47 protein-coding genes and 1 pseudogene (1 of these 48 running past the window's edge) are annotated in these 57,671 nt (G+C 61.2%); 18 read left to right on the top strand and 30 right to left on the bottom strand.

What is annotated here, in order from left to right; all coding sequences use genetic code 11:
* Positions 1-987: the 3' portion of a chaperonin GroEL gene (gene groL, locus KL786_RS23445; RefSeq protein ID WP_032862422.1), read on the top strand. 657 nt of this gene lie to the left of the window's left edge; only the last 987 of its 1,644 coding nucleotides appear in the window; the start codon falls outside the window, past its left edge; the stop codon is at positions 985-987.
* Positions 988-1,151: 164 nt separating this feature from the next.
* Here groL and KL786_RS23440 read toward each other — a convergent pair whose 3' ends face one another.
* Complete coding sequence (locus KL786_RS23440; RefSeq protein ID WP_215519131.1) at positions 1,152-3,089, bottom strand: LTA synthase family protein; 1,938 nt, start codon at positions 3,087-3,089, stop codon at positions 1,152-1,154.
* A gap of 201 nt (positions 3,090-3,290) precedes the next feature.
* Between KL786_RS23440 and colR the strand changes: the two genes are divergently transcribed.
* From colR to KL786_RS29705, 5 genes are all read left to right on the top strand, one after another.
* Positions 3,291-3,974, top strand: coding sequence for a two-component system response regulator ColR (gene colR, locus KL786_RS23435; RefSeq protein WP_215519130.1), 684 nt, complete (start codon positions 3,291-3,293; stop codon positions 3,972-3,974).
* Positions 3,964-5,244 (top strand): sensor histidine kinase, encoded by a 1,281-nt coding sequence (locus tag KL786_RS23430; protein ID WP_215519129.1) that lies wholly within the window; start codon positions 3,964-3,966, stop codon positions 5,242-5,244. The genes colR and KL786_RS23430 overlap by 11 nt, the downstream gene beginning before the upstream one ends.
* 189 nt (positions 5,245-5,433) lie before the next feature.
* The gene (locus tag KL786_RS23425; protein ID WP_215519128.1) at positions 5,434-6,114 is read left to right on the top strand and encodes a class I SAM-dependent methyltransferase; all 681 of its coding nucleotides are present in this window, start codon (positions 5,434-5,436) and stop codon (positions 6,112-6,114) included.
* Positions 6,115-6,118: 4 nt separating this feature from the next.
* Entirely contained in the window at positions 6,119-6,835 is a 717-nt protein-coding gene (locus KL786_RS23420) for a lipopolysaccharide kinase InaA family protein (RefSeq protein ID WP_215519127.1), read from the top strand.
* A complete protein-coding gene (locus KL786_RS29705; RefSeq protein WP_252193834.1) occupies positions 6,835-7,062 on the top strand; it encodes a hypothetical protein in 228 nt (75 codons plus the stop codon). The genes KL786_RS23420 and KL786_RS29705 overlap by 1 nt, the downstream gene beginning before the upstream one ends.
* A gap of 132 nt (positions 7,063-7,194) precedes the next feature.
* Here KL786_RS29705 and KL786_RS23415 read toward each other — a convergent pair whose 3' ends face one another.
* The 7 genes from KL786_RS23415 to KL786_RS23385 all read right to left on the bottom strand — a co-directional run bounded on the left by KL786_RS23415 (position 7,195) and on the right by KL786_RS23385 (position 19,592).
* The gene (locus KL786_RS23415) at positions 7,195-10,227 is read right to left on the bottom strand and encodes a multidrug efflux RND transporter permease subunit (RefSeq protein ID WP_215519126.1); all 3,033 of its coding nucleotides are present in this window, start codon (positions 10,225-10,227) and stop codon (positions 7,195-7,197) included.
* 3 nt (positions 10,228-10,230) lie between these two features.
* Positions 10,231-11,394 carry an efflux RND transporter periplasmic adaptor subunit gene (locus KL786_RS23410; RefSeq protein ID WP_215519125.1) on the bottom strand — a complete coding sequence of 388 codons (1,164 nt, stop codon included), beginning with the start codon at positions 11,392-11,394 and terminating at the stop codon, positions 10,231-10,233.
* 153 nt (positions 11,395-11,547) lie between these two features.
* Positions 11,548-14,604: a multidrug efflux RND transporter permease subunit gene (locus KL786_RS23405; protein ID WP_215519124.1), complete on the bottom strand. Its 3,057-nt coding sequence runs from the start codon at positions 14,602-14,604 to the stop codon at positions 11,548-11,550.
* Positions 14,601-15,761, bottom strand: a complete 1,161-nt coding sequence (locus KL786_RS23400) for an efflux RND transporter periplasmic adaptor subunit (RefSeq protein WP_215519123.1) — start codon at positions 15,759-15,761, stop codon at positions 14,601-14,603. The genes KL786_RS23405 and KL786_RS23400 overlap by 4 nt, the downstream gene beginning before the upstream one ends.
* Positions 15,762-15,965: 204 nt before the next feature.
* On the bottom strand, positions 15,966-17,063 hold the full coding sequence (locus KL786_RS23395) for a DUF1513 domain-containing protein (RefSeq protein WP_215519135.1): 1,098 nt from the start codon (positions 17,061-17,063) through the stop codon (positions 15,966-15,968).
* 2 nt (positions 17,064-17,065) lie between these two features.
* A complete protein-coding gene (locus KL786_RS23390) occupies positions 17,066-18,130 on the bottom strand; it encodes an imelysin family protein (RefSeq protein ID WP_215519122.1) in 1,065 nt (354 codons plus the stop codon).
* A 31-nt stretch (positions 18,131-18,161) separates the two neighbouring features.
* On the bottom strand, positions 18,162-19,592 hold the full coding sequence (locus KL786_RS23385; RefSeq protein ID WP_215519121.1) for a di-heme oxidoreductase family protein: 1,431 nt from the start codon (positions 19,590-19,592) through the stop codon (positions 18,162-18,164).
* 149 nt (positions 19,593-19,741) lie between these two features.
* On the opposite strand from KL786_RS23385, the gene KL786_RS23380 reads away from it, so the two are divergent.
* A complete protein-coding gene (locus KL786_RS23380) occupies positions 19,742-20,305 on the top strand; it encodes a nitroreductase family protein (protein WP_032862438.1) in 564 nt (187 codons plus the stop codon).
* Between the two features lie 151 nt (positions 20,306-20,456).
* On the opposite strand, the gene KL786_RS30170 is transcribed toward KL786_RS23380, so the two are convergent.
* The 8 genes and pseudogenes from KL786_RS30170 to gap form a co-directional block, all read right to left on the bottom strand.
* The gene (locus KL786_RS30170) at positions 20,457-21,212 is read right to left on the bottom strand and encodes a methyl-accepting chemotaxis protein (RefSeq protein WP_373323108.1); all 756 of its coding nucleotides are present in this window, start codon (positions 21,210-21,212) and stop codon (positions 20,457-20,459) included.
* Positions 21,213-21,314: 102 nt separating this feature from the next.
* A pseudogene (locus tag KL786_RS30165) lies at positions 21,315-22,322 on the bottom strand (methyl-accepting chemotaxis protein); the annotation flags it as partial.
* A 397-nt stretch (positions 22,323-22,719) separates the two neighbouring features.
* Positions 22,720-23,124, bottom strand: a complete 405-nt coding sequence (locus tag KL786_RS23370) for a YbaN family protein (protein WP_215519119.1) — start codon at positions 23,122-23,124, stop codon at positions 22,720-22,722.
* Positions 23,125-23,321: 197 nt separating this feature from the next.
* On the bottom strand, positions 23,322-23,930 hold the full coding sequence (locus tag KL786_RS23365) for a biliverdin-producing heme oxygenase (protein ID WP_215519118.1): 609 nt from the start codon (positions 23,928-23,930) through the stop codon (positions 23,322-23,324).
* A 127-nt stretch (positions 23,931-24,057) separates the two neighbouring features.
* Positions 24,058-26,628, bottom strand: coding sequence for a TonB-dependent receptor (locus KL786_RS23360; protein ID WP_215519117.1), 2,571 nt, complete (start codon positions 26,626-26,628; stop codon positions 24,058-24,060).
* Positions 26,629-26,743: 115 nt separating this feature from the next.
* Positions 26,744-27,712: a FecR family protein gene (locus KL786_RS23355; RefSeq protein ID WP_032862443.1), complete on the bottom strand. Its 969-nt coding sequence runs from the start codon at positions 27,710-27,712 to the stop codon at positions 26,744-26,746.
* Between the two features lie 82 nt (positions 27,713-27,794).
* Positions 27,795-28,313 carry an RNA polymerase sigma factor gene (locus KL786_RS23350; protein ID WP_032862444.1) on the bottom strand — a complete coding sequence of 173 codons (519 nt, stop codon included), beginning with the start codon at positions 28,311-28,313 and terminating at the stop codon, positions 27,795-27,797.
* A 216-nt stretch (positions 28,314-28,529) separates the two neighbouring features.
* Positions 28,530-29,531, bottom strand: a complete 1,002-nt coding sequence (gap, locus tag KL786_RS23345; protein WP_029295415.1) for a type I glyceraldehyde-3-phosphate dehydrogenase — start codon at positions 29,529-29,531, stop codon at positions 28,530-28,532.
* A 222-nt stretch (positions 29,532-29,753) separates the two neighbouring features.
* On the opposite strand from gap, the gene edd reads away from it, so the two are divergent.
* The 4 genes from edd to KL786_RS23325 all read left to right on the top strand — a co-directional run bounded on the left by edd (position 29,754) and on the right by KL786_RS23325 (position 34,835).
* Positions 29,754-31,580, top strand: coding sequence for a phosphogluconate dehydratase (edd, locus tag KL786_RS23340; RefSeq protein ID WP_090291848.1), 1,827 nt, complete (start codon positions 29,754-29,756; stop codon positions 31,578-31,580).
* On the top strand, positions 31,577-32,533 hold the full coding sequence (locus KL786_RS23335; RefSeq protein WP_215519116.1) for a glucokinase: 957 nt from the start codon (positions 31,577-31,579) through the stop codon (positions 32,531-32,533). The genes edd and KL786_RS23335 overlap by 4 nt, the downstream gene beginning before the upstream one ends.
* A gap of 126 nt (positions 32,534-32,659) precedes the next feature.
* On the top strand, positions 32,660-33,391 hold the full coding sequence (locus KL786_RS23330; RefSeq protein ID WP_032862448.1) for a response regulator: 732 nt from the start codon (positions 32,660-32,662) through the stop codon (positions 33,389-33,391).
* Entirely contained in the window at positions 33,381-34,835 is a 1,455-nt protein-coding gene (locus tag KL786_RS23325) for an ATP-binding protein (RefSeq protein WP_215519115.1), read from the top strand. The genes KL786_RS23330 and KL786_RS23325 overlap by 11 nt, the downstream gene beginning before the upstream one ends.
* 9 nt (positions 34,836-34,844) lie before the next feature.
* Here the strand turns inward: KL786_RS23325 and KL786_RS23320 are convergent, their stop codons facing one another.
* On the bottom strand, positions 34,845-35,774 hold the full coding sequence (locus KL786_RS23320) for an AraC family transcriptional regulator (protein ID WP_215519114.1): 930 nt from the start codon (positions 35,772-35,774) through the stop codon (positions 34,845-34,847).
* Positions 35,775-36,101: 327 nt separating this feature from the next.
* Here KL786_RS23320 and KL786_RS23315 point away from each other — a divergent pair, with 327 nt between their 5' ends.
* Positions 36,102-36,443, top strand: a complete 342-nt coding sequence (locus KL786_RS23315) for an antibiotic biosynthesis monooxygenase family protein (protein WP_215519113.1) — start codon at positions 36,102-36,104, stop codon at positions 36,441-36,443.
* Positions 36,444-36,451: 8 nt separating this feature from the next.
* Entirely contained in the window at positions 36,452-36,733 is a 282-nt protein-coding gene (locus KL786_RS23310) for a hypothetical protein (RefSeq protein WP_032862452.1), read from the top strand.
* A gap of 38 nt (positions 36,734-36,771) precedes the next feature.
* On the opposite strand, the gene KL786_RS23305 is transcribed toward KL786_RS23310, so the two are convergent.
* The 5 genes from KL786_RS23305 to KL786_RS23285 all read right to left on the bottom strand — a co-directional run bounded on the left by KL786_RS23305 (position 36,772) and on the right by KL786_RS23285 (position 43,892).
* The gene (locus KL786_RS23305; RefSeq protein ID WP_215519112.1) at positions 36,772-37,404 is read right to left on the bottom strand and encodes a flavin reductase family protein; all 633 of its coding nucleotides are present in this window, start codon (positions 37,402-37,404) and stop codon (positions 36,772-36,774) included.
* Positions 37,405-37,587: 183 nt separating this feature from the next.
* Complete coding sequence (locus KL786_RS23300) at positions 37,588-38,907, bottom strand: MFS transporter (protein ID WP_032862456.1); 1,320 nt, start codon at positions 38,905-38,907, stop codon at positions 37,588-37,590.
* A 194-nt stretch (positions 38,908-39,101) separates the two neighbouring features.
* The gene (gene mifR, locus KL786_RS23295; RefSeq protein ID WP_215519111.1) at positions 39,102-40,436 is read right to left on the bottom strand and encodes a two-component system response regulator MifR; all 1,335 of its coding nucleotides are present in this window, start codon (positions 40,434-40,436) and stop codon (positions 39,102-39,104) included.
* The gene (locus tag KL786_RS23290; protein WP_032862459.1) at positions 40,430-42,196 is read right to left on the bottom strand and encodes a sensor histidine kinase; all 1,767 of its coding nucleotides are present in this window, start codon (positions 42,194-42,196) and stop codon (positions 40,430-40,432) included. The genes mifR and KL786_RS23290 overlap by 7 nt, the downstream gene beginning before the upstream one ends.
* Positions 42,197-42,368: 172 nt before the next feature.
* A complete protein-coding gene (locus tag KL786_RS23285) occupies positions 42,369-43,892 on the bottom strand; it encodes a fumarate hydratase (protein ID WP_215519110.1) in 1,524 nt (507 codons plus the stop codon).
* Between the two features lie 298 nt (positions 43,893-44,190).
* Here KL786_RS23285 and KL786_RS23280 point away from each other — a divergent pair, with 298 nt between their 5' ends.
* Together KL786_RS23280 and KL786_RS23275 are read left to right on the top strand one after the other, a co-directional pair.
* Entirely contained in the window at positions 44,191-45,123 is a 933-nt protein-coding gene (locus KL786_RS23280) for an iron-sulfur-binding ferredoxin reductase (protein ID WP_215519109.1), read from the top strand.
* 28 nt (positions 45,124-45,151) lie between these two features.
* On the top strand, positions 45,152-45,901 hold the full coding sequence (locus KL786_RS23275; protein WP_215519108.1) for an enoyl-CoA hydratase-related protein: 750 nt from the start codon (positions 45,152-45,154) through the stop codon (positions 45,899-45,901).
* A 178-nt stretch (positions 45,902-46,079) separates the two neighbouring features.
* Here the strand turns inward: KL786_RS23275 and pyk are convergent, their stop codons facing one another.
* The gene (pyk, locus tag KL786_RS23270) at positions 46,080-47,531 is read right to left on the bottom strand and encodes a pyruvate kinase (protein ID WP_032862464.1); all 1,452 of its coding nucleotides are present in this window, start codon (positions 47,529-47,531) and stop codon (positions 46,080-46,082) included.
* A gap of 176 nt (positions 47,532-47,707) precedes the next feature.
* Between pyk and KL786_RS23265 the strand changes: the two genes are divergently transcribed.
* Together KL786_RS23265 and KL786_RS23260 are read left to right on the top strand one after the other, a co-directional pair.
* Positions 47,708-48,082 (top strand): tol-pal system YbgF family protein, encoded by a 375-nt coding sequence (locus KL786_RS23265; RefSeq protein ID WP_032862465.1) that lies wholly within the window; start codon positions 47,708-47,710, stop codon positions 48,080-48,082.
* A 217-nt stretch (positions 48,083-48,299) separates the two neighbouring features.
* Entirely contained in the window at positions 48,300-48,659 is a 360-nt protein-coding gene (locus tag KL786_RS23260; RefSeq protein WP_215519107.1) for a PilZ domain-containing protein, read from the top strand.
* Between the two features lie 13 nt (positions 48,660-48,672).
* Here the strand turns inward: KL786_RS23260 and KL786_RS23255 are convergent, their stop codons facing one another.
* The 6 genes from KL786_RS23255 to KL786_RS23230 are packed head-to-tail and all read right to left on the bottom strand — an operon-like array spanning position 48,673 to position 55,340.
* Positions 48,673-50,004 (bottom strand): DUF58 domain-containing protein, encoded by a 1,332-nt coding sequence (locus tag KL786_RS23255; RefSeq protein WP_215519106.1) that lies wholly within the window; start codon positions 50,002-50,004, stop codon positions 48,673-48,675.
* 7 nt (positions 50,005-50,011) lie between these two features.
* Positions 50,012-51,004 (bottom strand): AAA family ATPase, encoded by a 993-nt coding sequence (locus tag KL786_RS23250; protein ID WP_215519105.1) that lies wholly within the window; start codon positions 51,002-51,004, stop codon positions 50,012-50,014.
* The gene (locus KL786_RS23245) at positions 51,001-52,158 is read right to left on the bottom strand and encodes a DUF4350 domain-containing protein (RefSeq protein WP_215519104.1); all 1,158 of its coding nucleotides are present in this window, start codon (positions 52,156-52,158) and stop codon (positions 51,001-51,003) included. Before KL786_RS23245 ends, KL786_RS23250 begins: the two co-directional genes overlap by 4 nt.
* Entirely contained in the window at positions 52,155-53,684 is a 1,530-nt protein-coding gene (locus tag KL786_RS23240) for a DUF4129 domain-containing protein (RefSeq protein WP_215519103.1), read from the bottom strand. The genes KL786_RS23245 and KL786_RS23240 overlap by 4 nt, the downstream gene beginning before the upstream one ends.
* On the bottom strand, positions 53,671-54,651 hold the full coding sequence (locus KL786_RS23235; protein ID WP_215519102.1) for a stage II sporulation protein M: 981 nt from the start codon (positions 54,649-54,651) through the stop codon (positions 53,671-53,673). The genes KL786_RS23240 and KL786_RS23235 overlap by 14 nt, the downstream gene beginning before the upstream one ends.
* Positions 54,648-55,340 carry an RDD family protein gene (locus KL786_RS23230; protein ID WP_215519134.1) on the bottom strand — a complete coding sequence of 231 codons (693 nt, stop codon included), beginning with the start codon at positions 55,338-55,340 and terminating at the stop codon, positions 54,648-54,650. The genes KL786_RS23235 and KL786_RS23230 overlap by 4 nt, the downstream gene beginning before the upstream one ends.
* Positions 55,341-55,550: 210 nt before the next feature.
* Here KL786_RS23230 and sbcB point away from each other — a divergent pair, with 210 nt between their 5' ends.
* Positions 55,551-56,978 carry an exodeoxyribonuclease I gene (sbcB, locus tag KL786_RS23225; protein WP_215519101.1) on the top strand — a complete coding sequence of 476 codons (1,428 nt, stop codon included), beginning with the start codon at positions 55,551-55,553 and terminating at the stop codon, positions 56,976-56,978.
* A gap of 89 nt (positions 56,979-57,067) precedes the next feature.
* Here sbcB and mvaT read toward each other — a convergent pair whose 3' ends face one another.
* A complete protein-coding gene (mvaT, locus tag KL786_RS23220) occupies positions 57,068-57,442 on the bottom strand; it encodes a histone-like nucleoid-structuring protein MvaT (RefSeq protein ID WP_029295469.1) in 375 nt (124 codons plus the stop codon).
* Between the last annotated feature and the right edge of the window lie 229 nt (positions 57,443-57,671).

Genomic DNA, 57,671 nt, shown 5'->3' with positions numbered 1-57,671 from the left:
ATCCTGCTGGTCGACAAAAAGATCTCGAACATCCGTGAAATGCTGCCAGTGCTGGAAGCCGTTGCCAAAGCCGGTCGCCCACTGCTGATCGTTTCCGAAGACGTTGAAGGCGAAGCCCTGGCGACTCTGGTTGTGAACAACATGCGCGGTATCGTTAAGGTTGCAGCCGTCAAGGCTCCAGGCTTCGGCGATCGTCGCAAGGCCATGCTGCAGGACATCGCCGTATTGACCGGCGGTACCGTTATCTCTGAAGAGATCGGCCTGAGCCTGGAAAGTGCCACCCTGGAAAACCTGGGTAGCGCCAAGCGCGTGACCATCTCCAAGGAAAACACCATCATCGTTGACGGTGCTGGCGTTGAAGGCGACATCCAATCGCGTATCAACCAGATCCGCGCCCAGGTTGCCGAAACTTCCTCGGACTACGACCGTGAAAAACTGCAAGAGCGCCTGGCCAAGCTGTCTGGCGGCGTAGCAGTGATCAAGGTTGGCGCTGGTTCCGAAGTTGAAATGAAAGAGAAGAAAGCCCGCGTTGAAGACGCCCTGCACGCAACCCGCGCAGCCGTCGAAGAAGGCGTGGTACCTGGCGGTGGCGTTGCGCTGATCCGTGCTCTGGAAGCCTTGGTTAACCTCAAAGGCGACAATGCTGACCAGAACGTCGGTATTGCTGTACTGCGTCGCGCCGTTGAGTCCCCACTGCGCCAGATCGCTTCCAACAGCGGCGACGAGCCAAGTGTTGTGGTCAACGAAGTGAAGAACGGTAAAGGTAACTACGGTTACAACGCTGCAACCAGCGAATACGGCGACATGGTTGAAATGGGTATCCTGGACCCAACCAAGGTGACCCGTTCGGCGTTGCAGGCAGCCGCTTCGATTGCTGGTCTGCTGCTGACCACCGAAGTTGCGATTGCTGACAAGCCGAAGGCTGAAGGCGCTGGCGGCGGTATGCCAGACATGGGCGGCATGGGTGGCATGGGCGGCATGATGTAAGCCAGCCTTACCCCTGTACTGAAAAAGCCCCGCCAGCGTCATGCTGGCGGGGCTTTTTTATGTGCCTTGTGTAGGAGCGAGCTTGCTCGCGAAAAACCTGAGGGCGATGCGTTTGTTCATGGTGAACGCATTAACGTTAACGTTTTTCGCGAGCAAGCTCGCTCCTACAGGGCTGCTGCGTTCTTGTGTAACTTCCAGATCAGCAAGTGTTGTTTGAAGTCATAACTGGCCGCCTGGTAGTAAGTGATCGCGCGCTGGATCAACGGGTCATTGCTGTCGACCCGGGACTCCTGGCTTTCACCCAGGGCCTGGTCATGGCGGCGCAGGCCTTGGCGAGGGCTGAGGATTGCCAGGTTGGTACCGTCAAACAAGCCCAGGTGCTGATAGTTGCCGATCACCACGCGAGGTGGCAGCGGGTTGCGCTGCAGCAGATTGCGCCCGAAAAACGTCGATTCATAGCTCAGGTTCAACAGGCCCAGGAGTGTCGGTGCCAGGTCGATCTGGCTGGCCAGTTGTGCACTTTCACGGGCCTCAATCAACTTCGGCGCATAGATGAACAACGGAATCTGGTAGTTGCTGATGGGCAGGTCTTCCTTGCCCGCGCTGCCGGCGGTGTGGTCGGCGACGAATACAAAGATCGTGTTATCGAACCACGGTTTCTGGCGTGCAGCTTCCAGGAACTGGCCGATGGCATGGTCGGTGTACTTCACTGCGCCATCGCGACCGTTGCCGGACTTGATATCGATCCGACCGTCAGGATAGGTATAAGGCCGATGGTTGGAAGTGGTCATCAGCTGCAGCAGGAACGGCTGCTGCTTGGCGTAGTCGGCGTCGGCCAGCTTCAGGGTTTGCCTGTAGAGATCTTCATCGGCCATGCCCCAGGCATTTTTGAAGCTGATGTCTGCTTCCGCGACGCTGCTCTGGTCCACCACTCGGTAACCATTGCCACTGAAAAACGCATTCATATTGTCGAAATAGCCACGGCCACCGTAGACAAACACGCTGTCATAGCCGATGGCACTGAGCTGTTGGCCCAGGCTGGCAAAGCCGCTCTCCCGGCCAATGCGCTTGACGATAGAGCGGCCCGGTGTGGGTGGAATAGCCAGGGTGATGGCCTCCAGGCCCCGGTCGGTTCGGGTGCCGGTGGCGTAGAAGTTATTGAAGTACAGGCTCTGTTTGCGCAAGGCATCGAGGTTGGGCGTCAGGTTGCGCTCATCGCCATTGCTGCCCATGTATTTGGCGCTGAAGCTTTCGATGGTCACCAGCACGATATTGGGTTTGCGCAGGGTGCCGGGGTTGTCGATGGCGCGGCGGATATCCAGTGGGTCGCTGCCGATAAAGCGCGCATTCGGTTCGCTGAGTTCGGCGCGTAACTGCCTGGCCACGACGTCGGCCGGCAGGCTTTTGTAAAACTGGCTGTAGTCCAGTTCATTGTTGCGGAACGCCGCGAAGAATTGGTATGGGCCGTTGCTGGCCAGTTCGTTGTTATAGGCGTTGCCGCCTTGGGTTCGTGGGCTGTCCTGGCTGATCAATTGCAGGCTCAGGCCGGCAACCACCAGCAATCCCAGGGCATTGAGCAGGCGCCCACGCATGGCCGGCAGAGGCGAGTCGAGTGCTGCGTTGAACAGTTTGCGCAAGGCCAGGCTCAAGACAATCGCCAGGATTGCCAACAGGCCCAGCAGTTTACCGATCGGGTAGGACTCCAGCAGGTTGTTCAACACTTCATCGGAATACACCAGGTAATCCACGGCAATAAAGTTGAAGCGCACCCCGAACTCATCCCAGAACAGCCACTCGGCCACGGATGTGAACAGCATGGCGAACAGGCTGACGGTCAGTACGCCTTGCAGGAACCAGCGATGGCCGCGTCGCCGCCATAAAACCGGTGGGCATAGCAGCAGGTACAGGCCCAGGGGCAGTGCGGCATAGGCCAGGAAACCCAGGTCGTAAAGCAGGCCCACGCCGAACACGGGCAGCAGGTTGCCGCTGACCTCATCCAGGTGGGTGATGAGCAGTAGGCTGCGGGTCAGCAGAAAAATGACCAGCCAGGTGCTGGTCAGCAGTAGCAAAAAGCGCATTGGCGCCGTCTTGGGCAGGCCCATGTCTGTATTCCTGAGAGCGATGGGCGGCGATATTCGCCCCGGCACTGTGGTCAGCTTGTGAACCTATAGTGAAAAACTCGTTAAGCAGGTTAATCGGTTGAAAACAGTAATCGGTTGCCCGTTCAGGTCTAGCGATAAGCCATACTTGGCCGTAAGCTGCGCGAGCCAACACGGCCGTTACCGCGTACGGAGACACTGCCCATGCGAATTTTATTGGTTGAAGACAACCGCGATATTCTGGCCAACCTGGCGGATTACCTGGGGCTCAAGGGTTATACCGTGGACTGTGCGCAGGACGGTTTGTCGGGCCTGCACCTGGCCGCTACCGAGCATTACGACCTGATCGTGCTCGATATCATGCTGCCCGGCATTGATGGCTACACCCTGTGCAAACGCCTGCGTGAAGACGCGCGCCGCGATACGCCGGTGATCATGCTCACGGCCCGCGATCAATTGGACGACCGCCTGCAAGGCTTCAAGTCGGGGGCCGACGACTACCTGCTCAAGCCGTTTGCCCTGTCGGAACTGGCCGCACGCATCGAAGCCGTGCTGCGCCGCGCCCAGGGTGGTGGTCGGCGAGAGCTGCAAGTTGGCGATCTGTCCTACGACCTCGATACCCTGGAAGTGGCCCGTGAAGGGCGCCTGCTCAAGCTCAACCCGGTCGGCCTGAAGTTGCTCGCGGTGTTGATGCAGAAAAGCCCTCACGTGCTGCGCCGCGAAGTGCTGGAAGAGGCCCTGTGGGGCGATGATTGCCCGGACAGCGACAGCTTGCGCAGTCACGTCCACCAGCTGCGCCAGGTGATCGACAAGCCATTCGCCAAGCCGCTGCTGCAAACCGTGCATGGCGTGGGTTATCGCTTGGCCGAGGGCCGTGATGGAGTTTAAGCAAAGCCTTGCCCAGCGGATCATCATCGCCTTTGCGCTGATGAGCGCGCTGGTGGCGGGGGCCTTCGCCATGGGCATCGTTGCCACGGTGCACCTGGTGGAAGAAAAACTGATTTCGGCAGGCCTGGGCGGAGACCTGCAACGCCTGCTGTTGATGGACAGTGTTGAAGACTGGCGTCACCGCCCCGAGCCGGACCAGCTGTTTTACTTCAGCGGCGGGCCTGGCGATTTTGAATTGCCCAAGGACTTGCGGCATCTGGACGCCGGCTTTCACGAGGTGTTTCGCGAAGAGCTTTCCTACCATGCCATGGTCGAGATCGTTGACGGTCGTCGTTATGTCCTGCTGCAAGACCAGAGCGATTTCGAAGAGCGCGAGCGCGTGCTGTTTGCGGTGGTGCTGGTGGGGTTTGTCCTCAGCCTGGCACTGGCGGTATTCCTGGGCTGGGTCCTGGCCCGCAAGGTGATGGCCCCCGTGGTGCGCCTGGCGCGCCAGGTGCGTCATCGTGACCAATTGTTGGGCCTGGCCCCGCCGTTGGCCCCGGATTATGCGGCTGACGAAGTCGGCGAACTGGCGGTGGCCTTCGACGCGACCCTGGGCCGTCTGCGCCAGGCCCTGACCCGTGAGCGTTTGTTCACCAGCGACGTCAGCCATGAGCTGCGTACGCCCTTGATGGTGTTGGCCAGCTCCTGCGAACTGCTGTTGGAAAACCCGGCTATTGATTCACGGGGGCGCAAACAGGTCGAGCGGATTGCCCGGGCCTGCGAGGAAATGCGCGAGCTGGTGCAGACCTTCCTGATGCTGGCCCGTGCCCAGCATGACGACACCACGATGTCGCCCCAGATCAGCCTGTCCGAGGTCGCGGAGGGTTTGCTGGGGATCTGGCGCGAGCCGATCGAGCGCAAGGGCATCGAGTTGTTCTACCAGCCGGGTAACCCACTCGATACCCGCTACAACGCCACCTTCTTGCATGCGGTCATGGGCAACCTGCTGCGCAATGCCCTGCATTACACCGAACATGGGTTTATCCGCCTGACCCTGGAGCCGACGGGCTTTGTGGTGGAAGACAGCGGTGTGGGGATCCCCGAAGACAAGCGTGAAGCCATGTTCGAGCCGTTTGTGCGCGGCAACGAAAAGCGCGGTGACGGCCTGGGCCTGGGGTTGTCGCTGGTCCAGCGCATCTGCGAGAGCCAGGGCTGGGTGGTCAGCCTCAGCACCATGGAGCCTAGTGGCTGTCGCTTCCATGTTGAATTGAACCTCGCCAAACCCTGATGCCTTTCCTGCCCCTGTTCTTGGGGCAGACTCCCTCCTGTTCGGCGAAGATGGCTTCATGCCATGCTTTTTCCCTGTAAAACTTTGTAATTCTTTACGGTTGGACGGGACGTTTTTTTCACAAAGGGTTGACCTGCGGATGACGTGCGACTGTTTAAGGTTGTAGGCATCAGTCCAGGAGACCCGTTGATGGCTACCCCGATCAAGCTTGAATTTTCCGCAAAGTACGACGACCAGCACGCTCAGGAATACTTGCTTAAACATCAGGACACCCTGGCACGCCGGCTATCCCACAAACGTGACGAGCAATTGGCCCGTGGTGCGCTGGCGATGGCCGGCGAGCCGGGCCTGGTATTGGACTTGCCGTGCGGTGCCGGGCGTTTCTGGCCGCTGCTGGCCGAAAAACCCAACCGGATCATTATCGGTGCGGACAATTCCGAGTCCATGCTGAACATCGCCATGGGCGCGCAACCGGCTGAAGTGGTCAAGCAGGTACGGCCCTTGCAGACATCAGCCTTTGATATCGATTTGCCAGATAACGCAGTGGACAGCATTTTTTGCATGCGCCTTTTGCATCACATCGGCGACCCTGCGCACCGCATGGCGATATTGAAGGAATTTCAAAGAGTTACCCGCGATAGCGTGATCATTTCGTTGTGGGTGGATGGCAATTTCAAGGCCTGGAAACGCAAGCGCCTGGAAGTGCAGCGCCGCAACAAAAGTGAGCAGGAGAGTTACCGAAATCGATTTGTGTTACCGGCTGCTACTGTTGAAGCTGAGTTTGAGCAAGCAGGTTTCCGCGTCCAGGAGTATTTGGACTTCATACCGCTGTACGCCATGTGGCGAGTGTATGTATTGCGCAAGAGGTAGCAGGATGGCCGTTGAGTACGTAGCAGGCAGTCACGTAGCACCTGAAGAACGGTTTGATTATTTTTGGCGGCAGCAGGGCGAGTGGGTCGAGGAACCCAATCGACGTCGGGGTGGCGAAAGCGGTGTACAGCGGGTGATCGGTACCAATGGGCGTTTGCTCTACAGCAAACGCCAGACCGGCCATACCTACCGCAGTTGGTTGCATCCCTTTGGGCGGCCGACGGTGCTACGTGAGCGTGATGCGCTCAAGGGCCTGCGCTTGCTGGATGTAGGCGTCCCGGAACTGGTGTTCTGTGGGGCTCGCCGTAATCCCGAACATCAATGGACTGCCTTGCTGGTGACGGCGTCCCTGGATGGCTTCAATGAAATCGATAACTGGTATGCCGCAGGTGGCCGCGAACAATACGGTGAACGGGTACACGAGCGCCTGCTCCAGGAGTTGGCGCAAACCCTGGCTCGCATGCACAAGGGCCGCTGGCAGCATGGTTGCCTGTACAGCAAGCATATCTTTGTGCGGGTCTGCGGGGAGGGCGAGGAGGCGACGGTCGACGTGGCGCTGCTGGATCTAGAGAAATGCCGCCAACGCCTGACCGCCCGGCGCGCCGCTGCCCATGACATGCAGCAATTACGTCGCCATTCGTCGTGGAATGCCGCCGACTGGCAAAAACTCAGCTACTTTTACGAAACGGCGTTTGGCAGCGCTATCAAGGGTTTAACCTAATGAAGCTAGAAATAGCACGAGGTTTGTTTCTGTTGGGGGCCTTGGGCATCGCTTCCCTGGCCCTGGCTGCCTGGGAGCAGCCTCGTACAGAAGTCCTCAGCGCGGAGCACAGTGGCGGGCAATGCCCGTTGCCGCGGATCGCCAAGGCCGCGGGGGTAACTCAGCCTGATCATCAGCTGTTGCTGTTTATGTTTGGGTTGTCCCAAGGGATGAGGCCTGCGAGTTGAAGAGATTGATGTCCCTATAAAAGGCCTCGCAGTGCGGGGCCTTTTGTTTTTTTGCGTGTCTTGCGAGCAACAGCAGCGCCAGAGCGCTGAGCTATATCCCTTGTAGGCGCTAAGGGGGATACGCGCACTCAATCAATCCGCCAAGGGATCACGCTTAGCCAACAACGTATACACACACGGCAACACAAACAAAGTAAACAGCGTCCCCACCGACATACCCGTAGCAATCACCATCCCGATATCAAACCGACTGACCGCCCCAGCCCCAGTAGCCAAGATCAACGGCACCATGCCAAACACCATCGCCGCCGTGGTCATCAATACCGGGCGCAGGCGAATCGCCGCCGCTTCTTCCACCGCTTCACGGGGTGTCAGGCCCTTGTCCTTGCGCAACTGGTTGGCAAATTCGACGATCAGGATCCCATGCTTGCTGATCAGCCCGATCAACGTCACCAGCCCCACCTGGGTGTAGATGTTCATGCTCGACCAGCCGAGGAACAACGGGATCAACGCGCCGCAGATCGACAGTGGCACCGTCACCAGTATCACCAGCGGGTCACGGAAGCTCTCGAACTGTGCGGCCAGCACGAGGAAGATGATCGCCAGTGCCAGGCCAAAGGTGACCCACAGCGCGCTGCCTTCCTGGATGAACTGGCGCGACGCGCCGCTGTAGTCAAAGGCGTAGCCGGCCGGGGTTTCTTCGATGGCAATCTGGCGCACGGTGTCGATGGCCTCGCCCATGCTGACAATCGGAAAGCCCGAGATCAGGGCCGAGTTGAGTTGCTGGAACTGATTGAGCTGTCGCGGCCGTGCGCGGTCGCTGACGCTGATCAAGGTCGACAGCGGCAACAGTTCGCCCTGGGTGTTTTTCACGTAGTAGTTGTTCAGCCACTCGGGGTTATCCCGATAGGCCCGTTCGACCTGGGCGATGACCTTGTAGCTGCGCCCGTCAATGGTGAACCGGTTGATTTCGGCCTCCGCCAGCAAGGTCGCCAGGGTGCTGCCCAGATCCTGCATCGACACCCCCATCTGCGCCGCCTTGGCGCGGTCGATGTCCACCACGACCTCGGGTTTATCGAACGCCAGGTCGATATCGACAAAGGCAAACTTGCCCGACTCCATGGCGCGTTTCTTCACGCGGTTGGCCACTTGCAGCAATGACTCATAGTCATTTGGCGTGTTGATCACAAAACCGAAGGGCAGGCCTTCGCCGGTGCCTGGCAGCGAGGGCAGGTTGAAGCCGAACACTTGCAAGCCGGGGATCTGCTCCAGGCGTTTCTGCACTTCAGGCAGGATCTGCATCTGCGTGCGGTCGCGCTCGTTCCACGGTTTGAGCAGGAAACCGCCAATCCCCGATTGCACACCATTGAACCCATTGATCTGGAACGAGGAGTAGTACTCCGGGAAGTCCTTGAAGATCGTGATGAATTCGTCGGTGTAGGTGTTCAGGTAGTCCAGGTTGGTCGGCTGCGGCGCGCTGGCCATCATGAAGATGATGCCCTGGTCTTCGTCCGGGGCCAGTTGCGACTGGGTGAACTTGAGGAACACCGGGATCAGGCACAGCACGATCAAGGCAAACACAATCACCACCGGCCGGGTGTTCAAGGTGCCGTGCAACAGGCTCTGGTAGCGGCGCTTGAGGCCTTCGAAGATCAGGTCCAGGCGATGGGCCAGGCCCGTGGGGTTTTCATCGTGGCGCAACAGCAAGGCACACATCATGGGTGACAGGGTCAGGGCAACGATGCCGGAAATCACCACCGCACCGGCCAGTGTCAGGGCGAACTCCTTGAACAACGCCCCGGTCAATCCCTCCAGGAAACCGATGGGCGCGTACACCGCCGCCAGGGTGATGGTCATCGACACTACCGGCACGGCAATCTCCCGCGCGCCTTCCAGCGCGGCATCAAGTGGTGTCTTGCCTTGTTCGATATGGCGGTGGATGTTCTCCACCACCACAATCGCGTCGTCCACCACCAGGCCGATGGCCAGCACCATTGCCAGCAGTGTCAGCAGGTTGATGGAGTAGCCCATCAACTGCATGAAAAACAGCACGCCAATCATCGACAGCGGGATGGTGACCACCGGGATCACCACCGAGCGCAATGCCCCGAGAAACAGGAACACCACGACAATCACGATCAGCACGGCTTCAAACAGGGTCTTGACCACCTCGTTGATGGACGCCTGGATAAATAGCGTGGCGTCGTAGGCAATTTCTGCCTTGAGATTGGGCGGTAGCTGGGATTCCAGCTCCGGCATGATCTTGCGCACTTCCTTGATCACATCCAGCGGGTTGGCGCTGGGCGTGGCCTTGATGCCGATGTACACCGAGGGCGTGCCACCAAAGGAGCTGATGGCGTTGTAGTTCTCTGCGCCCATTTCCACCCGGGCCACGTCACCCAGCAGCACCCGGCTGTCGCCATCGGTCTTCACGGTGATGGCGGCGAAGGCTTCGGCGGTCTTGAGGTCGGTATTGGCGTTGATGCTGGTGACCACATATTCGCCCTTCACTTCGCCGGCGGCGGAGAGATAGTTGTAGTTGCGCACGGCATTGGTGACGTCACCGGCGCTCAGGCCGAAACCGGCGAGCTTGACCGGGTCCAGCCACAGGCGCATGGCAAATACCTGGTTGCCGAGGATCTCGGCTTCGGCCATGCCGGGCAGGGTCGCCAGTTTGGGCTGGATCACCCGCGACAGGTAGTCGGTGATCTGCGGGTTGCTCAGTTGCTGGCTGGAGAAACTGATGTACATCAGCGCCGAAGCATCCGCAGCCTCTTTGCTCAACACCGGGTCTTCAGCGTCTTGCGGCAGCTTGTTCTTCACCTCGTTGGCCTTGGCCAGCAGTTCGGTGAACAGGCGGTCGCTGTTGGCGCCGATCCGCGCGTAGATGGAAATCACCGAGAAGTTCTGGCGACTGACCGAGGTCATGTAGTCGATGCCTTCGGCGCTCGCCAGGCTTTGCTGCAAGGGTTGTGTGATGTAGCCCTGGATCGTCTCGGCATTGGCCCCGGGGTACGCGGTGGTCACAGTGATCAGGGCGTTTTCCATGGACGGGTATTGGCGCAGTGGCAGTTTGCTGTAGGCCTGGAAACCCAGCAGCACGATCAGCAGGCTGACCACCATGGCCAGCACCGGGCGGCGGATAAACGTATCGGTAAACGCCATGGCTCAGTTCCTTGAACCGTCGTTGCGCGGAGATTGGCCAGGGGCGGCCGGCAGGTTTTTATCCGCGCTGATGGCGATATGCGCACCGGTATCGAGCTTGATCTGCCCGGCACTCACCACTTGCTCGCCACTGCTCAGGCCCTTGGTCACCAGCACCAGGCCGTCGCGCCGCTCGCCGGTCTCGATAAACCGTCGTTCGGCGATCAATATCGGTTGGCCATCGGCTCCTTTTTCGAGGCTGCCGTCCTCGGCCTTTTTCTGCGCGACCACGTAGGCTGAATTGCCGTAGAGGGTGTAGGTAATTGCACTTTCTGGCACCACCACCTGCGCTTGTGGGTCGGGCAACAGCACTTGCAGGTTGCTGAACATACCCGGTAGCAATTGATTGTCAGGGTTGGCCAGGGTGCCGCGTACCAACACGTTACGGGTGCTGCTCTCAACTTTGGGGTTGATGGCGCTGAGGGTGCCGGGGAAGGTCAGTTTCGGGTAGGCCGAGACGTGCACCTGTACCTCCTGGCCGACGGCCAGTCTGGGCACCGCTTGTTCGGGCACATAGAAATCCACATACAGGCTGCTCAGGTCCTGCAAGGTGGCGATCACCGTGCCACTGGCCAGGTAGTCGCCCACGTCGACCTGGCGAATGCCGATGGTGCCGCTGAACGGCGCGACGATGTGTTTCTTGGCCAGGGATGCCTTGAGCTGGTTGACCGTGGCCTTGTTTTTTTGCAGTTGCGCCGAGAGTCGGTCGAACTCGCCCTTGGAGATCGCCTGGCTGCCCACCAGTTGGCTGCCGCGCCCGTAATCGAGCTGGGCCAGGCCCAGGTCGGCCTGGGCGGTTTGCAGCAGGGCGTCTTCCACCGCGCTGTCCAGTTGCACCAGTGGTTGCCCGGCCTTGACCTTCTGCCCGGACTCGAATTGCACGGCCTTGACGGTGCCGGCGATCTCCAGGGCAAGGTTCACCCCTTGCAGGGCCTTGAGCGTGCCCACCGCCGGCAGGCGCTGTTGCCAGGGTTGTTCGACCGCCGTGGTCACCGCCACGCTGATCGGCGGTTTGGGGGCGGAAAAGACCTGGATCTGCTGGTAAATGGAGAAGGCCTTATAGCCCCCCAGCAACAGGACAATCAACAGCACAACGGCCAACATGATCAGCATGCGACGACGCAGCATATTCCGGTTCCTTGGAAAAAACTGAGGCAGACGAAGACGAACGATTTGGCACATTACTCCGAGTTTCGGGGGGATTCCAACTGGTAAATTTCACAACCTGTGGGCAGGCTCAAGCGCAATGGTTTCGGGGCGTCCAGGGGTGAGAAAGGGTTGTCAGTCCTTTCTCTCAAGGGGGTGTTCCAGCCGGTTGTCACGCTTGGCCAACGCCGTGTACACCGACGGCAGGACAAACAAGGTGAACAACGTCCCGATCGACATGCCGGTGGCGATCACCATGCCGATATCAAACCGACTGACCGCGCCCGCACCGCTGGAAAACACCAGTGGGACCACCCCCAGCACGGTCGCGATGGTGGTCATCAACACCGGCCGCAAGCGGATAGCGGCGGCCTCCTCGATGGCGGCACGCGCCGACAGGCCTTGTTCCTTGCGCAATTGATTGGCGAACTCGACGATCAGGATGCCGTGCTTGCTGATCAGGCCAATCAGCGTGACCAAGCCGATTTGCGTGTAAATGTTCAACGTGGACCAGCCCAGGAACAGCGCAATCAGCGCACCGCATATCGACAGCGGCACGGTCACCAGGATCACCAGCGGGTCACGCAGGCTTTCAAACTGGGCCGCCAGCACCAGGCCGATAATTGCCAGTGCCAGGCCGAACGTACCCCACAGCGCATTCCCCTCCTGCACAAACTGGCGCGTGGCGTTGCTGTAGTCGAAGGTGTAGCCCGCCGGAGCCTCCTCCAGGGCGATGGCTTGCACGGTCTCAAGGGCGTTGCTCATACCCACAATCGGATACGCCGAGACCAGCACCGAATTGAGCTGCTGGAACTGATTCAACTGCCGGGGGCGGACCTCTTGGCTGGAGACGGTGATCAGTGTCGACAAGGGCAATAATTGGCCTTTGGCCGTTTTTACGTTGTAGTGACTCAGCCAGTCCGGATTGTCCCGGTAGGTGCGCTCGACCTGGGCAATGACCTTGTAGAGATTGCCATCAATCCGAAACCGGTTGATTTCCGTTTCGGCCAGCAGGGTCGCCAGGGTCAGGCTCAGGTCCTCCATGGACACGCCCATCTGCGCGGCCTTGGCCCGGTCAATGTCGATCACCACCTCAGGCCGGTCGAATGCCAGGTCGATATCCACATAGGCAAACTTCCCCGAGTCGATCGCCCGTTGCTTGACGCGCTCGGCCACCTCCAACATCGATTGATGGTCCTGCTGGGAACTGATGACAAAGCCAAAGGGCAGGCCCTCGCCCGTACCTGGCAAGGACGGCAGGTTGAAGGCAAAGACTTGCAGGCCGGGGATGTTATCGAGCTTTTCGCGTAGCGGCACCAGGACCTCCATCTGTGAGCGCTCGCGCTGGTCCCAGGGCTTGAGCAGGAAGCCGCCGACGCCCGAATGCACGCCATCCAGGCCATTGATCTGGAACGAGGCCTGGTACTCGGGCACGGTCTGGAACTGCTCGATAAAGTCCTGGGTGTAGGTGTTGAGGTAGGCCAGGTTGGTTGGCTGCGGTGCACTGGAGAGGATGAAGATCAGGCCCTGGTCCTCATCGGGGGCCAACTCTGACAGGGTGAACGTGAGCATGGCCGGAATCAGGCCGAGGACAAGCAAGGCGAACACGATGACCACCGACTGTGCCTCCATGATCTGATGCAGTCGCCGCTGATAACGCTGTTTGAGGTTGTCGAAGAGTCGCTCCAGGAGCAGGTGCAGGCCCTGCGGCTGTTCTTCAGGGCGCAGCAGCAGGGCGCACATCATCGGTGACAGCGTCAGCGCGACGATGCCGGAAATCACCACGGCGCCGGCCAGGGTCAGGGCAAACTCCTTGAACAGCGCACCGGTCAAACCCTGGAGAAAGCCGATGGGGGCATACACCGCGGCCAGGGTGATCGTCATGGAAATCACCGGCATGCACACCTCCCTGGCGCCCTTGATTGCCGCTTCGAGGGGCGATCGGCCTTTTTCGATATGCCGATGGATGTTCTCCATCATCACAATGGCATCATCGACCACCAGGCCGATGGCCAACACCATGGCCAGCAGCGTCAGGACGTTGATCGAGTAACCCATCAGTTGCATGAAGAACAGTGTGCCGACCAGTGACAGGGGAATGGTGATGACGGGAATCACCACCGAGCGCAACGAGCCAAGAAACAAAAACACCACCAGCACCACAATCAGGATGGCTTCCATCAGGCTCGACAGCACATGGTCGATAGAGGCGTTGATATACAGCGTCGAATCGTAGGCAATATCCGCTTGCAGGTGGGGCGGCAACTGCGCCTGCAAGTCCGGCAACAGGTCGCGCACGCGCTTGCCCAGCTCCAGCGGGTTGGCATCGGGGGTTGGCTTGATGCTGATATAAGTCGCGGGCAGACCGTTGAATGAACTGAAGCTGTCGTAGTTCTGTGCGCCCAATTCCACCCGCGCCACATCACCGAGGCGTACCTGGCTGTCGCCATTGGTTTTCAAGGTGATGGCCCTGAAGCCTTCAACCGTTTGCAGTTCGGTATTGGCCGTGACACTGGTCACGACAAACTCACCGGTGGCGTCGCCGGCGATAGACTGGACGTTGTAGCGCTTGACGGCCTGCGTTACATCGCTGGCGCTCAAGCCAAACCCCGCGAGTTTCAGCGGGTCCAGCCACAGGCGCATGGCAAAGCTCTGGTTGCCGATGATCTGGGCTTCGGCCATGCCCGGCAGCGTCACCAGCCGAGGCTGCACCACCCGCAGCAGGAAGTCGGTGATCTGCGCATTGTTCATGGTGTCGCTGGAAAAACTCAGGTACATGAGCGCGGTGTTGTCTGCCGCGACTTTGTTCAGGACCGGATCTTCAATCTCCCTGGGTAGCTGATTCCTCACTTCATTGGTCTTGGCCAGTAGCTCGGTGAACAAACGGTCGCTGTTGGCACCGACCCGGCCATAGATTGAAATAACGGACACATTCTGGCGGCTGGAGGAGCGCATGTAGTCGATGCCTTGCGCACTGGCCAGGCTTTTCTGCAGCGGTTGTGTGATGTAGCTCTGCACGGTCTCGGCACTGGAGCCGGGAGCAAGCGTGGTGACCGTAATCAGTGCGTTTTCCATCTGGGGGAACTGGCGCAGGGGTAATTGCCCGTAGGCCTGCCATCCCAGCAACACGATCAACAGGCTGACGACCAGGGCCAGCACGGGGCGGCGGATAAACAGGTCGGTGAACGTCATTCAGCATTCTCCCGTTGAGTGGTCAGGGGCCGCTCAGCGGGCTGGTTCTTGTCGATACCGATGCGTATCGGGGTACCGTTTTGCAGCTTGATCTGGCCGGCGGTGACGATCTGTTCGCCCTTGTTCAAGCCCTTGGCAATCACGATCTCGCCGGCGCGTCGCTCGCCGGTTTCGACCAGGCGTTGTTCGGCGATCAGGACCGGCTTGCCTTCACCATCCAGTTCGTCGCGTCCCTCGCTGTTTTTGCGTGGTGTCACGACGTATACATACTGGCCGTAGGGGCTGTAGGCGATGGCGCTCTCCTGGATCACCACGTGCACGGCCGGGTTGGCCAACAGCACCTGCAAGTGGGCGAACATCCCCGGCAGCAGGTCGTTGGACGGGTTGCTCAAGGTGGCGCGCACCAACACATTTCGGGTGTTGTCGTCGACGATGGGGTTGATGGCGCTGACGCTGGCGAGACTGACCAGCCCTGGCCGCGCTGAAACTTCAATCTGCACCGCCTGGCCGATCTTGATCAGTTGAACGGCTTGCTCAGGCACATGGAAGTCCACGTAAAGGCTCTGGGTGTCCTGCAGGCTGGCGATCACCGTGGCGCTTTGCAGGTTGTCGCCGATATCGACTTGGCGAATGCCGATCGTGCCGTCGAACGGGGCAACGATGCTTTTTTTGGTCAGGGCCGAGCGACGCTGGGCAACCAGGGCGTTGTTGCGGTTGAGTTCGGCAGACAGCCGGTCGAACTCGCCTTGGGAGATGGCCTTGATCCCCACCAGTTTCTGCCCGCGCTGGAAATTCTGCCGCGCCAGGCTGCGGTCAGCCAGGGCCACGTCCAACTCGGCCTGTTCGGTCTGGTGTTCGAGTTGCAGCAGGGTTTGCCCGGCCTTGACGGCTTGCCCCGAGTCGAAATGCAGATGGGTGACGATGCCGGGCACCTCGATACTCAGGTTGATGCCTTGCAGCGCCTTGAGTGTTCCCGCCGCTGGCAATTGGCGCTGCCAGGGTTTTTCGACGGCATTGGCGACCGCCACGCTGACGGGCGGCTTGGGCGCATGCAGCCGCTGCAACTGTTGGTAAACCCAGAATGCCTTATAGCTGGCGAGCATCAGCACGGCCAACAGGACAATGCTGAGCATGGTAATCATCCGGCGGCCCGGCATAGGTTCTTCCTTGTGAGGGTGACGTGGTGCGGGGGACGCACGCTGAGCCACGCAGTCTTCACGAGAAAGGCGGGTGCTATAAGGCGGAAATTCGCGAGTGCCTGTAAGAAGGCTGATCCCTCGTTGAGGGAGCTTTCGCAGGCTGCGTAGGATTCTTTCTGGAGATGGGCTCCCAGGTGTCAGCCCGGAAGCGATGCAGTGGTTTCAGACCAGATGCAGATGGTTATCCCAAAACCCGGCGGGCAATTCCAGGGGCTTGGCCACCAGTTGTGGCTGCCGGCAATCGTAGAAGCGACAACGACCCTGGCCCGAGGTCACGACAAACCCGTCTGCCACCGCACCCACGCCGGCGCAGTCGGGCAACGGCCCGTCCAGACGCAGTTCGCCGCTGTCCATGTCCCAGATAAAAAAGCGATTGCCCCGTGGTGCGGTCAGTGCCACCAGGCGTAATTCACTGTGCACGGCCACGCTGGCGGTGTAGTGCCCCATGGCCTGCAACTGCTCATCCGCCACCGGGAACGCCACGAACGGTTGCCCCGGACGCTTGATTGCCAACAGTTCGGATCGCTCCTGCGAAGGCCCCATGAACTGCTGCCCGGTGAGGATCGTGCCATCGCTGGCGATCCCCATATGGCGCACGCTGTTCATCTGCTGGCCGAGGGTTTCCTTGCTCAACAGCGTACCGTCACGCTGCATCAGCACCAGGCTGGGCTCCATGGCGTTGAGGTTCATCTCGACCCGGCTTTCGGCCTCGGTGCGGATGCCGCCATTGGCCACGATCAGGGTTTCTCCATCGGGCATCCACGACACCTGGTGTGGGCCGATGCCGTGGGTGGAGATTTCGCCACGGTGTACCAGGCGTTCACCTTCGAACGTGTACACCCCCAACAGGCCGCGACCGGGGTCGGTGGTGTCGTTTTCCGTGGCGTACAGCCAGTCGCCGCTCTTGTGGATCACCGCATGCCCGTAGAAGTGCCGGTTGGCCTGGGACGTCACGGTTTGCAGCAGCGTGCCGTCGCGCAGGTCCACCAGATAGCTCTCGGTGCCCGGGCGGCGGGCCACGAACAGGGCGATGGGCTGGGTCGGGTGGTTGATGATGTCGTGGCAGCGCTGGCCGACCTGGGTCGCGAACACTTGAGTGCCGTCCAGGCGATAACCCACGGCGTAGTGCTTGCCGTCGGCATCATCCCGGGCCGACAGCAGCAGCGGGCTGTCGCCCTTGCGCTTGAACAGCGTCCAGCCGCCCAGGGTGATTGCACTGAGCAGCACGCTGCCGATGGCCAAAGCCTGTCGCCTGAGCATCATCAGTCACCGTCGTTGGCGTTGAAGCCCAGTTGGATGCCCAGCGCCTTGGCCAGTTCGCCCTCATGCAGGCGGTGGACGACGTTGAGGCTGTCGTAGATGTCGTTGAGTTGCTGGCGCCCGGCGTCATCGGCCAGCAGTTCATTGAGCGAACGCTGGTTGCTGTCGAACAGTTTCAGTGAAGCGGCGTAGGCAGCGTCGATCTTCTCGGCCAAAGGCTTCTGGTCGGCGGGCAGCAGGCCGCGCAGGCCCTTGTTGTCGACCCCGACCCACACGGTCTGGGCCGCCGCGAGGCTGGCTTGCAAGCCTTGCAGGGACGACTGGCTGCGCCACGCATCGGCCTGGAACGGCTGCGGGATGCCCTTGGACAGGCGACCCATCGGCGTGCCGAGTTTTTTCTTCAGGGTGTCCAGGGCCGTGACCTGCACGCGCAGCAGCTCGGCGATGGCTTCGTGGGAATCGGCGTAGCGCTGGTTCGGGAACTTGGTCATCTGCGCGAGCATGCCGTCGGTGCTGTTCCAACTGGTGAGGATTTCCTCGGCGAGTTGTTTCTGGCGCTCGCCGATGGCGATCAGCAGCGGGCAGTAGCGGGCTTTCTGGGCATCGTTGGCGATGTCGGTCTTGGCGTCATACAGGATGTATTCGTAGGCCGACAGGCCTTGCACCACGACGCTGGACTTGGCCAGGGCGGCGGCATCGATCTGCGGCTGGGCGGTGGCCAGTTGCTCGACTTGACGGCCGACGAGGTTTTTCTTGTCCGGCCAGAACTGCACCTGCCAGGCGCGGTTGCCCTCGGCCAGCGGGCCGATCAGCAGCGGTTGCAACTCGGCCCAGGCTTTTTGCGCGTGGAGGAAGTCGGCGCGCGCGGTTTCCAGGGATTCCTTGCCTTGGCAGTAAGCCAGGGCACTGACGGCCAGTTGCCGGTCAGCTTCGACCCAGCGGCTGTAGGTCGGCAGGATCACTTGCTTGGCGATGGCGGCCGAGGTAACCGCTTGCGGATCCTGTGGCGAGCAGGCGCCCAGGGCGAGGGCGGCAAGGCTGGTGAACAACAACTTGGGACGGAACATGTCGAGCTCCCTTCATTAATTGGGGCAAAGCTTATAGAGAATTCAGGAACGCGAGCAACGCGGCGCGCTGCTCGGCGCTAAATGACAACACATGCTGCTGCGCCGCCTGGGCTTCACCGCCATGCCACAGCACGGCTTCAAGCAGGTTGCGGGCGCGGCCGTCATGCAGCAACTGGGTGTGGCCACTGACGTTTTGCGTCAGGCCGATGCCCCACAACGGCGGCGTGCGCCAGTCGCGGCCACCGGCCTTGAATTCGGTACGGTTATCGGCCAGGCCCTCGCCCATATCGTGCAGCAACAGGTCGGTGTAGGGGCGGATCACCTGGTTGGCGAGCTCAGGTTCAGCGGCGTTGGCTGCGGTGGTGAATGTCGGCGTGTGGCACGACTGGCAACCCGCCTGGAAGAACAGGTTCTTGCCGGCCAGCACTTGTTGTTCATTGACATCACGGCGCGCCGGAACGGCCAGGTTGCGGGTGTAGAACAGCACCAGGCGCAGGATGTTATCGCTGACTTCCTGCTCGCCATTTTCGCCGTTGCCGTTGGGCGCTTGCTTACAGGCAACCTGTGCGTCGGTGCAGTCATCGAAGGGGCGCAGGCTGGTCGTCAGGCCCATGTCACCCGAAAACGCGTGAACATTTTGTTGATTGAGGTTCGGTTGCCCGGCTTTCCAGCCGAAACGGCCGAGCACGGTTTTTTGTCGGGCATCATCCCAGACCCAGTTCGGGCGGCCGAACACGCCGTTTTTGTCCGGGCGTTTGCTGGCGTTTTGCAGGATGTCTGCGTCGCTGATGGCTTCAAGCAGGCCCAGGCCGATCATCGGCGGGGCCACGCGCGCGGAAAACCGCGTATCCGGATGCATCGGGCCATAGCCCAACTGAGTGATTTGCAGGGCTGGCTTGCGCAACTCGACCACCGTGCCGTCCTTGAACGTGACGTTGACCGGCGTGTAGTCGACCCGCACCTTGCCTTCCGGGACCACACCGGGCACGGCCATGTCCTGCAGTTGCCCACCATAGACTGGCTCCGGGACGACACCCAGTTGCTCGATGACCTTGGCGTAGGGCTGTGAGTCCGGAATCGACAAGCGCACCAGCATCGACACTGCATTGCTGGCCTCAGGCAAGGGCGGATGGCCACGCCCGTCCTTGATGTGGCAGTTCTGGCAGGCGTTGGTGTTGAACAGCGGCCCCAGCCCATCACGGGCAGTGGTGGTGGCCGGGGCGATCACCCACGGATTGCGGAAAAAGCTGTTGCCGACGCTGAAATCCAGGCGGCGCGTCGGCGCCAAATTGGCCGACGGCAACGAGAAGGCATTCTGGTCGGTCTTCCTCACCGTCGTGCTGCCTCCCGAACGTGCCTCACCCGGCTCGGCCTGGGTAAACGTCGGCGGCGGGGCGTCATCGCAGGCACTCAGGCTCACGGCCATCAAGAGTGCAGACAGGCGAAGAAGCAAACGGGGCATCGGTAATCCTGAAAAGACGGGCGACGGTGGATGAAATTCAGGGGGCAAAGTCTAACAGGGCGGGGCGGATTGAATAAGAGCAATTATCGTTTGCTCCAATCTGATGCATTCCCGCTAGAATGGCCGCACATTTTTCCTGGAGGTGGCCAATGCAGGCTCTCGACGCTTTGCTCAACCGTGTTTCCGTGCCGCGCCTGCTGGAGCCGGCCCCCACTGCCGAACAGCGCGAAGTGCTGTTCGCGGCAGCCATGCGTGCGCCGGACCACGGCCAGTTGCGGCCTTGGCGCTTCCTCACCGTGGAAGGCCCGGCCCGCGAGCAAATGGGCACCCTGCTGGCCGAAGCGGCCCGCCTGCAAGACCCTGCGGCACCGCAAGCGGTGATCGACAAGGCACAGAACGGCCCGTTGCGTGCGCCGTTGGTGGTGGTGGTGATTGCCCGTCTGCAGGAACACTTCAAGGTGCCCAAGTCCGAGCAACTGCTGGCGGCCGCCTGTGCGGCCCACGGCATCCTGCTGGCGGCGTACGCCCAGGGGATTGGTGCGGTGTGGCGGACCGGGGAGTTGTCGTATTCGGCGCATGTGGCCAAGGGGTTGGGGCTGGGCGCGGGTGAGGAGGTGATTGGCTTCCTCTACCTGGGCACCGCGCAGAACCCGCCGCGTACGGCGGCGAAAGAGGACATCACGGCGTTTGTCAGTGCCTGGACCGGTCTCTGATACCAGCCACATCCAAGTGTTGAAGCTGCTTGTGTGGGAGCTGGCTTGCCTGCGATACAGACGCCTCGATGCATCAGCTACACAGAGGTGATGCTATCGCAGGCAAGCCAGCTCCCACACAAGCCCGCTCCCACATGGGTATCCGGTGTTTTCAGACCCGGAACTGATCCATCAGCTTCATCTGCTGGTTGGCCAATGCATTTAATTGGCTGCTGATCGCCGCCGATTCCGTCGCCTGGCCGGTCAGGGTCTCGGTCACGGTACGAATGGCCGAAACATTGCGGTTGACCTCTTCGGCCACGGCGCTCTGTTCTTCGGCGGCGCTGGCGATTTGCAGGTTCATGTCGCTGATCACCGTCACTGCATCGCTGATCTTGCCCAGGGCCTGAACCGCCTGCTGGATCTGCCCGGCATTGTTCTGCGCCTGGCTCTGGCTCGAATGCATGGTGGTCACCACCCCACGGGTCGCGCTCTGGATGCGTTCGATCACCAGGCGGATTTCCTCCACCGAATCCTGGGTACGCCGGGCCAGGTTGCGCACTTCGTCCGCCACCACCGCGAAACCACGCCCGCTTTCCCCGGCGCGCGCGGCTTCAATCGCGGCATTGAGGGCCAGCAGGTTGGTCTGCTCGGCAATGCTGCGGATCACCTCCAGCACCGAACCGATCTGCTCGCTGTTGACCGCCAGGGCTTCGACTTCGGTCACCGCCTTGCTGACTTCTTCGGCGAGGGTGGTGATGTCACGGGTGCTGCGCTCGATGATCGCCAGGCCCTCGCGGGCTGACTGATCGGCGCCGCGAGCTGCACTGGCAGCGTTTGAGGCGCTGTTGGCCACATCATGGGCGGTGGCGCTCATCTCGTTGGAGGCGGTCGCCACCTGGTCGATCTCGCGGAACTGCACCTGCATGCCTTCGCTGGTCTGGCGCGCGATTTCCGAGGACTGATCAGCGGTGCCACGGGCTTCGGTGATGCTCTGCTTGATCTGGGCGATGGTCGGTTGCAGCTTGTCGAGAAAGCGGTTGAACCAACTGACCAGTTCCCCCAGTTCGTCTTTTTTCGTGTAGGCCAGGCGTTGGGTCAGGTCGCCGTCGCCGCTGGCAATGTCCTTGAGCATCGCCGCCACGCTGTTGATCGGGCGGGTCACGCCCGTGGCCGTCAGCCACATCAGCAACAGGCCCAGCAGGCCGGCCGCAGCGCCCACCAGCAATGCCTGCAGTGTGCCGCGAGCCTGGGCGTCGTCGAGCACGCCTTGCAGCTTGACCGAATCGGCCAGCAGCACGTCCTTGGGCAGTTTGATCACCACGCCCCAGGGCTTGGCCTCGGCAATCGGCTTGACTGGGTACACCGCACGGATTGTGTCGTCCTGCTCGCGGACCTTGTGGGTGTCACTGGCCAGCAGTTGCACGATTTCTTTACCTTCGCCACCCAGTACATCGACGATGCTCTTGCCGACTTTGTCCGGCTCGCCGCTGTAGCTGGCAATCAGGCCACTGCTGGAAAGAATTTCCATGATCCCGGCGCCGTCGAACAGCTCTTTTTGCGCGGTATTGGCGGCCGCTTGCAGGGCATCCAGGGCAATGTCGACGCCGATCACACCAATGACCTTGCCATCTGCCAGCAGCGGCAGTGAGATCGTGGTCATCAGCATCGACTTGCCGGCGACTTCGTCGGCATACGGGTCCAGCAGGCAAACGCTGCGGGTATCCCGTGGGCAGGTGTACCAGATGTTGTAGGGCGTACCACTGAGATTGAGGGTGGTCTTGGTCAGGTCCGCTTCCACCATCACCGTGTTCAGGCCCTCACCGCCGGCACGGCTCCAATAGCTGGAAAAGCGCCCGACTTCGTTGGAGGCGCGCAGTTTGTCGTCGACAAATTCGCTGTCCCTGCCATCCAGGCCATTGGGTTCAAACGACAACCAGATCCCCAGCACCTTGGTATTGCGCTCGAAGGCGGTCTTGACCCGCTGGTTGAGTTCCTCGCGCACGGCCCCCGCTTCCAGCGAGCGCTTGGCGGCCATGTTGCGCAAGTCCTTGACCTGATCGGCGAGGGCGGTGACCACCAACAGGCTCTCGCCGAAGGCTTTCTGCAGTTGCACGGCCTGCTCGGCGGCCTTGGCCTGGAGCAGGTTCTCCACGCTGGTGGTGAGCATGCGTGAACTTTGGGCGCTGACCAGTTGGTCGTTCTGGTTGGCCTGGTAGATATTCAGGCTGACGATCAGCGCAATCACCCCCAACAGGCAGAGACCGGAGAGCAGCACGATTTTCAAGCGGATGGAGAGGGTGTCAAACATGGGCTTACTCGCGATTGGACTTATTGGTGTGCAAGCAGGGCAACGGCCAAGTCCATTCGGCGCTATGCCCGCAACATCGGCACCGGCGAGTAATTCATGAGGGGCAGGCGATGAGCGGTAGCGCTCAGGCAGCGGTTTGCGCGAGGCGTTCGGGGCGTGACCAGATCCACAGGTTGCCCAGGCTCATCCCGGCGATGGCCAGGTAGATCGGCCAGCCGTGATCGAGCATCACCAGCATCAGGCCGGCACACAGCAGCATGCTCACGGTGGCGCTGACCTTGGCCCGACGCGCGATGATCTTGCCGTTGCGCCAGTTGAACAGGATCGGTCCGAACAAGCGGTGGTTTTCCAGCCAGGCGCTCAGGCGTGGCGAGCTCTTGGTGGCAGCCCAGGCAGCCAGCAGGATGAATTCGGTGGTGGGCAGGCCCGGCACGACAATCGCAATCAAGCCGATCCCCAGGCTGACATAGGCCAGCAGGCCGAACAGGACTCGGGCGAGTTTGGAGGAGGATTGGGTTGTGCCGGTCATAGGTACGATTTGTATGGGTTGCGAAAAATCTGAAAGTGGAGCGCGATCAAAATGTGGGAGCTGGCTTGCCTGCGATGCAGCCGCCTCGGTGTATCAGTTGAACCGAGGCGATGCTATCGCAGGCAAGCCAGCTCCCACACAAGCCAGCTCCTAAACAGCTGGTTCCTAAACAAGCTGGTTCCTACACCAGCAGTGGATCAGGCCAGTTCTGGGGCGCTAGCGTACGCCTGTTCCAGCAACACGGTGAAGCGTACGAATGCATCCACCGCACCTTTCTCCGCCGCTGCTTCTTCTTCGGCGCTCAGTTCCAGGCCGTCGAGGGTGCGGGTGAAGCTCTTCCAGCCTTCGGCACGGCCACCGGCGGGTTCGCCCAGGTGGCGGGCACCGAAGGTTTCGCTCAGGCCCAGGCCGACGGCGCGCTTGATCAGGAACGCAGCGCCCAGCTTGGAACCTTCGGACACGAACAACCAGCCCAGGGCTTGGGCCTTGCTTGGGTTCTGCACGGCACCGGCCACAGGGGCGGGTACTTCGGTTTCCAGGTCGGCCAGGTCCAGTTTGGCGGCTTCGGCGCGGCAGCGCTCGGCCAGGTCAGGCACCAGCTTGATCAGCTCGGGATCGTTGTACAGCGCCACCAGTTCCGACTGGAACAGGTACTGGGCGACGACGAAACGGGCGAAGTTGGCCTGGGTTTCAAACGGGGCGTGAGCCTTGACCAGTGCGTCGAGCTTGGTGTGCGGCTCGTTGGTGATCTGGTTCAGGCGCTGGGAGCGCAGGCTTGCACGTTCAGCGGTGGTGGAAGCGGTCATGGGATGTCCTTGAGAAGGAAAAGCGCCTTATTGCCAGGCTGTTATTACTAGACGAACAAGAAGACGCGTCACAGTAAAAAAACCTCACCCCGCTGGCGATAAATCCGGCGGGGTGGGGTTGCAGGGATCAGATGTCCCAGATCAGGTTGATCGCGAAGTTGCGACCGGGCTGGGTCAGGCGGTCCAGGCTGGCCGGCGAGGTCACGCCGGCTTCACCCACACCGTCGTAGCTGCGCACGTCATCCCAGTTCCAGTATTTCTTGTCGGTCAGGTTGTACAGGCCGCCGTTGACGGTCAGGTCGTTGGTGACTTTGTAGAAGCCCGTCAGGTCGACGATGCCAAAGCCCGGGGTCTTGAACGGGCCGTTGGCCTTGATGCCGGTCGGGGTAAAGAACGTGGCGCTGTCGACCCGGTTCTGTTTCTTGACCAGGGTCCAACTGACCAGCGCACCATAGTTGTCCTGGTCGTAGCCCAGGCCAAACACGCCCTTGAGCGGGTTGACGCTGTTCAGCGGCTGGCCGGTTTCGTCGTTGCGACCGTGGGCGTAGGCAATCGCGCCTTTGCTGTACAGGCCGTGCGGTGCGCCGAAGGCATCCAGGTTCAAGCGGCCTTTGACTTCCATGCCCTTGATGGTGGCGCGCTTGATATTGCCCGGCTGGAAGACTGTGCTGCCGGCAGGGCCCAGTACGGCGTTGTCTTCGTCGATAAAGTCGCGGTACTTGTTATAGAACACGGCGACGTCGAAATTGCCCGCATCGAAATTGCCGCGGATCCCGGTTTCATAGCTCTTGCTGGTTTCCGGCTTGAGGTTGGAGTTGGGCTCTACGACATAGTTTTCGTTAAGGTTTTCAAAGCGGCCATACAACGCCTTGGCAGATGGCGTGCGGAAACCTTCGGCGTACTGGCCGAACCAGGTGTATTGCTCGGTCAGCGCGTAGGTCACGCCCAGTTTTGGCGAGAAACGGTGCCAGGTTTTGTTCGAATCGTCGTGGGGATACTCGCGGTCCGGGTCGGTGGTGTTGAGGAACTCTTCGGTCAGCTTGGGTTTGAGCTGGATATAGTCGTAGCGCACGCTTGGCAGGAAGGTCCAGTCATTCCAACTGATCTGATCCTGGGCGAACAGCGCGTAGCTGTTGATGGTTGGGTCCGGAAAATCGCTGGCTTTTTTCACGCTGTCGGCAGGGCTTGGGCTCGGTGCGCCGATGGCGGTACAGCCGGCACCGACGGCCAGGCAGGTCGCCGCGCCTTCACGGGAGCCGGTGACTTTCTGCTGCTTGATCGTGGTGCCGTAGGTCAGCAGGTGGTCGGTGTCGCCGATGACGAAGGCCTTGTCCAACTGTGCGTCGAACACCCACTGCTTTTCTTCGTAGAGGGTGTCGCGGGTCCGCAGTACGCGGCGGCCGACCTGATAGATTTCGCTGGTGGCCTGGTCGGTCTTGGCGATCTGGTAGTTGAGGCTGGTCTTGATGTGATCGGCAATCGGTGAATCGAGGGAAAACTTGTTTTCCAGGCCAAAGCGTTCGCGGGTGATGGTGTCGTTGCCGCGACGGTCACGGTACATATTCATGCCCTGGCCTTCGAGGAAAATCCCGCCCACCGCGCTTTTCTGGTTGATGTCGCGGTCGTCCTTGTACTTCTCGTAGGTCAGGCCCAGGCGGTTGTCTTCGCCATAGTTCCAGCCCAGCTTGGCCAGCACGTTGGTGGTGCGCACGTCTTCCGGGTTGGCGCCGGTGCGGGCCAGGCCGGTGGCGTTGTTGCCGTCGTAGGATTCCATCTCATGGCCATTGCGCTGGCTCAGGTGCAGCAAGCCATCGAAGTCCTGCACGCGCCCGGCGACGGTGCCGGAGGTCAGCCAGCTTTCGTCAGCCGAGCTGTAGCCGGTCTTCAGGCGCGCGCCGACGTCCTGGCCGGGCTTGATGATGTCGTCCGGGTCGAGGGTGAAGTAGCTGACGGCGCCGCCGATGGCGCTGCTGCCGTACAGGGCCGAGGCCGGGCCGCGGATGATTTCCACGCGCTTGACGATTTCCGGGTCGACATAGTTGCGGCGGGTCTTGGCGTACGGGCCGTTGAAGAAGTTGTCCGGGACTTCTACGCCGTCCACCTGGGTGAGGATGCGGTCACCGTCGATGCCACGGATGTTGTAGCCCGAATTACCGGAGCGGGTGCCGGCGCCGCCGACCGAGACACCGGGCTCGTAGCGCACCAGTTCGCGGATGGTGTTGACGTTCTGGCGGTCCAGTTCCTCGCGCTCATGCACGCTGACGGTGCTGGGTACGCTATCGACCGCCTGTTCCGTGCGGGTGGCGCTGATGGTCATTTGTTGCAGGGTGATTGCGCTGCCCGCCGTGCGCTTTTCCAGGACGATGTTGTTATTGCCCAGTTTGCGGTAGTTCAGGTTGGTCCCCACCAACAGCCGGTCCAGGGCTTTTTCCGGCGTCAGCGAACCGCGCGCGCCCGGGGAGGAAACCCCTTGGCCCAGTTCGGCGGGCAGGCCGATCTGCCAGCCGGTGACGGCGGTAAAGGCGTTGAGCGCCGATACCAGGGATTGCTGCTCGATGCTGAAGGTGTAATTGGCGTGGCTGCGCGCAGCGGGTTCGGCCGCATTGGCCGTGAGCACCGGGCTGCCGGCCAGCAGGATCGCGGCGGTCAGCAGGCACAGCGTGGGCGAAGAGGACCGGCGGTTGAAACGAGAGGACATCGAGAGCGCTCCGAGGGACGAGTCTTATAGTTGCGAGCCTGAATCAAATAGGAATCAGTTGCATTGGCTAAGACGAGACGTACCAGCAGGGGCTATCGAGTAAAAATAATTATTCTCAGTTGAGAATCACTAGCGCCGGGAATTCCGAGAGCTTGGCCGAGGTGATGTGGGCCAGGGAGCGCACCACGTCCAGCGGCTGGTCCAGGCGGTAATTGCCGGTCACGGCGACGCTGGCCAATTGCTCATTGGTATTGACGATCCAGCCTGGGTAATAGCGCCGCAGCTCAGCCAGCACCTCGCTCATCGGGCAGTTTTCAAAGATCAACCGGCCCTGGACCCACGCCAGCTCCTTGGTGGCATCGAGCTTGGCCGGTTGGCCGAAGCCCTTGGGGCCGACGCGGATGCTCTCGCCGGCACTCAGGCGCACCCGGTTATTGCCGAAGGTGGTGCTCAGGTCGACATCCCCGCGTTGCACCTGGACCTGCGCCTCACCGTTGAGGTAACGCACGGCAAATGCCGTATCGCTGACGCTGGCGCGCACCGGGCCGGCGTCGATCTGCAGGGGCAGGCCACGGCTGGCCGCGACTTCGAAGAACGCCTCGCCCTGATACAGGCGGGCGATACGCTGATGCTCATCAATGGTGCTGGAAAACGCCGAGTTGGTATTGAGCAGCACCTTGGAGCCGTCATCCAGTTGCAGGCGCTGGCGCTCGCCGACCACGGTCAAATGGTCGGCCTGCAGACGCACCGGCAGGTTGCTGAAGCTGAACAGCCCGAGCAGCAACACCGCCGCCGTGGCCAGGGGCTTCCAGTGCGGCTTGATCCGCCGCCAGGCGCTGGGCTTGCGTGGTGCATTGAGGGCCACGGCGGCGCTGTGCACGGGCGCCCCGCCCCAGGCCGCCTGGGCTTTGGCGAAGGCTTGGGCGTGACTCGGGTCGGCAGCCAGCCAGGCCTGAAACTCGGCTTGCTGGCCAGGCTGCGGGCACTGCAAGACGATCAGCCAGTCGAGGGCTTGGTCCATGGCCGCATGTTGCAACACCTCATGAGCCAACTCATGGGGGTGCAGGTTGTTCGGGTCCGTCACGGTGTTCCTCGGGTCTTCGCCACGTTTTATTCAATGTCTTACGTATTTTTGTGACATTTCTGTCGGCTTGTCCTGACAAAGCTTAAGGGTGATCGAGTCGTTCGGCCACACCTATGCAGATGGCCATGATCAATTTCAGTTCCTTTTGCACAGTGCTCAAGGACACCTGCAACTGGTCGGCGATCTCCTGATAGCTGCAGCCGTGCAGGCGGCTGAGGATAAAGATCTGCTGCTGGCGGGCGCTCAACTGCCCGAGGCTGACACTCAGGTGCTCCAGCAATTGCTCGGCGTGGGCGGCATCTTCGGGGGTGGTGACCGGCGAGGCGACACTTTGCAGGACATCCATTGGGACATCTTCCTGCAAGGTGCGCGATTGAATCCGACGCGAGCGCAGATGGTCCAGCGCCAGGTTACGTGCGGTCTGGAAGACAAAAGGTTCGAGATGGTCAATGGGGCGTTCGCTGAGGGCCCGAGTGACGCGCAGGTAGGTTTCCTGCAACAGGTCCTCGGCGGTGCTGTGGTTGTTCACCATCCGCTGCAAGGTTCGCAACAGCACCAGCCGTTGGCTGAGGAAGACTTGGTTGAAGCGAGATAGGCTCACGAGGGTACCAGACCGATTGGCAGTGAATGATAATGCTTATCATCAGCGCAAATGGCAAGTAGCACTTTGCTGTATTCCGCTCAACCCTGTAGGAGCGAGCTTGCTCGCGAAGGTCGTCAACGATAACGCCGGCATTCTGAGTTAGCGTGGTGCCTCTGCGTTTCTCGCGAGCAAGCTCGCTCCTACAGTGATTGGGTCAATCAGGTTTTCAGGGGGTTACTCGGCGTTACACAGCGCCAGGCAGTTATCCAGCATGCGGTTGGAGAAGCCCCATTCGTTGTCGTACCAGGCCAGTACCTTGAGCAGCTTGCCGCTGGACTTGGTGTGGTTGGCGTCGAAGATCGACGACAGCGGGTTATGGTTGAAGTCACTGGAAACCAGCGGCAGGGTGTTATAGCCAAGGATTTTCGAGTGCTGGCTGGCTTCTTTGAGCAGTGCATTGACCTCATCGGCCGTGGCTTCTTTTTTCAGTTGCACGGTCAGGTCTACCAGGGACACGTTGATCACCGGCACCCGCACCGCCATGCCAGTCAGCTTGCCCGCCAGTTCCGGCAGCACCAGGCCCACGGCTTCGGCGGCGCCGGTCTTGCTCGGGATCATGTTCTGCGTGGCCGAGCGGGCGCGGTACGGGTCGGTGTGGTAGACGTCAGTCAGGTTCTGGTCATTGGTGTAGGCGTGGATGGTGGTCATCAGGCCGCTTTCAATGCCCAGTTCGCGGTGCAGCACCTGGGCGACCGGCGCCAGGCAGTTGGTGGTGCAGGACGCGTTGGAGATGATCTGGTGCGATTGACGCAAAATGTCATGGTTTACCCCGTAGACCACCGTGGCATCCGCACCCTTGGCGGGGGCAGAGATGATCACCTTGCGTGCGCCGGCGCTAATATGGGCGGCAGCCTTGTCACGGTCGGTGAACAGGCCGGTGCATTCGAATACCACGTCAATCTTGTGTGCAGCCCACGGCAGGTCGGCGGGGTTGCGAATGGCACTGACGGCAATCCGGTCGCCATTGACGGTCAGGCTTTCCTGATCGTGGGCGACCTCTGCATCGAAAGTGCCATGGACGGTGTCGTATTTAAGCAGGTGGGCATTGATCGAACTGTCGCCCAGATCATTGATGGCGACGATCTGCAAATCCTGGCGGTAGCCTTGGGTATAAAGTGCGCGCAGGACGTTGCGGCCGATACGGCCAAAACCATTGATTGCGATTCGAAGAGTCATTTGAAAAGCGCCTGTCGTCGATTTGTTGTAAGAATTACAAGATTATTCGCATAAAAATAGAAAACAAGCCTTTTTAGTGGCAATATTTTGTTCAATCTACAACGAGTGACCTGAATCAACTGGTCCGATTGGTCAAGTAACTCCCTGCCAACCTTTGCGCGGCGGGCTTTTGACCAGCATAGACTTTCAGGTCGCCACATCCGTTAGCCTGGAGTTCTACACATGCATCCCCGCGTACTTGAGGTCACCGAACGCCTTATCGCCCGCAGCCGGGCCACCCGTGAGGCGTACCTTGCGCTGATTCGCGGCGCGGCCAGCGACGGGCCGATGCGCGGCAAGCTGCAATGCGCCAACTTTGCCCACGGCGTGGCCGGATGCGGCACTGAAGATAAAAATAGTCTGCGCATGATGAATGCGGCCAACGTGGCAATTGTTTCGTCATATAACGACATGCTCTCGGCGCACCAGCCCTACGAACATTTCCCCGAGCAGATCAAAAAGGCCCTGCGCGAGATTGGCTCCGTCGGTCAGTTCGCCGGTGGCACCCCGGCCATGTGCGACGGCGTGACCCAGGGCGAGCCCGGCATGGAGCTGAGCCTGCTGAGCCGTGAAGTGATTGCCATGTCCACGGCGGTAGCGCTGTCCCACAACATGTTCGATGCGGCGCTGATGCTGGGTATCTGTGACAAGATCGTCCCCGGCCTGATGATGGGCGCCCTGCGTTATGGCCACCTGCCGATGATCTTCGTGCCGGGCGGGCCGATGCCGTCGGGGATCTCCAACAAACAGAAAGCCGATGTGCGCCAGCGTTACGCGGAAGGCAAGGCCAGCCGCGAAGAGTTGCTGGAATCGGAGATGAAGTCCTACCACAGCCCAGGCACCTGCACCTTCTACGGTACCGCCAACACCAACCAGTTGCTGATGGAAGTCATGGGCCTGCATTTGCCGGGCGCTTCGTTCGTCAACCCGTACACGCCGCTGCGTGATGCGCTGACCCGTGAGGCCGCGCACCAGGTCACGCGCCTGACCAAGGCCAGCGGTAACTTCACGCCGATTGGCGAGATCGTCGACGAAAAATCCCTGGTCAACTCCATCGTGGCCCTCAACGCCACCGGTGGTTCCACCAACCACACCCTGCACATGCCGGCCATCGCCATGTCGGCGGGCATCATCCTGACCTGGCAAGACATGGCCGACCTCTCCGAGGTGGTGCCGACCCTGTCCCACGTCTATCCGAACGGCAAGGCTGACATCAACCACTTCCAGGCGGCGGGCGGCATGTCGTTCCTGATCCGCGAACTGCTGGAAGCCGGCTTGCTCCACGAAGACGTCAACACCGTCGCGGGCCGTGGCCTGAGCCGCTACACCCAGGAGCCATTCCTGGTGGACGGCGAACTGGTGTGGCGCGACGGCCCGATCGAAAGCCTCGACGAAACCATCCTGCGCCCGGTGGCCCGTGCGTTCTCCCCCGAAGGTGGGCTGCGCGTGATGGAAGGCAACCTTGGCCGCGGGGTGATGAAAGTCTCGGCTGTGGCCCTTGAACATCAAATCGTCGAAGCGCCGGCGGTGGTATTCCAGGATCAGCAAGACCTGGCCGATGCGTTCAAGGCCGGCCAACTGGAGAAGGATTTTGTCGCGGTGATGCGCTTCCAGGGCCCGCGCTCCAACGGCATGCCGGAGCTGCACAAGATGACCCCGTTCCTGGGTGTTTTGCAGGACCGAGGCTTCAAAGTCGCGCTGGTGACAGACGGGCGCATGTCCGGCGCCTCGGGTAAGATCCCGGCCGCGATTCACGTCAACCCCGAAGCCCAGAGCGGCGGGCCGCTGGCGCGGGTCATGGATGGCGATATCATTCGCGTCGATGGCGTCAAAGGCACCCTGGAGCTTAAGGTGGACGCCAAAGAATTTGCCGCGCGCACACCTGCCACGGGCCTTTTGGGCAATAACGTGGGGGCGGGGCGTGAGCTGTTTGCATTCATGCGTCTGGCCGCAAGCTCCGCAGAGCAGGGCGCCAGCGCCTTTACCTCTGCCCTGGAGACACTTAAGTGAAGCTTGCGCTGGTTGGTGACATCGGCGGTACCAACGCCCGGTTTGCGTTGTGGCGGGACCAGGAACTGCATTCGATCCGGGTGCTGGCCACGGCGGATCACGCCAGCCCCGAGGATGCGATCCAGGTCTATCTCAAGGAGGAAGGCCTGGCGCTGGGCTCCATTGGCGCGGTGTGCCTGTCGGTGGCGGGGCCGGTGAGTGGTGATGAGTTCAAGTTCACCAACAACCATTGGCGCCTGAGTAGGGCGGCGTTCTGCAAAACCCTGCAGGTGGACGAGTTGTTGCTGGTCAATGATTTTTCGGCCATGGCCCTGGGCATGACGCGCCTGCAACCCGATGAGTATCGCGTGGTGTGCGCAGGCACGCCGGAGCCGTTGCGCCCGGCGGTGGTGATTGGCCCGGGCACTGGCTTGGGTGTCGGCACTTTGCTGGATCTGGGCGCAGGCCGCTGGGCGGCGTTGCCGGGGGAGGGTGGGCATGTCGACCTGCCCCTGAGCAGCCCGCGGGAAACCCAGTTGTGGCAGCACATCTACAACGAAATCGGGCATGTCAGCGCTGAAACCGCCCTGAGCGGTGGTGGCCTGCCGCGTCTGTACCGGGCGATCTGCGCGGTGGACGGTCATCAGGCCGTGCTCGAAACACCCGAGGCGATTACGGCGGCGGGCCTGGCCGGTGATCCGGTCGCGCTGGAAGTCCTCGATCAGTTCAGCATCTGGCTGGGCCGCGTGGCGGGCAATAACGTGCTGACCACGGGTGGCCGGGGTGGCGTGTACATCGTAGGCGGGGTGATCCCACGGTTTGCCGATTTCTTTATCAACAGTGGTTTTGCCAAGAGTTTTGCTGACAAAGGCTGCATGAGTGACTACTTCAAGGGTATTCCGGTGTGGTTGGTGACGGCGCCGTATTCCGGGTTGACTGGCGCGGGTGTGGCGTTGGAGCAGGCTTTTGCGTAGGCAGTGATGGCCCCATCGCAGGCAAGCCAGCTCCCACATTTGAATGTGTTCGCAAATCAAAATGTGGGAGCGGGCTTGCCCGCGATGAGGCCCTAGAGAGCACCCCATAACAACAAGGAGGCCCCCGTGAGCGTAATCAGTAAATCCATTCTCCTCGTCGACGACGATGAGGAAATCCGCGAGTTGCTGCAAACCTACCTCAGTCGCGCCGGCTTCCAGGTGCGGGGTGTGTCCAATGGCGCAGGGTTTCGCCAGGCCATGGACGAGGCACCGTGCGACCTGGTGATCCTCGACGTGATGCTGCCGGACGAAGATGGTTTCAGCCTTTGCCGCTGGGTGCGCCAGCACCCGCGCCAGGCCCAGGTGCCGATCATCATGCTGACCGCCAGTTCCGATGAGGCCGACCGGGTCATCGGCCTGGAACTGGGCGCCGACGATTACATCGGCAAGCCCTTCAGCCCACGTGAGTTGCAGGCCCGGATCAAGGCATTGCTGCGGCGCTGCCAGTTTGGCCAGGAGCGCAGCGGTGGTGATGTGCTGGTGTTCGATGAGTGGCGGCTGGACATGATCAGCCACCGGCTGTTCCACCTCGACGGCGAGGAAGTCATCCTCTCCGGGGCCGATTTTGCCCTGCTCAAGCTGTTCCTCGATCATCCGCAGCAAATCCTTGATCGCGACACCATTGGCAACGCCACCCGTGGCCGCGACCTGATGCCCCTCGACCGGATTGTCGATATGGCTGTCAGCCGTCTGCGCCAACGCCTGCGCGATACCGAAAAACCTCCACGGCTGATCCGCACCGTGCGTGGCAGCGGTTACCAACTGGCGGCCAGTGTGGTTGCCAGCAATGCCCACTGAACGCCGGCGCATTCCGGTCCCGCGTTCATTGTTGGGGCGCATGCTGCTGCTGACCCTGTTGGCCGTGCTGTTTGCCCAGGCCTTGTCCAGTGTGATCTGGGTGTCGCAGTTGCGCGCCACCCAGCTTGAAGGCCTGGTCACCAGTGCCCGTAGCCTGGCGCATTCGATGACGGCCAGCGTCAGTTATTTCCGCTCGTTGCCAGTGGCTTATCGGCCGCTGGTGCTGGACCAACTGCGCAGCATGGGCGGCACGCGTTTTGTGGTGACGCTCAATGACAAGCCGCTGGATATGGAAGTGCTGCCGCAAACGCCGCGCAAGCTTGCGGTGCTCGGTGTCGTGGATGAAGTCTTGCGCCAGACCCTGGGCAGCAACGTGCATTTTTCGGTGGAGTTTGTCAGCGCCGAAGACCTGCGCATCTTCAATGCCGGCTTGAAACTCGATGAACTGCCACGTTCCTGGGCGCATTACGCGTTGACCCTGGAACCGGTCAATCCGCCGGTGCTGGTCACGCAGATCCAGTTGGCGGCGGGCGAGTGGTTGTACATCGCATCGCTCTTGCCCGAACCCTACACCAGCCTTGAAGAGCAGGGCCTGCCGTCCCAGCAAGTGTGGTTTATTGTGCTGACCAGCGGGTTTCTGCTGCTGTTTATCGGGTTGCTGGTGCATTGGCAAAGCCGCCCGCTCAAGCGCCTTGCGCGCGCGGCGCGGGACCTGTCCCTGGGGGCCGACGTGGAGCCGGTGGCCGAAGGCGGCGGCAGCGAAGTGGTGGAAGTGGGCCGTGCGTTCAATGCCATGCGCGAACGGATCAGCCGCTACCTGACCGAGCGCAGCCAGTTGTTCAGTGCGATTTCCCACGACCTGCGTACCCCGATCACACGGCTGCGCTTGCGTGTGGAGTTGTTGGAGGACGAGAAGCTGCAAGCCAAGTTCGGCCGTGACCTGGACGAACTGGAACTGCTGGTCAAAGGTGCGTTGCAGTGCGTCAAGGACACCGATATCCACGAGAACATCGAGCCGGTGGACCTCAATCATGTGCTCGACTGCCTGGTGGAACCGTACCTGGCGCCCAATGGCAATGGGCGGGTGACCCAGCATGGTCGGGCGCTGACGGCCTACCCGGGCAAGCCGCTGGCGCTCAAGCGCTGCATTGGCAACCTGATCGACAACGCCTTGAAGTATGGGCAGAACGCCCATCTGCATATCGAAGACGATGGCGCGCAGTTCATCCTGCATGTGGATGACGAAGGACCGGGGGTGCCGGAGCAGCGCCTGGAACAGGTCTTTGAACCGCACTTTCGCCTGGCCGGGCAGCAGCAAGGCTATGGCTTGGGTTTGGGGATTGCGCGCAACATCGCCCACAGCCATGGCGGCGAAGTCAGCCTGCAGAATTTGCGCGAAGGTGGCCTACGGGTGACCTTGCAGTTGCCCCGCACACCCGATTGACGCGGTAGGTCAGATGCTTTGGCGCAGCCTGGCCAAATCGCGCAGCGGCGGCGCGCCAAACAGGCGGCTGTATTCTCGGCTGAACTGCGATGGGCTTTCATACCCCACCCGATAACCGGCCGCCGAGGCCTCCAGGCCCTCGGCGATCATCAGCCGCCGTGCTTCCTGCAAACGCAGCTGTTTCTGGTACTGCAACGGGCTCATGGCGGTGATGGCCTTGAAGCGGTGATGCAGGGTCGACACGCTGAGATTCACTTCCCTGGCCAAGTCATCGATACGCAGCGGTTGCTCGTAGTTGCTGTTCAACCAGGTGATCGCACGGCTGACCCGATGGCTCTGACTGTTGGCCACGGCGATTTCATACAGCCGATAACCCTGGGGCCCACGCAGCAAACGGTAGAGAATTTCACGGTTGATCAATGGCGCCAGCATCGCAATGTCTTTGGGCGTATCCAGCAAACGTGCCAGGCGCAGTACGGCGTCGAGCAGTTGGGTGTCGATCTGGTCGACATACATCCCACGGGATGTCGGGCGCGCGGGCACCCCCATCGGGCCGGCTTCGGCAATCAAGGCTGTCAGTTGCGCCGGGTCGATATTGATCCGTACCGACAGGTTGGGATCTTCGGGCGTGGCATCGATGACCCGCCCGGCAACCGGCATTGCGACCGAGAACACCAGGTAGTTGAGCGGGTCATAGGCAAAGATTTCATCCGCCAGGCGCACTTCCTTGCTGCCGTTGGCAAGGATGCACAGGGCGGGTTCCACCAGCACCGGCATGAAGTCGCGCGGTGTGTTGTGGCGGTTGAGGTACAGCGAGGTGATCGCCGTGCCGTAGGAACCGTCTTCCCAGGTATGCCGGTGCACGATGCCGGCCAGTTCGGCGCGCTGCTTCTCCATCTCGGCATCGAGGGGAATGGGCGGGTGTTCGGGCGACGGCATGGGGCGTCCTCTACATGCTTCTTGGATGGGCTTAGCTTAGCGGTGGCAGTTGCAATCGCGTTATGTCGATTCTGCACAATCCTTGCCTGATCCTGCGGCGTCTCTTGAATCAGGCAAGCACACGGCCTGTCATCTGCCTGAAACAAGGCGTATGGGCTCTGAGTAAAGCCTGGGGCTGAACTGTCTATCTACGCCTCTGGCAGGATTGTGCAATAAGCCAGCAGGAATCGACTAACTCTGCCCGCGCCCGCGCCCGTATCTTTGATCCTGTGGCAACACGCCCTCACAGTGCTTGCCGAGCATCACTTCTCAACGGGAGAGTCGAACATGTCCACCCCCATTCCCGCGAGCCATATGGCCTTTATCCGCGCCTGTAGCGGGTGCAGCACCGAACTGGGTGCACGCTTGAGCAGTTTGATCGAACCGGGCCGCCAGGCTCAGGGTTGCCTGCAGTTCTCGTTGCAGCATTCCCAGATTGACCCCGACGTATGGCTGGTTTCAGGTTTCTGGAGCAGCGAGCAAGCCATGAGTGCCTACTTCAGTTCGCCGGCCCTGATGTTGTTTACCGAGTTGTTGAACGACGGGGTCGTGCGCAGCATGGACTTTCGGACCTTCACCGACGCGTCTGCCCTGGATGCCTACGGCGAGTACCTGCAACTGGCCGGTTAGGGTTTAGAATGGCCGACTTTCCATTGGCCAGGACCTGCAACATGGCACGTAAAGAGTTTGCCCACCACGAAGCTGTTTCCGCCCTCGTGCGCGAAGACCAGGGTGGCTATAGCGCCGCCATTGCCGTCAAGGCACTGGATGGCATGAGCGCACCGCGCTTTCACAAGATCCTTGATGGCCAACTGTTCAAGACTGCCGATGACGCCGATGATGCGGCGGCCCAGCAATTGGAGCGCTTGATCGATATCGATGAAGAGGGCCAGTTGGCCTGGGCGACCGCAACCAACTAAAGCACACCACCGCTCCCACATTTTTTACGGTGTTTCAGTCAGGGTTTGGTGGCGCCTGGGCGGTACATCTTGAACAGCGCTTGCGGGCCCAGTTGGAAATAATCCGCCGGGCCGCCACCGCGCAAAATCGGTTCGGCAGCAGCGGTGTCGTACACCCCGTCCTTGAGCAACCACTTGGCGATATGCACCGCGACCACTTCGCCGAGCACCAGCCAGCTAGGTACCAGTTCCTTGTCGGCCCGTTGCAGTTGAATGATCTGCGTGACCTTGCACTCGAACGACACCGGGCTCTCGCCCACCCGTGGTACGGCAATCACCTTGGACGCTACCGGCGTCAGCCCGGCCAGTTCAAATTCGTTGACCTCAGGCGAAACGGCAGCGCAGCTCTGGTTCATCTGCTCGGCCAGTGGGCGCGTGGCCAGGTTCCAGACAAACTCGCCGGTCTGTTCGATATTGTTCAGGCTGTCTTTGCGCCCGACGCTGGAAAAACCAATGATCGGTGGAATGTAGTTGAACGCGTTGAAAAAACTGTAGGGCGCCAGGTTCAGGCGGCCTTCGTTGTCCTGGGACGAAATCCAGCCAATCGGCCGTGGGCCGACGATGGCATTGAACGGGTCGTGGGGCAGGCCGTGGCCGTTGGCGGGTTCGTAGAAATGGATATCGTCGGGCATAGACAGGGTTCCTGCTGGTGGTTCCGGAAAGGACACGATAGTGCACGCAATTGTGTGAACAGCGAAACCAAATGTGGGAGCGGGCTTGCCCGCGATAACTGAGTGTCAGTCGATACATCCGTTGACTGATTCACCGCTATCGCGGGCAAGCCCGCTCCCACATGGTTTACCGCATCTTGCTGGTCAGTCGGTGGTAATCCGCGAGTGCTTGCGGGTGTCTTTCATGGTGATGTAGACCAGCAACGACACGGCAATACACGCCGTCACGTACCAGTAGTAGCCGGTTTCCATGCCGATGCTCTTGAACCACAGGGCGATGTATTCGGCGGTACCGCCGAAGATCGACACGGTCAGCGCGTAAGGCAGGCCTACACCCAGTGCGCGGATTTCGGTAGGGAACAGTTCGGCCTTCACCACGGCATTGATCGAGGTGTAGCCGCTGACGATGATCAGCGCCGCCATGATCAGGAAGAACGCGCCCCACCAGGTCTGCACGGTGTGCAGGGTGGTGAGGATCGGTACGGTGAATAGCGTCCCGAGGATACCGAAGGCGATCAGGATCGGCCGGCGACCGATCTTGTCCGACAGGCCGCCGACGATCGGTTGCAGGCACATGAACAGGAACAGTGTGGCTGCAGAAATGGTGGTGGAGTCGGAAATGCTCATGCCGACGGTGTTCACCAGGTACTTCTGCATGTAGGTGGTGTAGGTGTAGAAGGCCAGGGTGCCGCCCATGGTCAGGCCGACCACGGTCATCAGTTCCTTGGGGTGGCGCATCAAGGTGCGCATGGCGCTTTCCTTGGCTTTTTCCTTCTTGGTGAACGATTCGGTTTCTTCCATGCCGCGTCGCAGGTACAGCGCTACGACCGCACACAGGGCGCCAATGGCGAACGGGATACGCCAGCCCCAGGCGTACAGTTGTTCGGTAGTCAGGGTTTGTTGCAGCACGATCAGCACGCCGAGGGCGATGAGCTGGCCGGAGATCAGGGTCACGTACTGGAAGCTGGAGTAGAAACCACGACGTTCCTTGGTCGCCATCTCGCTGAGGTAAGTGGCTGAGGTGCCGTATTCGCCGCCGACCGACAGGCCCTGCAGCAAACGGGCAAATACCAGCAGGATCGGCGCGCCGATGCCGATGACTTCATAGCCAGGGCTCAGGGCAATCAGCAATGAGCCGAAGCACATTAGGTAGACCGAGGCCATCAAGGCCTTTTTACGCCCGACTTTGTCAGCGTAGAGGCCCATCAACCAGCCGCCAATCGGGCGCATCAAAAAGCCCACGGCGAAGATCGCGGCGGTGTTGAGCAGTTGGGCAGTGGTGTCGCCTTTGGGGAAGAAGGCTTTGGCGAAGTACAGCGAGAAGGCGGCGTAGACGTACCAGTCATACCACTCGACCATGTTGCCGACCGATCCGCTGAAGATCGACTTGATCCGGCTGGAAGTAGTGCGTTCTTTTGCCGGCACGGCAGCCGACCCCAGAGGCAGGGAATTGGAGTTATCCATTGAAGGATCCTTCATGTCATTGTTTTTGTGGAGCGCGCGTCAGCGCAGCCTGGTTGGGGCTATAGCAGGAGCTGTGCCAATTGGCTGAAGGCCCGTTCTAGAAGGGTGTAGGAATTTTTTTGAGCGGAAAGCCGCTGATGATTTTTTGGTGGTGAGCGGAAATCCGCTTATGGCGGTTGTCCTCATGAGCCCCCTCAATCCACCGCAAGAAACATCTCCCGGGCCAGCCCATGGCGCTGCATCTTTTCATTGAAGGTGCGCCGTGGCAGTTGCAGCTCGGCCAGCACGGCCTTGATATCGCCTTTATGCCGGGTCAATGCGGCTTTCAGGCAGTGGGCCTCGAACGCTTCCTGCTGCGCGGCCAGGGATTGCCCGGCCTCGATACCTTCCGGCTCCGGCTCACCCAGGCCCAGCACCTGGCGTTCGGCAACGTTGGCCAACTCGCGCACGTTGCCCGGCCAGTCATGGCTCAGCAGCCGCCCCAGTTGCGGCCCGCTGAGTGGCGCGGCATCCCGGCCCAGGCGTTCGGCGGCGCTCTGGGTGAAGTGTTCGAACAGTAGCGGAATGTCTTCGCGGCGCTCGCGCAACGGCGGCAGGCGCAATTGCGCAACGGTCAGGCGATAAGCCAGGTCTTCACGAAAGCGGCCGGCGCGGGCTTCGTCCAGCAGGTCGGGCTTGGTCGCGGCGATGATGCGCAGGTCCACCTTGATGCTCTGGTTGGAGCCCAGGCGTTCGAGTTTCTGCTCCTGCAGCACCCGCAGCAGCTTGACCTGCTGGGCCAGGGGCATGCTTTCGATCTCGTCGAGAAACAGCGTGCCGCCGTCGGCATACTCCAGTTTGCCGATGCGCTTGCCCTGGGCGCCGGTGAAGGCGCCGCTTTCATGGCCAAACAGTTCGGCTTCAAACAGTTGCTCGGGGATCGCCGCACAGTTGAGTGCGACAAACGGCTTCTTCGCCCGGGGGCCGAAGTCGTGCAGGCAGCGGGCGACCAACTCCTTGCCGCTGCCGGTTTCGCCACGGATCAGCACGTTGACCGGCAAGGCCGCCAAATCCAGGACTTGGCGTCGCAGCGTTTGCAGGCTGCGGGACACCCCCAGCAGGCTCGATTCGAGCTTGGCCCGATGATCGGCCTGTTGGTGCAGGCGGCGGTTTTCCAGGATCAGGCCGCGCTTGTCCAGGGCCCGGCGCAGGCCGGCGAGCAGGGCGTCGGGGCTGAAGGGCTTTTCGAGGAAATCGTAGGCGCCGTCGCGCATGGCTTCGACGGCCATGGGGACGTCGCCATGACCGGTCAGCAGGATCACCGGCAAATCGGCATCGCGCCGTTGCACCTCGGCCAGCAGCTCCAGGCCGCTGAGGCCGGGCATGCGCACGTCACTGAGAATCACCCCGGGGAAATCCCTGGGCAGGCGGGCCAGGCAGTCCTCGGCACGGCTGAACAGTTGCACCTCAAAACCAGAGAGGCTCAGCCACTGTTCGACGGCCGTGCGGATGCTGGCCTCGTCATCAACCACGATCACCGCGTTCAGCATAGGTCCGGCGCCTCCAGCGCAATGGGCAGGGTCAGGGTGAAGACGGCGCCGTCGCCGTGGTTGGCAGCACTCAAGCGTCCCCCCAGTTCATGCACGATAGCGTAGGACACCGCCAACCCGAGCCCGAGGCCGTCACCCACCGGTTTGGTGGTGAAGAACGGGTCGAACACATTATTCAGGTGTTCCTCGGCAATGCCGCCGCCGCTGTCGCTCACGCTCAGGTGCCACAGTTGTTGATCGGCATGCAGGCGGATTTCCAGGCGTTTGTGCGGCGCGTTGGCCATGGCATCGAGGGCATTGCGCAACAGGTTGATCAGCACTTGTTCGAGGCGAATGGCATCACCACGCACCCAGGCCGGGCGGGTCAGGTCGAGCACGATGCTGATGGCTTCGTCGCGCAGGCGGGCGTCGAGCAAGTGCAGGGACTGGTCGACCACGGTCGCCAGGTCCAGGCGTTCGCGCAGACCGCTGGGGCTTTTGCGGGCGAAGGTCTTGAGGTGGCCAGTGAGGCCTGCCATGCGGGTGAGCATATCGTCCAGGGGCGTCAGCGCCTGGTAAGCGTCATCGATGCGCCCGTGATCGAGCAGCAGGCGCAAGGTGGCCAGTTGCATGCGCTGGGCAGTCAGTGGCTGGTTGATTTCATGGGCCAGGGCCGCAGACATCTGTCCCAGCGCTGCCAGTTTGGCCGATTGCACCAGGCCATCCTGGGCGGTGCGCAAGGCCTGGGTGCGCTCTTCCACCAGGCGCTCCAGTTCTTCGCGGCTGCGCTGGCGCAAACGGGCCAGGCGCCAGCGTTGGGTCAGGAACAACAGCAGGAACACCAGTGCCAACCACAGGCCGGCGGCGGCGAGCCCTGCATTGCGCTGATCTTCAAAGGCGACCTGGGGTTTGCGCAGTAAGTGCAGGGTCCAGCCTTCGGCTTTGAGGGGCAGGGATTCCCAGATGTAGTTGGCGTTGCCTGCGGGGCCGGCCACACGCACCAGGTGACTGTTTTCGTCGAAGCGCTGCAAGGTCTGGGTGTCCAGGGGCAGCAGTTGTTTCTTGTCGTATTGGCGCGTGGCCTTGAGTTCAGCCAGATCGTTGGCCGACAGCGGGCGCAGGTTGCGGTAACGCCATCCGGGTTTATTGGCGATAAATACAATGCCCCGTGCATCACTGACCAACAGCAGGTCATCGCCCTGGGCCCACTCGCGTTCCAGTTCCGGGAACTCCAGCTTGACCACCATGGCGCCAATGAACTGCTCCTGCTCATCCACTACCGCGCTGGAAAGGAAATACCCCGGGATCCCGGTGGTCACCCCCACCGCATAAAAACGCCCGGTGCCCTGGCTGCGGGTCTGGCTGAAATAGGGGCGAAACGCATAGTTGTGGCCGACATAGCTGCTGGGCAGGCGCCAGTTACTGGCAGCCACGGCCAGGCCGGTACGGTCCATCAATTCCAGGGTCGAAGACTGCGCGGCGCCGTTGATACGTTCCAGCTTGTGGTTGAGCACGTCCTGGGTCGCCGGATCCAGCGGGCCTTTCAAGGCGCGGATCATTTCCGAATCCAGGGCCAGCACGGCGGGCAGGGCGCGGTAACGTTCGATCAGGGTGTGCAAGGAGTTGGCATACAGTGCCAACTGCTGGTTCGCGCGCCCGGCATCGTCCACCAGGGACTGGCGTTCGGCCTGGCGGATGGCAACGCTGGCCGCGAGGACGGCACCGGCAATAATCAGCAGGGAGTAGAAGGTCAGACGCAATGGGCGAGGGATCGCGATCATACGAGAATGAGCAGTTGCAGTAGGGGGCGAGCACCATAACATGCGCCGCTTGGATCTTGTGGCGAACGGGCTGGTGTGACAACTGGGCTTGTGTGGGAGCGTTTGCTGCGACCACAAAAAAGGCGACTGCGGCATGGAGCCACAGTCGCCTTTTATCCTTGCAGGGAGGTGCTTACTGCACTTCTACCGCCAGGCTCTCACTGATCTTTTGCTGCCAGATGGCAGGACCTGTGATGTGTACCGACTCACCGTTACTGTCGACTGCAACAGTCACCGGCATGTCTTTTACGTCGAACTCGTAGATCGCTTCCATGCCCAGTTCGGCGAACGCCACCACACGCGACTTCTTGATGGCTTGCGCCACCAGGTAAGCCGCGCCGCCGACGGCCATCAGGTACACGGCCTTGTGGTCCTTGATCGCTTCGATGGCGGTCGGGCCACGCTCGGATTTGCCGATCATGCCCAGCAGGCCAGTCTGTTCAAGGATCTGGCGGGTGAACTTGTCCATCCGCGTAGCAGTGGTCGGGCCAGCCGGGCCAACCACTTCTTCGCGCACCGGATCGACCGGGCCGACGTAATAGATGAAACGACCCTTGAGGTCGACCGGCAGGGTTTCACCCTTGTTCAGCATCTCGACCATGCGCTTGTGCGCCGCGTCACGACCGGTGAGCATCTTGCCGTTGAGCAGCACGGTTTCGCCCGGTTTCCAGCTTTGCACGTCTTGCGGGGTCAGGGTGTCGAGGTTGACCCGACGCGCCGACGGACCGGCTTCCCAGACGATTTCCGGGTAGGCGTCCAGCGGTGGCGCTTCCTGGGCAACCGGGCCGGAACCGTCGAGCACAAAGTGCGTGTGACGGGTGGCGGCGCAGTTGGGGATCATGCACACCGGCAGGGAGGCGGCGTGGGTCGGGTAGTCCATGATCTTCACGTCGAGCACGGTGGTCAGGCCACCCAGGCCCTGGGCTCCGATGCCCAGTTGGTTGACCTTCTCGAACAGCTCCAGGCGCATCTCTTCGATACGGTTGGACGGGCCGCGCTTTTTCAGCTCGTGGATGTCGATGGATTCCATCAACACTTCCTTGGCCATCACGGCGGCTTTCTCGGCGGTGCCGCCGATGCCGATGCCGAGCATGCCCGGTGGGCACCAGCCGGCGCCCATGGTCGGAACGGTCTTGAGCACCCAGTCGACGATCGAGTCGGACGGGTTGAGCATGGCCATTTTCGACTTGTTCTCGGAACCGCCACCCTTGGCCGCCACGTCCACTTCCACGGTGTTACCCGGGACGATGGAGTAGTGGATTACCGCTGGGGTGTTGTCCTTGGTGTTCTTCCTGCTACCTGCCGGGTCGGCGAGGATCGAGGCCCGCAGGACGTTTTCCGGCAGGTTGTAGGCGCGACGCACGCCTTCGTTGATCATGTCGTCCAGGCTCATGGTGGCGCCATCCCAGCGCACGTCCATGCCGACACGGACGAACACGGTGACGATCCCGGTGTCCTGGCAGATCGGGCGGTGGCCGGTGGCACACATGCGCGAGTTGATCAGGATCTGGGCCATGGAGTCACGGGCTGCCGGCGATTCTTCGCGCAGATAGGCCTCGTGCATCGCCTGGATGAAGTCAACGGGGTGGTAGTAGGAAATGAATTGCAGGGCGTCGGCAACGCTCTGAATCAGGTCGTCTTGCTTGATCACGGTCATGAGTCGCGCTCCTCTATAAGGGAACATTCAATAAAGGTGGCTTCAGTGTTGCATCGGTCGGCTGAAGCCACCTTTCCAAGGCACGCCAAGTGGTGCAGGCGCGACGCTAAAAAGGCGCGGCAGTATAACCCGGCGCGGTGGCCGATACACCCGACGATGGTCACGAATGGCCGGCTCGATTTAGCTGTAGGTGCGAGCGTGCTCGCGAAAAGCGTGAATCTGGTGGGTTTCATCAGGCAGCCCGCGTTATCGTTAGCGACATTCGCGAGCAAGCTCGCTCCTATAGTTGAAGAGTTTTATGCCTGAACTGCACGTCGGCGCACGCCACTGGTCGGTTTCCACCGGCAGCAATCTGCTGGATGCCTTGAACCAGGCCGGTGTGGCCGTTCCCTACAGTTGCCGCGCCGGCAGTTGCCACGCTTGCCTGGTGCGGTGCCAGGGTGAGGTCGAGGACAAGCAGCCCGATGCCTTGAGCCCGGCACAACGCCAGGACGGTTGGCGCCTGGCCTGCCAGTGCCAGGTCACGGGTGACGTGCAGGTTGAAGCCTTCGACCCCTTGCGCGATGGTGCAGCGGCAACCGTACTGAGCGCGGATTGGTTGAGCCCGACGGTGCTGCGCCTGCGCCTGCAACCGGAGCGTGGGCTGCGTTATCAGGCCGGCCAGCACCTGGTGTTGTGGGCGGGTACGGTGGCGCGACCATATTCCCTGGCCAGCCTGCCCCAGGACGATTCGTTCCTGGAGTTTCACCTTGATTGCCGCTTGCCCGGCGAGTTCAGTGATCTTGCTCGGCAGTTACAGGCCGGTGATCAACTGCGTCTGGGCGAATTGCGCGGAGGGGCGTTGCACTACGATCCGGACTGGCAATCCAGGCCGCTGTGGCTGCTGGCATCCGGCACCGGCCTGGCACCCTTGTGGGGCGTGTTGCGCGAAGCCTTGCGCCAGGATCACCATGGCGCCATCCGCGTGATTCACCTGGCCCATGATACGGGCGCGCATTATCTGGCCGAGCCCCTGGCCCAGCTTGCCGCCAGCCATGACAACCTCACCGTCGAGCTGTGGACAGCGGCGCAGTTGGCCGGTGCTTTGGCGCAACTGCGCCTTGTTTCCCGGCAAACCCTGGCCTTACTCTGCGGGCATCCCGGCAGTGTCGAGGCCTTTTCCAAGCGCCTGTTCCTGGCGGGCCTGCCGCGTAATCAACTGCTGGCCGATGTGTTCCTGCCCCGTGGTTGAGCGCTGATTCCAATCTGCGAGACTCACCATGACCGATGCCATTGTGCTGCAACGTGACCGTGGGCTGCTGATTCTGCAGCTCAACCGCCCCGACAAGAAAAACGCCCTGACCCGCGCCATGTACCACCAGTTGGCCGAGGCATTGGAGCAGGCTGATGCTGATAACACGGTCAATGCGGTACTGATCCAGGGCAGCAGCGAGTGTTTTACCGCCGGCAACGACATTGGCGACTTCTTGCAACAACCGCCCACGGACCTGGACAGCCCACCGTTCCTCTTCATGAAAAGCCTGCTTAATTGCCGCAAACCGGTGATCGCTGGGGTGGCCGGTGCTGCGGTGGGCATTGGCACGACGCTGTTGCTGCATTGCGACCTGGTGTATGTCAGCCGCGATGCCCGGCTGCGCATGCCGTTCGTCAACCTGGGGCTGTGCCCGGAGTTTGGCTCCAGCCTGATCCTGCCGCGTTTGCTTGGGCATGCGAAGGCTGCCGAATTGTTGCTGCTGGGCGAAGGATTCAGCGGCGAGCAAGCTGCGCAGTGGGGCATTGCCACACAAGCGCTGGACAGTGGCGCAGCCGCGCTGGCCAAGGCGCGGGAGGTGGCCGAGCGTTTCGAGAACCTGGCGCCGGGCGCGGTGCAGATCAGTAAACAGTTGATGAAGAGCGTTGATCGCGAGCAGTTGCACCAGGTGATCGAGGAGGAGGGCGCGCTGTTTACCCAGCGGTTGAGGTCGCCGGAGGCGATTGCGGCGTTGTCGGGGTTTATTGCCAGGCGCTGATGACGCCATCGCAGGCAAGCCAGCTCCCACTTTTGACCGTGTTTCTTCAGAACGACTCGGTCAAGTGTGGGAGCGGGCTTGCCCGCGATGGGGCCGGCCCAGTCACCCCATCACCCTGCTCTGAAATGCAAAAAGCCCCGGCACTCACATGCCAGGGCTTTTGCTTTCAGCAGGTCACTCAGACCATCTTGTCGCCAACATGCAGGATCTTCATGCCGTTGGTGCCACCGATGGTGTGATAGCTGTCACCCTTGGTCAGGATCACCCAATCGCCTTTCTCCACGACGCCACGCTTGAGCAGTTCGTCGATGGCAGCCTGGCTGACTTGCTCAGGCGGCAGGGACGCCGGGTCGAACGGTACGGTGTACACGCCACGGAACATGGCCGCGCGGGCCTGGGTTTCGCGGTGCGGGGAAAACGCGTAGATCGGGATCGAGGAGCGGATGCGCGACATGATCAACGGCGTGTAGCCACTTTCGGTCAGGGCGATGATCGCCTTTACACCCGGGAAGTGGTTGGCGGTGTACATGGCGGCCAGGGCGATGCTCTGGTCGCAGCTTTCGAACACCTTGCCGATGCGGTGGCTGGAGGTCTTGCTGGTCGGGTGCTTTTCGGCGCCGACACAGATACGCGCCATGGCCTGGACCGCTTCCAGCGGGTACGGGCCGGCCGCACTTTCCGCCGAGAGCATCACGGCGTCGGTGTAGTCGAGCACGGCGTTGGCCACGTCGGACACTTCGGCACGGGTCGGCATCGGGTTCTGGATCATCGACTCCATCATCTGGGTCGCCACGATCACCGCTTTATTGTGGCGGCGTGCGTGCAGGATGATTTTCTTCTGGATGCCGATCAGCTCAGCGTCACCGATTTCCACGCCGAGGTCGCCACGGGCAACCATCACTGCGTCGGACGCCTTGATCAGGCCGTCGAGGGTTTCGTCATCGGCCACGGCTTCAGCGCGTTCGATCTTCGCCACCAGCCAGGCGGTACCGCCGGCTTCGTCGCGCAGTTGGCGGGCGTATTCCATGTCGGCAGCGTCGCGCGGGAAGGACACGGCGAGGTAGTCCACTTCCATTTCGGCGGCGAGCTTGATGTCAGCCTTGTCTTTTTCAGTCAGGGCTGGCGCGGTCAGGCCACCACCGCGACGGTTGATGCCTTTGTGGTCGGACAGCGGGCCGCCGATGATCACAGTGCAGTTCAGCTCGGTGACGGTGGCGGTGTCGACGCGCATGACCACTCGGCCGTCGTCCAGCAGCAGTTCGTCGCCGACGCCGCAATCCTTGACCAGGTCCGGGTAGTCGATACCCACGACTTGCTGGTTGCCTTCGGTCAACGGATGGCTGGTGGAGAAGGTGAACTTGTCACCGATCTTCAGCTCGATGCGCTTGTTGGCGAATTTGGCGATCCGGATCTTCGGACCTTGCAGGTCACCCAGCAGCGCGACGAAGCGGCCATGCTTGGCGGCGATGTCACGTACCAGCTTGGCGCGAGCCTTGTGCTCGTCCGGGGTGCCGTGGGAGAAGTTCAGACGGGCAACGTCCAGGCCAGCCAGAATCAGCTGTTCGAGGACTTCCGGCGAGTTACTGGCCGGGCCAAGGGTGGCGACGATTTTGGTACGACGGACGGACATGCACGGACTCCTGAGTTCTAGCGCTGGGGAAGGCTACTATGCTCTTTGGCTGTAGTCATTGTTCGTTTGCACTACTTATTATCGATTCGCTTGTTTTCACTCTAAGGAGCGGGACGAACAACCCTGAAGATTTTCGCCCAAGGGTCGATACACTGCTCAAGACAGGAGAACACCCCATGCGAGTTTTGATCATTGCTGCCCTGGCCGTCAGTGTTGTCGGCTGTACCCGTTGGTCGATGGACCATCATTTGAACAATGCCTACCGTGCCTACAACGTAGGCGACTGCGAACGGGTCACGTTGGAGTTGTCCCAGGTCGACCGTGAAAGCCGTTCCCGTCGCTACGTGCAGCCGGAGGTCTCGATGCTGCGCGGGCAGTGCCTGGAGCGGCAGAAGTTGTTTGTGGACGCGGTGCAGACCTATCAGTTCATCATCAGCCAATACCCGGCGAGCGAATACGCGTTCCGCGCTCGCGCACGGCTGGATACGCTGCAACAACTGGGGCATTACCCAGGTGCAAGCCCGGCACGAGCACGCCCTGCGGCCTTGTGATGACATTTATCATTTGATAGCTGGCCTCTTGCCAGAGTTAGGCTATTCTTTGAATGTCTGTTTGTACAACTTTTAATTCAAACAGATATAAAACCCGAGTTTCGGCGCAGCTAAAGTGATGTCGTACCGAGATCCAGGGAGAGAGGGGCGTTGCAGGCAGCGCTCCGGCCCGAATCACAGGAGCGGCCAGTCATGGCCATTGGACGGCGACCTCAGCATGTTTACCGACCGACGAATTGAGCGGCATCAATTGCCCGGCTTTTTACAGGTATTCAACCGTTTCACGGATAAGCCCATCGGTTACTTGGGCAACATCTCCAGTGAAGGGCTGATGCTGATCAGCCAATTACCCATGATGGTCGACGTGGATTTTGAGCTGCGTTTGAAAATCCCCGGACCTGAAGGGGATGTGCATGCCATTGATTTCACGGCCACTTGCCTGTGGAGTCGGGAAGATATCAACCCCCGGCATTACGATTCGGGGTTCATCCTGCGGCAGGCGCCCGCCGAGTATGGGCAGTTGATGGTCGCGTTGTTGCAGTACTTCAGTTTTTACCCCTTGCAGACTTCGGCCTAGCGCCATGTGCCCTTCATAGCACGCCGGCTTTTTTCCAGCCCAGGTAACGGGTGACCAAGTCGGCACCCAGCTCCGAGGGGTGGGCATCCAGCACCGCCAGGCCCTGCGCTTTCAGGCGGTCATGCAGTTCTTCCCGGGCATTGAGGTAGTCGACACTGCCACAGTAGGCCAGCGCTTGCGGCAGGGTTTGCACGGGGGCCTGGCGCACTTGATCCAGCACTTCTTCGCGCAGGCTCGCGACCAATACCCGATGCTGGCGACTGATGCGCTTGACTGCGGTAAGCAGATCCTCGTCGTCTTCATCACGCAGGTTGGTCACGACAATCACCAGCGCCCGGCGTTTCTGGCGGGCCAGCAGTTGATTGGCCGCGGCCTGGTAGTCAGCGGCTCGCCGGGTGGTGTCCAGGTCGTATACCGCGTTGAGCAACTGGTTCAATTGGCCACTGCCCTTGACCGGCGCCAGGTAGCGCGGCTGGTCGCTGGCGAAGGTACACAGACCCACGGCATCGCCCTGGCGCAAGGCTACATAGCTGAGCAGCAGGCAGGCGTTGAGGGCGTGGTCGAAATGCGACAGTTCGCCGTCCTGGCTACGCATCCGTCGGCCGCAATCGAGCATGAAGACAATCTGCTGGTCGCGTTCATCCTGGTATTCCCGGGCAATCGGCGTGCGTTGCCGTGCGGTAGCCTTCCAGTCGATCTGGCGCAGGCTGTCACCCTCGCGAAACTCCCGCAGTTGATGAAATTCCAGGCCCAGGCCGCGACGCTGACGCTGGCGTACACCCAGTTGGCTGAGCCAGTTATCCACCGCCAGTAACTGCGCACCATACAGGCGGGCAAAATCCGGGTAGACCCGTGTGGCATCCTTGACCGGCACCTGGCGTTTTACTGTCCACAATCCCAGGGGGCTGGGCAGGTGCAACTCACAGTGTTCGAAGCTGAAATGCCCACGGCTCAAGGGGCGCAGGCGGTAACCCAGGTCACTGTGCTCACCGGGGCGCAGGGCGATGGACTGCGGCAGGTTTTGCACGCTCAAACCATCCGGTACGTGATCAAACACCTCAAGGATCAGCGGCTGTGGATAGTCATGCTCCAGGGTAATCCGCACCTCGCTCCAGCGCCCCAAAGCCAGGCTGCCCGGCATCTGCCGGCGCAGGCGTGGCGAGGGGCGGCGCTTGAGGCGGGCCGCATCGAGCAATGTCAGCAACAACAGCGCCAGGAGCAGGCCCCAGGCCACGGAGTGCAGGGTGACCGGCACCTTGAATTGCAGGGCCATGGCTGTTCCGAGGGCGATGTTCAGGCCCAGCAACACCGCGAGCCAGGCCAGCAACAGGCGAGTGGGTCTCATGGGCAGGTCACTGGCGGGGTGCCGACACTTGGTCGAGCAGTTGGGTCAGCACCTGATCCACTTCCAGCCCTTCGATATCCAGCTCCGGGGCGATGCGTACCCGATGGCGCAACACCGCCAGCGCACAGCTCTTGATGTCGTCCGGGGTCACGAATTCGCCACCGCGCAGCAGGGCGCGGGCTCGGGCACCACGGACCAGGGCGATGGAGGCCCGTGGTCCGGCGCCAAGGGCCAGGCCGGGCCAGGTGCGGGTGGTACGGGCCAGGCGTACGGCGTAGTCGAGTACCTGCTCATCCAGGGCCAGCTCACTGGCGACCTGCTGTAACAGCAGCACATCATTGGCCTGGAGCACGGTGCGCAGAGGCTGTACGTCGAGCATGTCGGCGCGGGATGAACGGGTCACTTCACGCACCATATCCAGTTCTTGCTGCGCGTCCGGGTAGTCCATGCGCACCTTGAGCATGAACCGGTCGAGTTCGGCCTCAGGTAGCGGGTAAGTGCCTTCCTGTTCGATGGGGTTCTGGGTGGCCAGCACCATAAAGGGTTGGCCGATGGGCAAGGCTTCGCCCTCAAGGGTGACCTGGCGTTCCTGCATGGCTTCGAGCAAGGCGGCCTGGGTTTTCGCCGGGGCCCGGTTGATCTCGTCCGCCAGTAGCAGGTGGGTGAACAACGGCCCTTTGCGCAGCTTGAACTGTTCGGTGTGCAAGTCGTACACGGCATGACCTGTGACATCGCTGGGCATCAGGTCCGGGGTGAACTGGATACGTGCGAAGTCGCCGTCAAAGCAGCGGGCCAGGGCGCGTACCAACAAGGTCTTGCCCAGGCCGGGAACGCCTTCGAGCAGCACATGGCCGCCGGCGATCAGCGCAGTCAGTACGTCATCGATCACCGCATCCTGGCCAATCACCGCCTTGCGCAGTTCGGTGCGCAGCGCTTGGGCCAACTGGGTGGCCCGCCCGGCGTCGAGGGTGTTGGATAGGTCCACTGGAGAGTCGCTCATAGGGCATTCCTGAGAGTTTGCAGGCAGGCCACCTGGCGGCTGAAGTCGGCGCTGGAAAGCCGCTTTGCCGGGAGTGGGCCGAGGGCCTGGCTGATAATTGAAGCGGGTTGACGGGTCAGGCGTTCAAGGGCCTGCCATTGTCCGGCGGTATCCAGTTGCTCGAATCCGGGGTGGCGGCGGCGCGCGGTGCGCTGGATATCGCGCTGCAAGGCTTGCAGCAGGCTGTTTTGCCCGCTGCGGCGCAGCAGGAAGTCGGCACTGGCATTCAGGTGTTCCAGCAATTGGCGGCGGGCTTTCGGGGCCGGCGCCTGGATGGGCCCCTGGCGTACTCCGGCGCGCCACAACCCCAGCAGAATCAAGGCGGCGAGTGCCACCAGGGCCTGGGGGAAATAACGCAGCAACAGGCTGAACAGATTCTCGACATCAGTATTGGACAGCAGGGTGACATCGCTGCCCTGGGTCAGGTACCACAGTAGCCAGGCGTTGTCGTGCAAGCCGATGGCCGGGATTTTCCACAGTTCGCTGTCGGTGATCACGGTCACCCGACCGTGCCCGAGATTGAGTTGCATCAGGTGGCTGGACTTGGAGCTGTTGGCCGAAAACTGTGCAAGGTGCCTGGGGTCGATGAGGTTGAAGTCCGTGTCGAAACTGAAAAACGCCGGTGCGGTTTCGTTATCGACATAGAGCCGTGTCAGGTCCGGTTTCTTGCCCTTGCGAGCGGGAGCCGGCTGGTCGAAATCATCGCTGAAGGCCTGGCGCAACTGCAGTCGATCGAGCAGCAGGTCGCCGCTGTCCTGGGTTTCTTCATCCCAGATGGCTTCGGCCACCAGCAGCAGATGGCCGCCGGCCTTGGTCCACTCCAGCAGTTGCTCAACCTGGCGTGGGGTCATGTTACTGCGCTCGCTGAGCAACAGCAGGCTGCTGCCTTTGGCGGGCAGGGTGGCCAAGCGCTCCAGGTTTTGGGCGTGCTCGACGGCCAGGCCTTGCTGGCTGAGGAAATGTTCCGCAGCCAGGTAGGGATTGGCCTGGGCTTCGGGGGATGGGCCACGATCGACGACTTCCTCATAGGGGATCGCCTTGTGCCAGGCGTAGAAGCCTCCTGCCGTCAGCAGGCATGCCAGGATCAACCCGAGCCAGATCAGCAGCCGGTTCATCGCGCGGCCTCGCTGTTGAACAAGCTGCGCCAATGGGTGCAGAGCTGTTGTTGGGCCAGGGGCGTCGGTACGCGATGGCCATAGGCGAGATTTTGCCAGTGCCGGGTCAGGTCGTCGCTGAACGCCAGCAGTTGTGGATGTTGCAAATGGCGCACGTGTTCCAGGACCTGACCTTCGGTGTCGGCGTTTTTCAGTGGCAGGTTGAAGTCATGCAGCAGCCGGCTAAGCAGGCCGCGATACAGCAGGCCAAGGGCTTCACGGGGTTGCGTGGCCCAGAGTTGCTCGGCGGCACTGGCGATATCGTCGGGCAAGGTTTCCACACCCATGTCCAGGCCGAACAGCTGTGACGGCATCGGTTGCGTCGGCGTGGGGCGGGCTGCGCGGCGACGGCTGACAAAGGCGTGCAACCAGTCGCGATAGCGCCAGGCGACCAGGCCAATACCTGCGATCAGCAGGCCCCACAACAGCACCTCCATGACGAGTGCCAGGGACTTGAATGTGTCGCTGTTGAGCTTTTTGAATAAGGATTCAAGCCAGGCAGGCAGCCGTGCATCACCTGCGGGCTTGGCTTTGCTGGTGCTCTTGTCCTCGCCAAAACGGTAGCGGGTAACGGTCTCTGGGTTCTTGAAGGGGGGGTGTTCCAGCAGGCGCTTGATCGCCTGGCTGGCGGCTGGCGTACTCAACGGTTTCGCGGGCTGGGGTTGATCGGCCATGGCGTGGGGTGTTGGCGGGACCACCAGCAGGCCGACAGCCAGCAGCAGGATGGCCACTGTTGATCCCAGGCGCTGGCGCAAACGGCGGAACACCAATTCCAGGTCCCAGGCTTCAAGCACGGTACGCCGGTTCAGGTAGAGGCTGAATCCACACGCCACATAGATTGGCTCCCAGAGCACCAGAATCAGGGCGTAGAAGGCATTGCTCAGGTGTTCCAGCCAGAGCCAGTCCTGGCTGCTGGCCAGCGCCAGTTGCTGCCAGTCCCAGTCCAGCTCTACCTGTTGTGGCAGGAAGAGGTAGAACAGCGCCATCAAGCCAATCCACAGGGCTGTTTCCAGGTGTATGCCGATCAGCGTCAGCCAGCGTGCAGCGCCGGCATTGCGTTGTTGCAGCACTCCCAACCGCTGCTGGCGGGCCTGGCCTGAGAGGCCTTCAAGTTGCACCACAGGCATGACAAAGCTGCGACTGAGGCTAAAGCGCCTCCAGGTCAGGCTGGCCAGCAGTTGCCCCTTGAGCAGGCGCGGCCATTGGCGCAGCGCTTGCTTGAGGGTGGGTGTCTCGCCAAACAGCGCCTTGGACAGGATATACAGCGGCAGGCGCTCAAAGGCGGGTTTCAACCACCAGAACACCAGCACGGCTACAGACGGGTAGTCCCATAGTACAAGGCTGATCAGGGCAAAGATCGGCAGGCTCACCAAGGCCCAACTGCTCATCAATAGCACACGGTGCTCACGGGCCAGCAATACCCCCAGGTCCATGGCCTCCCACGTGGAGCGAGGGCGGATCACCACGCTGGCGTCACTCAGGCGCATGACGACTCCTGCCGGCGAACAGCAGATAGGCGATCACCATCGCCCAGAGCGTGGCGCCCACCAGGTATTTCCCCCAAGGCTCCACGGCGGTTGTGGAGGACCAATAGGCTTCTATAAAGGCTGCAATCAGCAGGAATACAATCACCCCACAGATCATTTGCACGCTTTTACGGGCGGCCAGCCGCAGCGCTTCACCCCGGGGCAGCGCACCCGGTGCGATCAAGGCCCAGCCCAATTGCAGGCCAGCCGCGCCGGCCAGGGCGATGGCCGTCAGTTCAAAGGCACCATGGCCGATGACAAAGGACCAGAAGGTTTGCCCGTAGCCGATTTCGGTCAGGTGCCCGGCGATGGCGCCGATCATCAGGCCATTGAAAAACAGGAAAAACACGCTGCCCAGGCCAAACAGCAAGCCGCCGGCGAAGGTCTGGAAGGCGATGCCGATGTTGTGCATGACGTAGTAGCCGAACATCATCCAGTCCTCACTCGATGCCCGCTCGGCCGCGCGCCCCAGGCGGCTGGCGTCGGGGTCGTACATGCCCTGCATCTCGGTCACTTGCTGGGGGCTGACGATGGCGTAGATCAGGTCGGGGAACAGATAGACCAGCAGTGCAATACCGATCAGGCTGCCAAAGAACAGCAGGCAGGCCACCAGCACGAAGCGCCACTGTTCGCGAACCGTGCGGGGGAAATCGGCCAGCAGGAAGCTCAGGGTCTTGGCGCCGAGTTGGCTGCGATGGCGATACAGTTGTTGATGGCCGCGCAGGGCCAGTTGTTGCAGTGGGTCTACCAGGTAGCTGCTGTAGCCGCGCTCCTGCGCCAGCGCCAGGTGTTGGCACAGGCGTCGGTAATCATGGGGGAAGTGCGTCAGGTCCTGGGACTTGGCCTTGCCTTGTTCAAGCAGTGTCACTTGCGTGGCGAAGGCCTGCCAATGCGGCTGGTGACGGGTTTCGAACAGGCTCTGTTTCATGAAGGCCCCAGCAGGCCACGGGCCACGCCATTGAGCTGTTCCACGGCGCGTGCGGGGGAAACCTGCAGGGGCGTAGCCAGAATCGCCGCCAGCTCGTGGGTCCGTTCGGCGGAGAGCTCGGCCTGGCGCTCGGCAAAACCCAGGATCGCCCGCTGCTCGTTCAGCTCAAGGGCAAAGGGCAGGCGCAATGCCAGGGCCTGGGGCACGTGTGGTCGGGCCAGGGGTTGTTCGCGATAAATCACCAGGGTACCGGCCGCAATGTCGCCCAGGCGCTTGAAGTGGGGATGTTGCAGGCAACTGATGGCGCCGAGGAAGTAGCCGAACGGCAACATATCGACAAAGCGCAGCAGGTTGCGGATCAAGGAGGCGGACCAGCCAATGGGCGTGCCGTCATCCTGTACCACGCGCAGGCCCATGATCTGCTTGCCTGGTGAACAGCCCTGGTTAAGCACTTCGAACAGCACCATGTACCACCAACTGACGAGAAACAGCAGGATCGAGCCGAGGCCGATGCCCAGGTTGCCGAGAAACGCCAGGGCGATGAACAGGATGCCGAGGATCAGGCCGCGCAGTCCCAGGTCGAAACCGAATGCCAGTGCCCGGGGCATCAGCCCGGCGGGGCGCAAGGGCAGGTCGATACCTTCGGGGGTCTCGATCTGGTAGCGAGTGTCCAATGGGGCGGTGGGCATTGCGTTCCCTGGCAGTGCGGCGTGGCTGGGCATGGGCAACCTCATCGGCTGGCCGGCAAGTTGAGAGGCCGATGCTAGCAGTGTCGTCGCTGGAAGTAACACCTGAAAATGCGCCAAGGTTTCACTGAATGTTTATCCAGTGCATATGGCGCTGGCCCCGGGCGGCCTCCAGCGCCTAGACTTTGTCGGTCTTCAGCACAGGAATAGCCCGTGACCTCGATCTTCTGGTACGACTATGAAACCACCGGCATCAACCCACGCAGCGACCGCCCGCTGCAGGTCGCCGGGATTCGCACCGACCTTGACCTCAATGAGATAGGGCCGCCGGTCAACCTCTATTGCCAGCCCAGCGAGGATATCCTGCCGCACCCGGCGGCGTGCATGATCACTGGCATTACCCCCGGCCAACTGGCAGAAAAAGGCCTGGCCGAAGCCGATTTCATGACGCGGGTGCATGCCGAGCTGGCGGCCCCCGGCACCTGCGGCGCGGGTTACAACACCCTGCGTTTCGACGATGAAATGACTCGCTACAGTTTGTATCGCAACTTTTTCGACCCTTATGCGCGGGAATGGCAGGGCGGGAACAGTCGTTGGGACTTGATCGATGTGATGCGCACGGCTTATGCGCTGCGTCCCGACGGCATCGTCTGGCCCGAGCAGGACGGGCGCGTGACCCTCAAGCTGGAGCGCTTGACGGCGGCCAATGGGATCGACCATGGCCAGGCTCACGAGGCCTTGGCCGACGTGCGTGCCACCATCGCCTTGGCGCGCCTGGTCCGGGACAAGCAACCCAAGTTGTACGAGTGGTTGTTTCAACTGCGCAGCAAGCAGCGGGTCATGGATCAAATCCGCCTGTTGCAGCCTATGGTGCATATTTCCGGGCGTTTCTCCGCCGAACGCCATTACCTGGGAGTAGTCCTGCCGCTGGCGTGGCATCCGCGCAATCGCAACGCGTTGATTGTCTGTGACCTGGGGCTCGACCCGCAGGGGTTGCTGGACCTGGATGCCGAAACCCTGCGCCAGCGTCTGTATACCCGACGCGATGAGTTGGCCGAAGGTGAGTTGCCGGTGCCGCTCAAACTAATACACATCAATCGTTGCCCGGTGGTTGCGCCGCTGAGTGTGTTGCGGGCACAAGACCAGCAGCGCTTGAATCTGGACATGAGTGAATATCAGGCCCGGGCACTGCGGCTAACTGACGCACAGGAACTTTGGCAGGATAAATTGCCAGCGATTTATGCCGAAGAAGATTTCGCTGCCAGCACCGACCCGGAGCAACAGCTCTACGATGGTTTTATTGGTGATCGGGATCGGCGTTTATGTGAACAAGTCCGGACTGCGGAGCCTGCGCAATTAGCACGCCAGCAGTGGCCTTTTGATGATCATCGTTTGCCGGAATTATTATTTCGCTACCGTGCCCGTAACTTTGCGTACACCTTGGATGATGAAGAGCAACAACGATGGAAACTATTCTGTCAGCAACGCTTGTCAGACGCGGATTACGGTGCGCCCAATACCCTTGAGAGTTTCAATAAGGCCAGGCTTGAGTTGGACGTTAGTGCTACATCGTTTCAGCGACAGGTACTGGATGAATGGCAGGAATATGCTGACGCTTTACGCCAGCGCCTGAGCCTGTAATCGGCGTTTGATAAAAAACGCACAATAAAAAACGCCAGCGAGCTGGCGTTTTTTATTGTGCCGTAAATCAGGTGAGGACCTGGCGAGCCTTAGCCCAGCAGGGTAGCCCAGCCTTCAACCACGTCACCGCCCCACTTGGCTTTCCACTCTTTCAGAGTCTTGTGGTTGCCACCTTTGGTTTCAATCACTTCGCCGTTGTGCGGGTTTTTGTATTGTTTGACCTTGCGCGCGCGCTTGGTGCCGGTAACTTTTACCGCGCCGCGTGGTGCTTTAACTTTCGATTCCGGATCCAGCAGCGCGATGATGTCACGCAGGGATTTGGAGTACTCACCCATCAGGGTGCGCAATTTGCCTTCGAATTCCAGCTCGGTTTGCAGTTTGTCGTCTTGGGACAGGTTCTTCAAACGGGCTTGCAGCTCTTTGATAGCTTCTTCGGTGGCACGGTATTCGTTGATCAGGGACATGAGGACTACCTTATGCGGGGCGCTGAGGGACAGGGATAGTGGCCTAATAATAGTCAGACAGTTTCCCCAAGTAAACATTTAAGCTCGGTTTTATGTAATTTACTTTGATTGATTGTAGGGAAGGTTGGGCGTGAGTGCATTATTTAGTGCGTACAACCGGCTAAAGATATTCTCGGCGGCCGCAAAAACTGAGTGCAACACCTCACCCTCCGGTAAGGTGCCGCCATGT

Origin of the sequence: Pseudomonas sp. TAE6080, assembly GCF_018732265.1 — a bacterium.
GTDB lineage: Bacteria > Pseudomonadota > Gammaproteobacteria > Pseudomonadales > Pseudomonadaceae > Aquipseudomonas > Aquipseudomonas brenneri.
The sequence above is the reverse complement of the archived record's forward strand: the minus strand, read 5'-3'. Positions and strand labels throughout refer to the sequence as shown.

Coding starts and splice junctions, on each gene's coding strand:
- mvaT (WP_029295469.1), bottom strand. CDS start 57,442: ATGTCCCTGATCAACGAATACCGTGCCACCGAAGAAGCTATCAAAGAG.
- KL786_RS23235 (WP_215519102.1), bottom strand. CDS start 54,651: ATGAAACAGAGCCTGTTCGAAACCCGTCACCAGCCGCATTGGCAGGCC.
- pyk (WP_032862464.1), bottom strand. CDS start 47,531: ATGTCCGTCCGTCGTACCAAAATCGTCGCCACCCTTGGCCCGGCCAGT.
- KL786_RS23230 (WP_215519134.1), bottom strand. CDS start 55,340: ATGCCCACCGCCCCATTGGACACTCGCTACCAGATCGAGACCCCCGAA.
- KL786_RS23395 (WP_215519135.1), bottom strand. CDS start 17,063: ATGCTCAGGCGACAGGCTTTGGCCATCGGCAGCGTGCTGCTCAGTGCA.
- KL786_RS23415 (WP_215519126.1), bottom strand. CDS start 10,227: ATGGCGTTTACCGATACGTTTATCCGCCGCCCGGTGCTGGCCATGGTG.
- KL786_RS23320 (WP_215519114.1), bottom strand. CDS start 35,774: ATGCCGTCGCCCGAACACCCGCCCATTCCCCTCGATGCCGAGATGGAG.
- KL786_RS23275 (WP_215519108.1), top strand. CDS start 45,152: ATGACCGATGCCATTGTGCTGCAACGTGACCGTGGGCTGCTGATTCTG.
- KL786_RS23280 (WP_215519109.1), top strand. CDS start 44,191: ATGCCTGAACTGCACGTCGGCGCACGCCACTGGTCGGTTTCCACCGGC.
- KL786_RS23290 (WP_032862459.1), bottom strand. CDS start 42,196: ATGATCGCGATCCCTCGCCCATTGCGTCTGACCTTCTACTCCCTGCTG.
- KL786_RS23400 (WP_215519123.1), bottom strand. CDS start 15,761: ATGCCGGGCCGCCGGATGATTACCATGCTCAGCATTGTCCTGTTGGCC.
- KL786_RS23310 (WP_032862452.1), top strand. CDS start 36,452: ATGGCCGACTTTCCATTGGCCAGGACCTGCAACATGGCACGTAAAGAG.
- edd (WP_090291848.1), top strand. CDS start 29,754: ATGCATCCCCGCGTACTTGAGGTCACCGAACGCCTTATCGCCCGCAGC.
- KL786_RS23365 (WP_215519118.1), bottom strand. CDS start 23,930: ATGACCGCTTCCACCACCGCTGAACGTGCAAGCCTGCGCTCCCAGCGC.
- KL786_RS23315 (WP_215519113.1), top strand. CDS start 36,102: ATGTCCACCCCCATTCCCGCGAGCCATATGGCCTTTATCCGCGCCTGT.
- KL786_RS23360 (WP_215519117.1), bottom strand. CDS start 26,628: ATGTCCTCTCGTTTCAACCGCCGGTCCTCTTCGCCCACGCTGTGCCTG.
- KL786_RS23250 (WP_215519105.1), bottom strand. CDS start 51,004: ATGAGCGACTCTCCAGTGGACCTATCCAACACCCTCGACGCCGGGCGG.
- KL786_RS23385 (WP_215519121.1), bottom strand. CDS start 19,592: ATGCCCCGTTTGCTTCTTCGCCTGTCTGCACTCTTGATGGCCGTGAGC.
- KL786_RS23425 (WP_215519128.1), top strand. CDS start 5,434: ATGGCTACCCCGATCAAGCTTGAATTTTCCGCAAAGTACGACGACCAG.
- KL786_RS23240 (WP_215519103.1), bottom strand. CDS start 53,684: ATGCGCCTGAGTGACGCCAGCGTGGTGATCCGCCCTCGCTCCACGTGG.
- KL786_RS23390 (WP_215519122.1), bottom strand. CDS start 18,130: ATGTTCCGTCCCAAGTTGTTGTTCACCAGCCTTGCCGCCCTCGCCCTG.
- KL786_RS23440 (WP_215519131.1), bottom strand. CDS start 3,089: ATGGGCCTGCCCAAGACGGCGCCAATGCGCTTTTTGCTACTGCTGACC.
- KL786_RS23255 (WP_215519106.1), bottom strand. CDS start 50,004: ATGAGACCCACTCGCCTGTTGCTGGCCTGGCTCGCGGTGTTGCTGGGC.
- gap (WP_029295415.1), bottom strand. CDS start 29,531: ATGACTCTTCGAATCGCAATCAATGGTTTTGGCCGTATCGGCCGCAAC.
- KL786_RS23245 (WP_215519104.1), bottom strand. CDS start 52,158: ATGAACCGGCTGCTGATCTGGCTCGGGTTGATCCTGGCATGCCTGCTG.
- mifR (WP_215519111.1), bottom strand. CDS start 40,436: ATGCTGAACGCGGTGATCGTGGTTGATGACGAGGCCAGCATCCGCACG.
- KL786_RS23405 (WP_215519124.1), bottom strand. CDS start 14,604: ATGACGTTCACCGACCTGTTTATCCGCCGCCCCGTGCTGGCCCTGGTC.
- KL786_RS23380 (WP_032862438.1), top strand. CDS start 19,742: ATGCAGGCTCTCGACGCTTTGCTCAACCGTGTTTCCGTGCCGCGCCTG.
- KL786_RS23370 (WP_215519119.1), bottom strand. CDS start 23,124: ATGACCGGCACAACCCAATCCTCCTCCAAACTCGCCCGAGTCCTGTTC.
- KL786_RS23305 (WP_215519112.1), bottom strand. CDS start 37,404: ATGCCCGACGATATCCATTTCTACGAACCCGCCAACGGCCACGGCCTG.
- colR (WP_215519130.1), top strand. CDS start 3,291: ATGCGAATTTTATTGGTTGAAGACAACCGCGATATTCTGGCCAACCTG.
- KL786_RS30170 (WP_373323108.1), bottom strand. CDS start 21,212: ATGCAGGTGCAGTTCCGCGAGATCGACCAGGTGGCGACCGCCTCCAAC.
- KL786_RS23300 (WP_032862456.1), bottom strand. CDS start 38,907: ATGGATAACTCCAATTCCCTGCCTCTGGGGTCGGCTGCCGTGCCGGCA.
- KL786_RS23260 (WP_215519107.1), top strand. CDS start 48,300: ATGTTTACCGACCGACGAATTGAGCGGCATCAATTGCCCGGCTTTTTA.
- KL786_RS23285 (WP_215519110.1), bottom strand. CDS start 43,892: ATGACCGTGATCAAGCAAGACGACCTGATTCAGAGCGTTGCCGACGCC.
- KL786_RS23265 (WP_032862465.1), top strand. CDS start 47,708: ATGCGAGTTTTGATCATTGCTGCCCTGGCCGTCAGTGTTGTCGGCTGT.
- KL786_RS23325 (WP_215519115.1), top strand. CDS start 33,381: ATGCCCACTGAACGCCGGCGCATTCCGGTCCCGCGTTCATTGTTGGGG.
- KL786_RS23420 (WP_215519127.1), top strand. CDS start 6,119: ATGGCCGTTGAGTACGTAGCAGGCAGTCACGTAGCACCTGAAGAACGG.
- KL786_RS29705 (WP_252193834.1), top strand. CDS start 6,835: ATGAAGCTAGAAATAGCACGAGGTTTGTTTCTGTTGGGGGCCTTGGGC.
- KL786_RS23410 (WP_215519125.1), bottom strand. CDS start 11,394: ATGCTGCGTCGTCGCATGCTGATCATGTTGGCCGTTGTGCTGTTGATT.
- KL786_RS23430 (WP_215519129.1), top strand. CDS start 3,964: ATGGAGTTTAAGCAAAGCCTTGCCCAGCGGATCATCATCGCCTTTGCG.